The 57,423-nt window shown below is 65.7% G+C and carries 51 protein-coding genes, 1 tRNA gene and 1 riboswitch (2 of these 53 running past the window's edge); of the genes, 16 read left to right on the forward strand and 36 right to left on the reverse strand.

What is annotated here, in order from left to right; all coding sequences use genetic code 11:
- The 24 genes from QFZ57_RS18685 to QFZ57_RS18800 form a co-directional block, all read right to left on the reverse strand.
- Positions 1–1,227 carry the 5' portion of a branched-chain amino acid ABC transporter substrate-binding protein gene (locus QFZ57_RS18685; RefSeq protein ID WP_306631970.1) on the reverse strand. It extends 6 nt beyond the left edge of the window, so the window shows 1,227 of its 1,233 coding nt (coding positions 1–1,227); it begins with the start codon at positions 1,225–1,227; its stop codon lies off the left edge, out of view.
- 243 nt (positions 1,228–1,470) lie between these two features.
- Positions 1,471–1,544 (reverse strand) — tRNA-Leu (locus QFZ57_RS18690).
- 20 nt (positions 1,545–1,564) lie between these two features.
- Positions 1,565–2,128 carry a GNAT family N-acetyltransferase gene (locus QFZ57_RS18695; protein ID WP_306901275.1) on the reverse strand — a complete coding sequence of 188 codons (564 nt, stop codon included), beginning with the start codon at positions 2,126–2,128 and terminating at the stop codon, positions 1,565–1,567.
- Positions 2,129–2,251: 123 nt separating this feature from the next.
- A complete protein-coding gene (locus QFZ57_RS18700) occupies positions 2,252–3,718 on the reverse strand; it encodes an NAD(P)/FAD-dependent oxidoreductase (RefSeq protein ID WP_306901276.1) in 1,467 nt (488 codons plus the stop codon).
- A gap of 34 nt (positions 3,719–3,752) precedes the next feature.
- Positions 3,753–5,165: a S8 family serine peptidase gene (locus tag QFZ57_RS18705; RefSeq protein WP_306901278.1), complete on the reverse strand. Its 1,413-nt coding sequence runs from the start codon at positions 5,163–5,165 to the stop codon at positions 3,753–3,755.
- A gap of 4 nt (positions 5,166–5,169) precedes the next feature.
- Positions 5,170–6,117, reverse strand: coding sequence for a Ppx/GppA phosphatase family protein (locus QFZ57_RS18710; RefSeq protein ID WP_306901279.1), 948 nt, complete (start codon positions 6,115–6,117; stop codon positions 5,170–5,172).
- Positions 6,114–6,785 (reverse strand): DUF501 domain-containing protein, encoded by a 672-nt coding sequence (locus tag QFZ57_RS18715; RefSeq protein WP_306631975.1) that lies wholly within the window; start codon positions 6,783–6,785, stop codon positions 6,114–6,116. The genes QFZ57_RS18710 and QFZ57_RS18715 overlap by 4 nt, the downstream gene beginning before the upstream one ends.
- Positions 6,786–6,812: 27 nt before the next feature.
- Positions 6,813–7,493, reverse strand: a complete 681-nt coding sequence (locus tag QFZ57_RS18720; protein ID WP_306901280.1) for an FtsB family cell division protein — start codon at positions 7,491–7,493, stop codon at positions 6,813–6,815.
- A 137-nt stretch (positions 7,494–7,630) separates the two neighbouring features.
- The gene (eno, locus tag QFZ57_RS18725; RefSeq protein ID WP_306901281.1) at positions 7,631–8,911 is read right to left on the reverse strand and encodes a phosphopyruvate hydratase; all 1,281 of its coding nucleotides are present in this window, start codon (positions 8,909–8,911) and stop codon (positions 7,631–7,633) included.
- 117 nt (positions 8,912–9,028) lie between these two features.
- Complete coding sequence (locus QFZ57_RS18730) at positions 9,029–9,601, reverse strand: MazG nucleotide pyrophosphohydrolase domain-containing protein (protein ID WP_306632575.1); 573 nt, start codon at positions 9,599–9,601, stop codon at positions 9,029–9,031.
- A 79-nt stretch (positions 9,602–9,680) separates the two neighbouring features.
- A complete protein-coding gene (locus QFZ57_RS18735) occupies positions 9,681–10,817 on the reverse strand; it encodes an adenosine deaminase (protein WP_306631978.1) in 1,137 nt (378 codons plus the stop codon).
- A 39-nt stretch (positions 10,818–10,856) separates the two neighbouring features.
- On the reverse strand, positions 10,857–11,582 hold the full coding sequence (locus tag QFZ57_RS18740) for a DedA family protein (protein ID WP_306901282.1): 726 nt from the start codon (positions 11,580–11,582) through the stop codon (positions 10,857–10,859).
- 133 nt (positions 11,583–11,715) lie between these two features.
- On the reverse strand, positions 11,716–12,345 hold the full coding sequence (locus QFZ57_RS18745) for a DedA family protein (protein ID WP_306631980.1): 630 nt from the start codon (positions 12,343–12,345) through the stop codon (positions 11,716–11,718).
- A 6-nt stretch (positions 12,346–12,351) separates the two neighbouring features.
- Positions 12,352–13,683 carry a thymidine phosphorylase gene (locus QFZ57_RS18750; RefSeq protein WP_306631981.1) on the reverse strand — a complete coding sequence of 444 codons (1,332 nt, stop codon included), beginning with the start codon at positions 13,681–13,683 and terminating at the stop codon, positions 12,352–12,354.
- A complete protein-coding gene (locus tag QFZ57_RS18755) occupies positions 13,680–14,087 on the reverse strand; it encodes a cytidine deaminase (RefSeq protein ID WP_306631982.1) in 408 nt (135 codons plus the stop codon). Before QFZ57_RS18755 ends, QFZ57_RS18750 begins: the two co-directional genes overlap by 4 nt.
- Positions 14,088–14,092: 5 nt before the next feature.
- Positions 14,093–15,418, reverse strand: a complete 1,326-nt coding sequence (locus QFZ57_RS18760) for an ABC transporter permease (RefSeq protein ID WP_306631983.1) — start codon at positions 15,416–15,418, stop codon at positions 14,093–14,095.
- Positions 15,415–16,797, reverse strand: coding sequence for an ABC transporter permease (locus QFZ57_RS18765; protein ID WP_306631984.1), 1,383 nt, complete (start codon positions 16,795–16,797; stop codon positions 15,415–15,417). The genes QFZ57_RS18760 and QFZ57_RS18765 overlap by 4 nt, the downstream gene beginning before the upstream one ends.
- Complete coding sequence (locus QFZ57_RS18770) at positions 16,790–18,361, reverse strand: ABC transporter ATP-binding protein (RefSeq protein ID WP_306901285.1); 1,572 nt, start codon at positions 18,359–18,361, stop codon at positions 16,790–16,792. The genes QFZ57_RS18765 and QFZ57_RS18770 overlap by 8 nt, the downstream gene beginning before the upstream one ends.
- A gap of 178 nt (positions 18,362–18,539) precedes the next feature.
- The gene (locus tag QFZ57_RS18775) at positions 18,540–19,649 is read right to left on the reverse strand and encodes a BMP family lipoprotein (RefSeq protein WP_441296747.1); all 1,110 of its coding nucleotides are present in this window, start codon (positions 19,647–19,649) and stop codon (positions 18,540–18,542) included.
- Positions 19,650–19,904: 255 nt separating this feature from the next.
- Positions 19,905–20,921: an NADP-dependent oxidoreductase gene (locus tag QFZ57_RS18780; protein ID WP_306901286.1), complete on the reverse strand. Its 1,017-nt coding sequence runs from the start codon at positions 20,919–20,921 to the stop codon at positions 19,905–19,907.
- On the reverse strand, positions 20,918–21,349 hold the full coding sequence (locus tag QFZ57_RS18785) for an organic hydroperoxide resistance protein (RefSeq protein WP_306631987.1): 432 nt from the start codon (positions 21,347–21,349) through the stop codon (positions 20,918–20,920). Before QFZ57_RS18785 ends, QFZ57_RS18780 begins: the two co-directional genes overlap by 4 nt.
- 42 nt (positions 21,350–21,391) lie before the next feature.
- Positions 21,392–21,826, reverse strand: coding sequence for a MarR family winged helix-turn-helix transcriptional regulator (locus QFZ57_RS18790; protein WP_306631988.1), 435 nt, complete (start codon positions 21,824–21,826; stop codon positions 21,392–21,394).
- 158 nt (positions 21,827–21,984) lie between these two features.
- Positions 21,985–23,202, reverse strand: coding sequence for an amidohydrolase (locus tag QFZ57_RS18795; RefSeq protein WP_306901287.1), 1,218 nt, complete (start codon positions 23,200–23,202; stop codon positions 21,985–21,987).
- A gap of 99 nt (positions 23,203–23,301) precedes the next feature.
- On the reverse strand, positions 23,302–24,435 hold the full coding sequence (locus tag QFZ57_RS18800) for a mannose-1-phosphate guanylyltransferase (protein ID WP_306631989.1): 1,134 nt from the start codon (positions 24,433–24,435) through the stop codon (positions 23,302–23,304).
- Positions 24,436–24,713: 278 nt separating this feature from the next.
- On the opposite strand from QFZ57_RS18800, the gene sdhC reads away from it, so the two are divergent.
- The 5 genes from sdhC (at position 24,714) to QFZ57_RS18825 (ending at position 29,212) form a co-directional block, all read left to right on the forward strand.
- A complete protein-coding gene (sdhC, locus tag QFZ57_RS18805; RefSeq protein WP_081620212.1) occupies positions 24,714–25,094 on the forward strand; it encodes a succinate dehydrogenase, cytochrome b556 subunit in 381 nt (126 codons plus the stop codon).
- 3 nt (positions 25,095–25,097) lie between these two features.
- Positions 25,098–25,559, forward strand: coding sequence for a succinate dehydrogenase hydrophobic membrane anchor subunit (locus tag QFZ57_RS18810; protein WP_306631990.1), 462 nt, complete (start codon positions 25,098–25,100; stop codon positions 25,557–25,559).
- Between the two features lie 108 nt (positions 25,560–25,667).
- Positions 25,668–27,467: a succinate dehydrogenase flavoprotein subunit gene (gene sdhA, locus QFZ57_RS18815; RefSeq protein WP_306631991.1), complete on the forward strand. Its 1,800-nt coding sequence runs from the start codon at positions 25,668–25,670 to the stop codon at positions 27,465–27,467.
- A 1-nt stretch (position 27,468) separates the two neighbouring features.
- The gene (locus tag QFZ57_RS18820; protein ID WP_306631992.1) at positions 27,469–28,251 is read left to right on the forward strand and encodes a succinate dehydrogenase iron-sulfur subunit; all 783 of its coding nucleotides are present in this window, start codon (positions 27,469–27,471) and stop codon (positions 28,249–28,251) included.
- Positions 28,252–28,435: 184 nt separating this feature from the next.
- Complete coding sequence (locus tag QFZ57_RS18825; protein ID WP_306631993.1) at positions 28,436–29,212, forward strand: alpha/beta hydrolase family protein; 777 nt, start codon at positions 28,436–28,438, stop codon at positions 29,210–29,212.
- 57 nt (positions 29,213–29,269) lie between these two features.
- Here QFZ57_RS18825 and QFZ57_RS18830 read toward each other — a convergent pair whose 3' ends face one another.
- Positions 29,270–30,571 (reverse strand): ABC transporter substrate-binding protein, encoded by a 1,302-nt coding sequence (locus QFZ57_RS18830; protein WP_306901290.1) that lies wholly within the window; start codon positions 30,569–30,571, stop codon positions 29,270–29,272.
- Positions 30,572–30,709: 138 nt separating this feature from the next.
- Here QFZ57_RS18830 and QFZ57_RS18835 point away from each other — a divergent pair, with 138 nt between their 5' ends.
- Positions 30,710–32,944: a hypothetical protein gene (locus tag QFZ57_RS18835; RefSeq protein ID WP_306901291.1), complete on the forward strand. Its 2,235-nt coding sequence runs from the start codon at positions 30,710–30,712 to the stop codon at positions 32,942–32,944.
- 67 nt (positions 32,945–33,011) lie between these two features.
- On the opposite strand, the gene QFZ57_RS18840 is transcribed toward QFZ57_RS18835, so the two are convergent.
- The 7 genes from QFZ57_RS18840 to glyA form a co-directional block, all read right to left on the reverse strand.
- On the reverse strand, positions 33,012–33,986 hold the full coding sequence (locus tag QFZ57_RS18840) for a YihY/virulence factor BrkB family protein (protein ID WP_306901292.1): 975 nt from the start codon (positions 33,984–33,986) through the stop codon (positions 33,012–33,014).
- Between the two features lie 58 nt (positions 33,987–34,044).
- A complete protein-coding gene (locus QFZ57_RS18845; protein WP_306901293.1) occupies positions 34,045–34,749 on the reverse strand; it encodes a 2'-5' RNA ligase family protein in 705 nt (234 codons plus the stop codon).
- 4 nt (positions 34,750–34,753) lie between these two features.
- Positions 34,754–35,797: a tryptophan--tRNA ligase gene (trpS, locus tag QFZ57_RS18850; RefSeq protein ID WP_306901294.1), complete on the reverse strand. Its 1,044-nt coding sequence runs from the start codon at positions 35,795–35,797 to the stop codon at positions 34,754–34,756.
- Positions 35,798–35,813: 16 nt separating this feature from the next.
- Positions 35,814–36,647 carry an exodeoxyribonuclease III gene (locus QFZ57_RS18855; RefSeq protein ID WP_306901295.1) on the reverse strand — a complete coding sequence of 278 codons (834 nt, stop codon included), beginning with the start codon at positions 36,645–36,647 and terminating at the stop codon, positions 35,814–35,816.
- 10 nt (positions 36,648–36,657) lie between these two features.
- Entirely contained in the window at positions 36,658–37,221 is a 564-nt protein-coding gene (locus tag QFZ57_RS18860) for a hypothetical protein (RefSeq protein ID WP_306901296.1), read from the reverse strand.
- Positions 37,222–37,368: 147 nt separating this feature from the next.
- Positions 37,369–38,271 (reverse strand): bifunctional methylenetetrahydrofolate dehydrogenase/methenyltetrahydrofolate cyclohydrolase, encoded by a 903-nt coding sequence (locus tag QFZ57_RS18865; protein ID WP_306901297.1) that lies wholly within the window; start codon positions 38,269–38,271, stop codon positions 37,369–37,371.
- Between the two features lie 3 nt (positions 38,272–38,274).
- On the reverse strand, positions 38,275–39,573 hold the full coding sequence (gene glyA, locus QFZ57_RS18870) for a serine hydroxymethyltransferase (RefSeq protein WP_306632002.1): 1,299 nt from the start codon (positions 39,571–39,573) through the stop codon (positions 38,275–38,277).
- Positions 39,574–39,719: 146 nt separating this feature from the next.
- Positions 39,720–39,805, reverse strand: a riboswitch (ZMP/ZTP riboswitch).
- Positions 39,806–39,848: 43 nt separating this feature from the next.
- Here glyA and purU point away from each other — a divergent pair.
- Both purU and QFZ57_RS18880 read left to right on the forward strand, forming a co-directional pair.
- Entirely contained in the window at positions 39,849–40,709 is an 861-nt protein-coding gene (gene purU, locus QFZ57_RS18875) for a formyltetrahydrofolate deformylase (RefSeq protein WP_306632003.1), read from the forward strand.
- Positions 40,710–40,772: 63 nt separating this feature from the next.
- The gene (locus tag QFZ57_RS18880; protein ID WP_306901299.1) at positions 40,773–41,291 is read left to right on the forward strand and encodes a gamma carbonic anhydrase family protein; all 519 of its coding nucleotides are present in this window, start codon (positions 40,773–40,775) and stop codon (positions 41,289–41,291) included.
- Here the strand turns inward: QFZ57_RS18880 and QFZ57_RS18885 are convergent.
- Both QFZ57_RS18885 and QFZ57_RS18890 read right to left on the reverse strand, forming a co-directional pair.
- Positions 41,288–43,024 carry a flavin monoamine oxidase family protein gene (locus tag QFZ57_RS18885; protein ID WP_306901300.1) on the reverse strand — a complete coding sequence of 579 codons (1,737 nt, stop codon included), beginning with the start codon at positions 43,022–43,024 and terminating at the stop codon, positions 41,288–41,290. The two genes, QFZ57_RS18880 and QFZ57_RS18885, sit on opposite strands and share 4 nt — an antisense overlap.
- Positions 43,021–44,451 carry an amino acid permease gene (locus tag QFZ57_RS18890; RefSeq protein ID WP_306901631.1) on the reverse strand — a complete coding sequence of 477 codons (1,431 nt, stop codon included), beginning with the start codon at positions 44,449–44,451 and terminating at the stop codon, positions 43,021–43,023. Before QFZ57_RS18890 ends, QFZ57_RS18885 begins: the two co-directional genes overlap by 4 nt.
- A gap of 195 nt (positions 44,452–44,646) precedes the next feature.
- Between QFZ57_RS18890 and alr the strand changes: the two genes are divergently transcribed.
- On the forward strand, positions 44,647–45,885 hold the full coding sequence (alr, locus tag QFZ57_RS18895; RefSeq protein ID WP_306901301.1) for an alanine racemase: 1,239 nt from the start codon (positions 44,647–44,649) through the stop codon (positions 45,883–45,885).
- Positions 45,875–47,512, forward strand: a complete 1,638-nt coding sequence (locus QFZ57_RS18900) for a PucR family transcriptional regulator (RefSeq protein WP_306901632.1) — start codon at positions 45,875–45,877, stop codon at positions 47,510–47,512. The genes alr and QFZ57_RS18900 overlap by 11 nt, the downstream gene beginning before the upstream one ends.
- On the opposite strand, the gene QFZ57_RS18905 is transcribed toward QFZ57_RS18900, so the two are convergent.
- Positions 47,509–48,372 (reverse strand): carbon-nitrogen hydrolase family protein, encoded by an 864-nt coding sequence (locus tag QFZ57_RS18905; protein ID WP_306901302.1) that lies wholly within the window; start codon positions 48,370–48,372, stop codon positions 47,509–47,511. The genes QFZ57_RS18900 and QFZ57_RS18905 overlap by 4 nt on opposite strands.
- A 239-nt stretch (positions 48,373–48,611) precedes the next feature.
- On the opposite strand from QFZ57_RS18905, the gene QFZ57_RS18910 reads away from it, so the two are divergent.
- The 4 genes from QFZ57_RS18910 (at position 48,612) to QFZ57_RS18925 (ending at position 53,975) form a co-directional block, all read left to right on the forward strand.
- The gene (locus QFZ57_RS18910; RefSeq protein ID WP_306901303.1) at positions 48,612–49,802 is read left to right on the forward strand and encodes an ROK family transcriptional regulator; all 1,191 of its coding nucleotides are present in this window, start codon (positions 48,612–48,614) and stop codon (positions 49,800–49,802) included.
- A gap of 131 nt (positions 49,803–49,933) precedes the next feature.
- Positions 49,934–51,496, forward strand: coding sequence for a multiple monosaccharide ABC transporter ATP-binding protein (mmsA, locus tag QFZ57_RS18915; RefSeq protein ID WP_306901305.1), 1,563 nt, complete (start codon positions 49,934–49,936; stop codon positions 51,494–51,496).
- Positions 51,497–51,540: 44 nt separating this feature from the next.
- Positions 51,541–52,827, forward strand: a complete 1,287-nt coding sequence (gene mmsB / locus QFZ57_RS18920; RefSeq protein WP_306901306.1) for a multiple monosaccharide ABC transporter permease — start codon at positions 51,541–51,543, stop codon at positions 52,825–52,827.
- A 50-nt stretch (positions 52,828–52,877) separates the two neighbouring features.
- Positions 52,878–53,975 (forward strand): substrate-binding domain-containing protein, encoded by a 1,098-nt coding sequence (locus QFZ57_RS18925; protein ID WP_306901307.1) that lies wholly within the window; start codon positions 52,878–52,880, stop codon positions 53,973–53,975.
- Positions 53,976–54,113: 138 nt separating this feature from the next.
- Here the strand turns inward: QFZ57_RS18925 and QFZ57_RS18930 are convergent, their stop codons facing one another.
- Positions 54,114–55,148, reverse strand: coding sequence for an AAA family ATPase (locus QFZ57_RS18930; RefSeq protein WP_306901308.1), 1,035 nt, complete (start codon positions 55,146–55,148; stop codon positions 54,114–54,116).
- 261 nt (positions 55,149–55,409) lie between these two features.
- Here QFZ57_RS18930 and QFZ57_RS18935 point away from each other — a divergent pair, with 261 nt between their 5' ends.
- A complete protein-coding gene (locus QFZ57_RS18935) occupies positions 55,410–56,843 on the forward strand; it encodes an ABC transporter permease (RefSeq protein ID WP_306901309.1) in 1,434 nt (477 codons plus the stop codon).
- Positions 56,844–56,845: 2 nt separating this feature from the next.
- Positions 56,846–57,423, forward strand: the 5' portion of a protein-coding gene (locus QFZ57_RS18940; RefSeq protein WP_306901310.1) for an ABC transporter ATP-binding protein. 127 nt of this gene lie beyond the right edge of the window; 578 of the gene's 705 nt are visible here — the first part of the coding sequence; the start codon lies at positions 56,846–56,848; its stop codon lies off the right edge, out of view.

The raw sequence follows: 57,423 nt of genomic DNA on the forward strand, positions 1-57,423 counted from the left end.
CCCGATGGGGCCGATGGGAACGATCTTCCCGTTTTCCACCTTGTAGCCGTACACGGCCGGAGCCTGGAGCTCGCCCTTGGCATCCCACTTGTAGTGCTTGCTCAGGCCGGCCTTGTCGTAGGACTTGACCCAGGCCAGCAGGTCCGGACGGCTCTGCTTGCCTGCGTCGATGCCAGACAGGAGGACGGTTGCGGCGTCGTAGCCCTCAATGGAGTACGTACCGGGTTCTGCGCCCTTGGCGCTGTCCTTGTATGCCGACGCAAAGTCGGGAATCAGTTCACCCGGGATGCAGGGGCAAGTGAAGTAGGCGTTGTTGGAGGCGTCGCCTGCCTGCTTGATGAACTGGTCGTCTTTGACGCCGTCGGGCGCCACGAACGTTCCGGTGAAGCCCTTGCCTACCAGCTGCTGGTCGAAGGGCGCGCCCTCGGCATAGTAGCCGGCGTAGAAAACGGCGTCGGCCTTGGCATTCATGATCTTGGAGATGACTGCCGAGAAGTCCTTCTGGCCGGTGGTTACCTTTTCTGTTCCGGCCAGGGCGCTGCCCAGCCCGGCCGAGGTGGAGGTTCCCAGGCCGATGCCGTAGTCGGAGTCATCCTGGACGAGGTATATCTTCTTGGCGCCGAGCTTGCCGGTGAGGAACTTGGCGGCCGCCGGGCCCTGGACGGCGTCGTTGCCGAGGCCCCGGAAGAAGGTGGTCCACCCATTCCCCGTCAGGCCCGGGTTGGTAGCCGACGGCGTGATGTGTACCAGGCCCTTTTGCTCGAAGATGTTGCCTGTGGCTTTGGATTCACCCGAGAACGGGAGGCCGATCACACCCAGAATGTTCGGCTCGCTCACCAGCTGGGTGACGGGGCCGGTGGCCTTGTTCGGGTCGCCTTCGGTGTCGAACTTCTTGAACTGGACCTGGCAGCCCGGGTTGGCCTTGTTGTGCTGGTCGATGGCCAGCTGGATGCCGTTGAAGATATTGACGCCGAGCTGGGCGTTGGGCCCGGTCTGTGCACCGGCGTAGGCCAGCGTGGTGGTGGCCGGGCAGGTTGCCTTGCCGTCGCCGGCTGGCATGACAGCGCCGGAGGGGACGTCCACTTTCGAAATGGCGGGGATGTTCACTTTGTTGGACGAGCCTGAGCTCTCGGAGTTGCTGGGGCCCGCTTGGTTGGCGCAGGCGGACAGCAGCATGCTGAACGTGGCTGCCGCTGCCAACGAAGTGAGGACTTTCTTTCGGTACATTAATCTGCCTTCCGAAACAGGACCGTGCGATGCGGGTGCGGAACGGGCGCGGTGGCGCCCGGAGCGGGACCAGGTATTCCTGATTTAGGTTCAAGCTAGTGCATAGAGGCCAGCGAAACTAAGTGACTGAGGTCACAGCCTTATAACAGTAGTTTCCTGTGGGGCATTAAACGCGGAAAGCCGCCTGCTGGGCTGGCGGCTTTCGGCGGTCCGGTATGGCTAGCGTCATGGAGGGACAGTCTGTACCCCAGGTGGGACTCGAACCCACAACACGCGGATTTTAAGTCCGCTGCCTCTGCCAATTGGGCTACTGGGGCGCCGGGACAATGGTATCCCGTCATGGGCGGGTGAAAGCGCCCGCGAATCGGAAGGTGCCTTGGATGTCGCGGGACAATGCGTTCAGCGGCAGCAGCTGGAAATGCGCTCCCCATGCATCCTCCGGCGGGAGGACCCCCACGGTCCGGGCTGGAACAAAACCGAAGCGGGGGTAATACAGCGTGCTGCCCAGCAGGGCGATGCCGCTCTCCCCCGCCGCGTTGGCCCGCGCAATCGACTCCTGCATCAGCGCTGAACCGATCCCGCGGCGTTGCAGCCGCGGAAGGACGCCGAGAGGCCCCAGGCCCAGAACACGGTGGCTGCCCACCCATCCCCTTGTGCTGATGACGTGGCCAACAATTTCATGGCCCAGAAGGCCCACCACGCTCAGGGCGGGAATGTAGTCCTTGCTGTCGAAGAGCCGCCGGAGGACCTCAACCTCAAAAGGCTCCCCCTCGACGCGCAGTCCAGTGGCCGGGGAAACAGCGAAAGCCTGTGCTGTCAGGGCGAGGATTGCGGTCCGGTCGGCGGGAAGCTCCTCCCGGAGGACAAGGCCGGCGGGGGCGGTTGGCTCTTCACGGCTCACCCGGCCAGTGTAAGGGACCCGCACAGCGGGGTGGACCGGTATTGCCCGGAAACGCCGACGGCGGCCGGCCCCGCAAAGGGGACGGCCGCCGTCGGGCGCTGTAAAAGCGGTGGAACGAACCCGCTACTTGGCGTTGGCCGCCACCGTTTCCTTGGGAGCGGTGGGGGCCGTTGAACCGGAGCCGCCGGCCGGAACGGCTGCGGGTGCAGCCGCGGGCTTCGGGGCGGGGGTGGCTGCTGACACGAACGCGCCGCGCGGGTTGTCCAGGTCCACCAGCTGGGTTGTGTCGCGGCCGGCGAAGAAGCCGATGATCCAGTTCAGGATGACGCGGAACTTGCGCTCAAACGTCGGCATGGCCATGCCGTGGTAGCCGCGGTGGGCCAGCCAGGCCAGTCCGCCCTTGAGCCCGATCCGGCCAAGGAGGTTGATGTTGGCAACACCCTTCCATTCGCCAAAGCCGGCCACGGCACCGAGGTTCTTGTGCTTGTAGTCCGCCAGCGGCTTGTCCCAGCGCGAGGCCCACAGGTTCTTGGCGAGGCGCTTGGCCTGGCGCAGGGCGTGCTGGGCGTTGGGGACGCAGGTACCGTCCGGCAGGCCCTTGCCGGTGAGGTCCGGAACAGCGGCGATGTCGCCGGCTGCCCAGGCGTTCTCCACGATGCCTTCATCGCCGGCAATGCGCAGGTCCGGCAGGACGCGGACCCGGCCGCGCGGCTCGAGCGGGAAGTCGGTGGAGCGGACCATCGGGTTGGCCTGCACGCCGGCCGTCCACACCAGGGTGTCCGCCTCGAATTCCTGGGCGGGGGTCTTGTCCGGAAGGTTGATGAGCTTCAGGGTGCCTTCCGCGCTGTCCAGCGAGGTGTTCAGGAGGACCTCGATGCCGCGGCTGCGCAGGTGCTCAACCACCCAGTCGGCCTGCTTGGCGGTGACCTCGGGCATGATGCGGCCCATGGCTTCGACCAGGACGAAGCGGACTTCCTCCTGCTTGATGCGCGGGTTGTTGCGCACGGCAGCGCGGGCGAGGTCTTCCATCTCGGTGATGCACTCGATGCCGGCAAAGCCGCCGCCGACCACCACGAAGGTGAGGGCCCTGGCGCGGGCTGCAGGGTCCGTCATGGTGGAGGCAACCTCGATGCGCTCCAGCAGCTTGTTGCGCAGGGCAACGGCTTCCTCGATGGTCTTCAGGCCGATGCCCTTGTCCGCCAGGCCCTTGATGGGGAACGTACGGGTGATGGCGCCTGCTGCGAGCACGACATCGAAGTAGGGAACCTCAAAGTTCTCGCCGCCATCGGCGGGGGCCACCACAGCCGTCCGGTTGACGTGGTCGATCGAGGTAACGCGGCCCTGGATCAGTTCGGTCTGCTTGAGGTGCTGGCGGTGGGAAACCACCGCGTGGCGGGCTTCAATGTTGCCGCCGGCCACCTCGGGGAGGAAGGGCTGGTAGGTCATGTAGGGCAGTGGATCAACGACGGTGACGATGCCACCGGCCTTCGCGATCTTCTTCTGCAGTTTCAGTGCTACGTACAGGCCGACGTAGCCGCCGCCGACGACGAGTACCCTGGGACGGTCCTGGAGCTGTGGGGTGGTTGCCATAGTTTAAGGATAGCGCAGTTTGTGAAAATCTTCACTAACTTGGCCGGCGGTCCGTAACGTGCGTATGACTGCGCAAGTTCACCCGTTCCATCACGCCGGTATCTGGCTCCTCCCCCGCAAGGGCAGGGTTGCGGGCAGCCCGCCGGAGCTGGACGGCAGCTGCCGCGATGATCGCCACGAACAGGACAGCAAACCCGATCACGACGGCGGCGCCAATGGCGCTGTCCCGCTGCGAGGGCGCCTTGGCTGCGGGAACGGTGGCCTCGGGCAGCGTGGGTGCCGCGCTGGGCACCGGGGCGGCGGCGGTGGGCGCCGGTGTTGCGGGAGCAGGGTTGCCGCGCCGGTGCACGCGGATCCACTCGGCGATGGTGCCCAACGGGTTGACTGAGGCCTCGGGGACGTCGGCCTTGAGCGCAGCCTCGGCATTAAGGATGCCGTAGCCGTACAGCGGGTCCTTGCCCGGAGCGCCGGCGTCCTTTGCCGTGGAAACAATCCTGTTGATCACCTGCTCGGCGCTCATGCCCGGCCACTTGGACCGGATCAGGGCGGCGACGCCGGCGACGATGGGGGTGGAGCCGGATGTTCCGGCCCACTCCGCGTAGCTCCCGCCCGGCAGCCCGCCCAGGAGGTCCTCGGCCGGGGCAGCCACACCGATGCTGATGCCCTGCGAAGAAGCGTCCACGCTCGCAAGATTCTTGCGGTCCAGGCCGGCGACGGTGAGGACGCCTGGAATGGTGGCGGGGGCACCGACCTGGGTGTTGCCGCCCACCCTGTTGCCGGCCGCGGCAACGATGACCACGTCCTTTTGTTCTGCGTACAGGAAGGCGGCGTCCCAGCTCTGCGGCCACTGGGGTGTTGTGCTGCCGAGCGAAATGTTGATCACCTTGGCGCCGTTGTCCACGGCCCAGCGGACCGCCTCCGGAATCTGGTCCTGGTCGCTCTTACCCGAGGGGTTGGCCGAGCCCAGCCAGGTGGAGACGGACAGCAGCTGGGCTTCCGGCGCGACGCCCATGATGCCGTCCGGCGGAGTGCCCGCCGGCCCGGGACTGGGGCTGGGGCTCGCACTGGCGGGCTGGTGTCCGCGGCCTGCCAGCATGGTGGCCACCAGGGTGCCGTGTTCGGGCTTGGAACCAACGCTCTTCTGCCCGTCCGGCTGGCCTGAGCCCGAGGCGTCGTAACCGCCCACGACGGCGCCCTTGAGGTCCGGGTGCTGGGCATCGATGCCGCTGTCGATGACGGCCACCTTGACGCCGGCACCCTTTGACACTTCCCAGGCCTTGGTAACACCGGAGTCTGCCAGCCAGTATTCTTTGTCGCGCCATTCGTCAGCGCTTGCGGCGGGTGCCGTAAAGAGGCCGGCGCACAGGCAGCACGCTGCCAGGAGAAGGGCCACTGCGGCGGCTGCCGCCCGGGGCCCAAGCGGAGTGGTAGCTGGGATGGAGTGCATGGGTTTAACCAATGCTCAGCGCGATGCCGTCGAGGATGTCGTGCTCGCTTGCGGTGGCCGCGGTAATCCTCCCGCCGGTCAGCTCCCCCATCCGTTCCAGGATGCGGCGCCACACCAGCCCCCCTGCACCGATGACGTCCACGCGTCCGGGGTGCATGTACGGCAGCGCAGCACGGCGCGCCCGGGTCATGCCCAGCAGGTCGGTGGCGGCGGCACGCACTTCCCCGATGGGCAGTTCAGCGCCGTGGATGGCGTCCGGCGAGTATTCCGGCAGGCGGAGCGCATGCGCGGTGATGGTGGTGACGGATCCGGCAACGCCGACGACGGCGGTAGCGCGTTCCAGGGGCACGTCGCGTCCGGCGCGGGCAATGGCAGCGTCCACGTCAGCTTCCGCGGCGGCGATCTGTCCGGCGGTGGGCGGATCGTCGCGCAAGTGCCGTTCGGTCAGGCGGACACAGCCGATGTCCACGGACTTTGCTGCGGTCACCCCGTCGGCGGTACCGAGGACGAACTCGGTGCTTCCCCCGCCGAGGTCCACCACCAGCACCTGGTGGCCGTCGAGGATGGGCAGGACGCTGCTGGCACCGGCAAAGGACAGTGCCGCTTCCTCGTCCCCGGAGATGACCTCCGGTTCCACTCCCAGCAGGTCCCGGATGCCTTCCACGAAGACGTCGCGGTTGCGGGCATCGCGGCTTGCGGAGGTGGCCACGAAGCGGATCCGCTCCGCGCCGTGCTCCTTGATCAGCCGGGCGTAGTCGGCAGTTGCGGCAAAGGTCCGTTCCAGCGCCTCCGGAGCCAGTTCACCCGTAGCATCCACGCCCTGGCCCAGCCGGACCACGCGCATCTCCCGGACGACGTCGGTAAGGGCCGTGCTGCCGTTGGTGCGGTGGATGTCCGCGATCAGGAGCCGGATGGAGTTGGTGCCGCAGTCGATGGCGGCCACCCGGGTCATTTGGCGGCCTCTGTGGCGCCGTCGGACTTCCGCACGGGGGCAGGGCGTCCGACAAGATCGGGCAGGCCCTGCGGTCCGTGGCGGCTGAGGTCCCTGGAGGGTGCCTCGCCGGTGGTGTCCCAGGCGCCGTCGCAGTAGCACCTGTCCGCAGTCCACCATTCGCTGATCATTCCGAGCGCCCGGTCACCCAGGGGATTGACGCCACTGCCTGCCGCCAGGGAATGGCCCACGAGGACGTGCAGGCATTTCACGCGGGTGGGCATCCCGCCGGCCGAGACGCCGTCGATTTCAGGCACCGGGCCGATACCGGAACGCTGACCGATGGCAGCACGGGCGGCCAGGTACTCCTCGTGGGCTGCCCGGTATGCAGCGGCGAGCCCGGCGTCACCCGCCAGTTCGTCGTTCATGCTGTTCATGACGCCTGCCGCTTCGAGCCTGGAAACCGCGGAAGTGATTACCGGGTGCGTCAGGTAGAAGGTGGTGGGAAACGGGGTGCCGTTGCTGAGGCGGGGGGCGGTGGCGGCTACCAGCGGGTTTCCACAGACGCAGCGCGCCGGAATCTCCACGACGTCGCGGACGGGACGTCCCAGCTGCCTGCTCAGTACTTCAAGGTCGTGTGCGTTCGGTTGGCGGGATTCGTCCCGGGCGGCTGCCGTGTTGTGTTCCACTGTCGCGGGCCGTCCTTCCTGTGCGGTTCAGTCTGTGGCCGCGCGCCTGATGGACTCCCACAGGGAATCCACCCACGGCAGATCGGCGGGGTCTTGTGCTGCTGCGCCGGCGGGGCTACTGCTTTCTCCGGCCGGCTCATCGCTGCCAAAAACCCAGTAGCCGGTTTCGCCCGGCATAACCATGTTAATGCGGTCGCGGGCCTGCTGTTTGACGTAGTTGGGATCCTGCCAGCGTGAAACCTGCTGGCGGAGGACATCACCTTCGGCCTGACGTGCGGCGATGTCGGCGTTCAGCGCGTCGATTTCAGCCTTCTTGTCGAAGAAGATCTTCACCGTGGGCGCCAGCATGATGGTGATGGCGACCATCACCACGGCCAGCGCCAGCATGCGGCCGGAGAACGCCTTGGCGGGGACCGGGTGCTGTTCCCCATCACCGGCCGGGACGTCCTTTCCGTCAGCGGAACTGATCCCTTTGCCTGCGGCGGCTGGCTTGGGCTTCTGTGCCTGCCCCTTCTTTCCGGCGGAATGGCCGGCAGTTCCACGCCCGTGGCCGCCGCTCAAAGGTGCAGACTCCGTCGTGGCCGCGCCCTTGGCCGGCCGGAAGTCCGCCCGGATGACCTCGGCACCGCCTGAGGATCCGTCGTCGGCCGTTTCCCTGGCCGGACGGGCGGGGGCAACCTTGGGGACTTTGGGGCGGCGGGTAGCCATGACACTCCTGAAACGCAGCCCGCCTGGGCCGCCACTATCTGTGCTGGACGAACACTGCTGGACCAAATGCTGCTGGAAACAACAGCGGTGGCCATGGTCTTTCAACCATAGCCACCGCGGCTGCGTTTAGGCGGTTACTAGCCCTTGAAACGCGGGAACGCGCTGCGTCCGGCGTAGCGGGCGGCGTCGTCCAGTTCCTCTTCGATGCGCAGGAGCTGGTTGTACTTGGCAACACGCTCGGAGCGGGCCGGTGCGCCAGTCTTGATCTGGCCGGCGTTGGTGGCTACCGCGATGTCGGCGATGGTGGTGTCCTCGGTTTCGCCGGAGCGGTGCGAGGTGATGGTGGTGTAGCCGGCGCGCTGGGCCAGGCTGACGGCGTCGAGGGTCTCGGTCAGGGAACCGATCTGGTTGACCTTGACCAGCAGGGAGTTGGCGGTCCTGGTGTCGATGCCGCGCTGCAGGATGGAGGGGTTGGTGACGAAGAGGTCGTCACCGACCAGCTGGACCTTGTCGCCGATCGCGTCGGTGAGGGTCTTCCAGCCTTCCCAGTCGTTCTCATCCAACGGGTCCTCGATGGAGACCAGCGGGTAGTCGGCGACGAGTTCGGCGTAGTAGGCGCTCATCTCGCTGGCGGAGAGGGACTTGCCCTCGAACTGGTAGGCGCCGTCCTTGAAGAACTCGGAGGATGCGACGTCCAGGGCCAGGGCGATGTCCTTGCCCGGGGTGTAGCCGGCGTTCTTGATGGCTTCCTGGATCAGGTCCAGTGCAGCACGGTTGGACGGCAGGTTCGGGGCGAAGCCGCCCTCATCGCCCAGGCCGGTGGACAGCCCCTTGGCCTGCAGGACGGACTTGAGGTTGTGGTAGACCTCAACACCCCAGCGCAGGCCCTCGGAGAAGGTCTCGGCGCCGATCGGGGCGATCATGAATTCCTGGATGTCGACGTCGGAGTCGGCGTGGGAGCCGCCGTTGAGAATGTTCATCAGCGGCACGGGCAGGACGTGCGCGTTCGGGCCGCCCAGGTACTTGTAGAGCGGCAGGTCAGCGGAGGCTGCGGCTGCGTTGGCGACTGCCAGGGAGACGCCCAGGATGGCGTTGGCGCCGAGCTTGCCCTTGTTGGGGGTGCCGTCCAGGTCCAGCATGGCCTGGTCGATGCTGCGCTGGTCAGTGGCGTCGAAGCCGGTCAGGGCGGGGGCGATCTGGTCGATCACGGCGTCGACGGCCTTCTGCACGCCCTTGCCGAGGTAGCGGCCCTTGTCGCCGTCGCGCAGTTCGACGGCCTCGTGCTCACCGGTGGAAGCGCCGGAGGGAACCGCCGCGCGGCCGATCTGGCCGTCCGAAAGCAGGACTTCAACTTCGACGGTGGGGTTGCCGCGGGAATCGAGGATCTCGCGGGCGTGGATGGCATCGATAAGCGCCATGAATTTGCTCCTTATGGGCGATTAACGGGGGAATCAGGCAGAAAACTCGACGTACTCGTCAGGGACCAGCGTAGTCGAGAGTGCTCCGGGTTACTCAAACCGGTCAGGGCCGGGACGTCATGATGCTGCCGGGTCGCCTTGGTAGCGGCGGACCGCGGCACGCAGGGCGCGCTCGGCGTCCATGCCGCCGTCCCGGGCGGAACGCACGACGGCGAGCAGCAGGGTTCCGAGCTCCTCCTCGCTTTCGGGGACGGGAACCCCCTCGGGGAGCCCCAGGCCCGCGCGGGCTGCCCGGTCCAGCGATTTGTGGGCCTTGGCCAGGGCCGGGAGTGCCTCCGGGATTCCTTCAAAGGCGCTGCGCCGCTCCGGGCGTTCTGACCGCTTGACCGCATCCCACTTCTGTTCGATCTGCTCCACTGTTGCGGGAAAGCTGTCCCGCAGGGAACCGTCAGGCCTGAAGACGTGGGGGTTGCGGCGGATCATCTTGGCATCCAGGCCGCGCGCCACGTCGTCGAACTTGAAGGCTCCACGCTCCTCGGCGAGCCGGGCATGGAGCACCACCTGGAGCAGGACGTCACCCAGCTCGCCCCGGAGCTCGGCGTCGGGGTGGCCCTCCTCGATCGTTTCGGCCACCTCGTACGCTTCTTCGAGGAGGTATTCCACCAGCGAAGCGTGCGTCAGGGCAGCCATCCAGGGGCAGTGCTCACGCAGCTGGGCTATCCGGCCCAGCAGCTCGCCTGTAGCGGAACTGCCGGGGGCGGAATTATGGTCAGCCAAGGTTGGCGTAGGCGTCGTTGATGTATTCCACCAGCGCTTCCTTTTCCTCCAGGGGCAGGAAGGATGCCTCGGCGGCGTTGAGGGTCAGCTCCAGCAGGTCGTCGAGGTCGTAGTCGAACGTTTCCACCAGCAGGTTGAACTCATCGGTCAGGGTGACGCCGCTCATCAGCCGGTTGTCCGTGTTGATGGTGACGTTGAAACCCAGCTGGTAGAGCATGTCCAGCGGGTGGTTTTCGATGCCCTCGCCGAATGCCGCGATTGCTCCGGTCTGGAGGTTTGAGGAGGGGCAGATTTCCAGGGCGATGCCGCGGTCGCGGATCCAGCTGGAGAGGTCGCCCAGGGTGACCAGGCCCACAGTGTCTCCGGCCGCCTCATCGTCGTCGAATTCCACCATGATGTCCTCGGCGATCCGGACGCCGTGTCCCAGCCGCAGGGCACGGCCATCCACCAGCGCGGACTGGATGCTGTCCAGTCCGGCCGCTTCGCCGGCGTGCACCGTGGCGGGGAAATTGTGTTGGGCAAGGTAGGTGAAGGCCTCCTTGAAGCGGCTGGGCAGGAAGCCGTCCTCGGCCCCCGCGATGTCAAAGCCAACTGCACCCCGATTGCGGTGGCGGACTGCCAGTTCGGCGATTTCCTGGCCGCGGTCGGCGTGCCGCATGGCGGTGATCAGCTGGCCCACCTGGATCTCGCGGCCGCTGTCGGACACAGCTTCGACGCCCGCTTCCAGCCCGTCCTGTACTGCTTCCACGGCTTCATCGAGGCTGAGGCCGTTCTGGAGGTGCTGCTCGGGCGCCCAACGGACTTCGCCATACACCACGCCGTCGTCGGCGAGGTCCTCCACGAACTCCTTCGCCACCCGGAACAGGCCTTCGTAGGTCTGCATGACGGCCACGGTGTGGTCGAACGTCTCCAGGTAGCGGACCAGCGATCCGGAGTCGGCCGATTCGCGGAACCACTCCCCCAGGGCCACCGGATCCGTCGAGGGAAGCGTGTGGCCTACGGCCTCCGCCAGTTCGATGATGGTGGCCGGACGGAGTCCTCCGTCGAGGTGGTCGTGAAGGGAAACCTTGGGCAGGTTTTTCAGGTCAAAATCGATGGCAGGGGCAGCGTCAACAATGGGCTCAGTCACGTTCCCACCTTAGGGTGGGGCGGGGTTCAAAGCCAGCCGCTACTTGGCCGCGGGACCGGCCTCCGCCGAAGGCACCACGAGGGCCTGGGTGCCGGGCCGCCCCTCATGGCCGGCGCCGGGGGATTCCTCGCTCCACCCCTCCGCGTCAGGTGTGTCGTTCCGGCCCAGCCGTTTGTGCCACCAGCGCAGCAGGTGGTCGATGACGATGCCCAGGACTATGGCGAACACGACCGCGATGCCCGCACTCAGGAGCGGATTGTGGTGCAGCCAGGGGAACGAGCTGGCCAGCAGGCCGATGCCAAGGGAATACCCCACCCAGGTGACACAGGCGAAGGCGTCGAAGACGAAGAACCTGCGGTGGGAGAAACCGGTGCTGCCGGCGACGTAGTTGACCGCCACCCTGCCCCAGGGGATGTACCGGGCCGTGAAGATCAGTACCGCGCCGCGCTTTTCAAGCTCGTAGCGGGCCCAGGCGAAGACTTTCCGTACCTTGGGCCGGCGCATCCATCCCCAGCGGTCCAGGCCGATCCTGCGGCCCAGCATGTAGGCCATGTTGTCACCGCAGATGGCGCCGATCAGGGCAGTGAGGCCGAGGATCCAGAGGTTGGGTTGGCCGCTGTGCAGGGAGAACGCCGCCAACGCCACGATGAGGGTCTCGCTGGGGACCACCATGGCGAAGCCGTCCACGAAGAAGAACACCAGCAGGACGGGGTAAATCCACCACTGGCCCGCTGCATGGAGCACGGCCTCATTAATAAACTCCACGCGGTGTTGCTCCTGTATAAAAATGACACAGCCAAAGTGCCGCAGCCAAAGCGGAAATCGTTCCTAAGTGTCCCACGCGGGGGGCGCAGTCCGCTACGCCCCGCTGCCCGGAATTACCCCTTAAACGCGCTGGTCAGGCGCCTGGTTCCCGGATTCGTTCCACAACATTCGGTTTGCCGCGGAACTTGTTGATCACCAGGTCCACCACGACGCCCAGCGCCACCGCACAGACTATGGCGATTGCCGCCCCCAGGGCGTGGTTGTCCTCGAACCACTGGCCGAAGAAGAGCCCGATCGCCACCGAGTACCCGGCCCACAGGCAGGCCGAGAGGATCGTCAGGCCCACGAACCGCAAATGCGGATAGTGGGTGGCTCCTGCGGTCAGGTTGACCGCCACCCGGCCGATCGGGACAAAGCGGGCCACCAGGATCAGCGACGCCGGCCGCTTCCGCAGTTCGCTGCCCGCCCAGCGGAACGCGCTTTGCATGCGCGGGCCGCGCATCCAGGCCCAGCGCGTGGTACCCACGCGACGCCCCAGCAGGTAGGCGATATTGTCGCCGGAGAAGGCACCCGCTGCCGCCACGAGGGCCAGGAGCAGGGGGTTGGGAACATCGGCGGTGGCGGCTACGGCCGCGAGGCCCACCACCACGGATTCGCTGGGGACAGGGGGGAAGAAGCCGTCAATGACGCAGCAGGCCAGTACCAGGACCAGCACCCAGGGCTGTCCGGCCGCGGCGAGGATGAAGTCATTGATGGCCTGCATTGGTCCCTATGCTATGCGGTCGATGATGAGCTGCTGGGCGGGCCGCGAACCTTCCGGGGCGATGACGACGGCGTGTTCCAGGGCTTCCCTGGCACGGGCAAACCGCTCCGGAGTGTCCGTGAGCAGGGTCATCAGGGGCTCCCCTGCCCGCACGGTGGCACCCGGCTTGGCATGCATGCGTACTCCGGCCCCCGCCTGGACGGCGTCCTCCTTGCGGGCCCGGCCGGCGCCCAACCGCCAGGCAGCCACCCCGACGGCGAGCGCGTCGAGTTCAACCAGCACACCGTCCGCCGGGGCGTACACCACGTCGGATTCCCTGGCCACCGGCAGCGCGGCCCGGGGGTCACCGCCCTGGGCCTCGATCATCCGGTTCCACACGTCCATGGCCCGGCCGTCCTTGAGTGCCGCGGCGGGGTCGGCGTCGTGCACTCCTGCGCAGGCGAGCATCTCCTCGGCGAGCCGGACGGTCAACTCCACGACGTCGTCAGGGCCGCCGCCCGCCAGCACCTCGACGGATTCCTCCACCTCGATGGCGTTGCCGGCCGTGAGGCCAAGCGGGGTGTTCATGTTGGTCAACAGCGCAACGGTGTTGACCCCCGCGTCCCTTCCGAGGGCCACCATGGTCTCGGCGAGCTCCCTGGCCCTGGCTTCATCCTTCATGAACGCGCCGGTGCCCACCTTGACGTCCAGGACCAGCGAACCGGTGCCCTCGGCGATCTTCTTGCTCATGATGGACGACGCGATCAGCGGTATCGCTTCCACCGTGCCGGTGACGTCGCGCAGGGCGTAGAGCTTCTTATCTGCGGGGGCCAGCCCGGCGCCCGCAGCGCAAATAACGGCGCCCACGTCCTGGAGCTGGGCCAGGATCTCATCGTTGCTGAGGTTTGCCCGCCATCCCGGAATGGATTCGAGCTTGTCCAGGGTGCCACCGGTGTGCCCCAACCCGCGGCCTGACAGCTGGGGAACGGCGACGCCGAACACCGCGACAAGCGGCGCCAGGGGCAGGGTGATCTTGTCCCCCACCCCGCCCGTTGAATGCTTGTCCGTGGTGTACTTCAGGCCGCCGTCGGGACGCCGGAGGCTGGAGAAATCCATCCGTTCGCCGGATGCGATCATGGCTGCCGTCCAGCGGGCAATTTCGGCGCGGTCCATGCCGTTGAGCAGGATGGCCATGTTCAGGGCCGCCATCTGCTCATCGGCGATGGCTCCACGGGTGTAGGCGTCGATCGTCCAGTCGATCTGTTCGGGGCTCAGCGTTCCCTTGTCCCGCTTGGTGCGGATGATGTCAACGGCGTCGAACGCCTCGGCCGTGTTGTTCGCAACGCGGTTATCTGTCACCGGGTCTCCTCCAGGTGTTCGGGACCAAAGGCGTCAGGCAGCACCTGGTCCATGGTCTTGATGCCTTGGGTGGTCATGACCTGCATGTTCGGGGCCCGGAATTCGTACAGCAGCTGGCGGCACCGGCCGCAGGGCATGAGGACATTCCCTGCCCCGTCAACGCAGTAGAAGGCGCGCAGCAGCCCGCCTCCGGTCATGTGCAGGTTCCCCACCAGGGCGCATTCCGCGCAGAGGGTCAGCCCGTAGCTGGCGTTCTCCACGTTGCAGCCGCTGACAATCCGGCCGTCCCCGGTCAGGGCGGCAGCCCCCACCGGGAACTTTGAGTACGGGGCATAGGCATTCTTCATGGCGGCGACGGCGGCTGCCTCCAGGGCTGCCCAGTCCACGGCCTGTGCGTTGTCCATGGCCGTCATCCCTTGACGTACGGGATGCCGCTGGCGGCGGGCCCCCTTGACCTGCCCACCAGGCCGGCGACGGCGAGGACGGTCACCAGGTAGGGCAGCATGGCCATGAACTGGCTGGGCACGGGGGTGCCGATGATGGTCACGATGCTCTGCAGGTTGTCCGCGAACCCGAACAGGAGTGCCGCGAAGAAGGCGCCCACCGGGTTCCAGCGGCCGAAGATGAGGGCGGCCAGGGCGATGAACCCGCGGCCACCGGAAATCTCCTTCGTGAAGCTGTCGATGGCCACCAGGGTGAAGAAGGAGCCGCCAATGCCGGCAATGGCACCACCCAGGGTCACGTTCCAGAACCGGGTGGCGTTGACGTTGATGCCCAGGGTGTCCGCCGCCTGCGGGTGCTCCCCCACCGCGCGGACGCGCAGGCCCCACCTGGTCTTGAAGAGGCCCACCCAGACCACCGCAACGGCCACATACATGAGGTATCCCACCAGCGACTGCCGGAACAGGATGGGCCCGATGATCGGGATGCTGGAGAGGACTGGAATGTCGATGACGTCCAGGCCGGGCGGCGAGTTGAACTGGGCTTTGTTGGCCTGCATCACGGTGCTGAACAGGAAGCCCGTCACGCCGGAGACCAGCACGTTCAGGACGACGCCGACAATGATCTGGTTCACCAGGTACTTGATGCTGAACAGTGCCAGGACCATGGAAACGACTGCGCCGGCAACGGCCGCCGCCAGCAGCCCGATGAAGGCGTTGTGGGTCATGCTGGCGACGATGGCTGCGGTGAACGCCCCGCCCAGGAGCTGACCCTCAATGGCGATGTTGACCACTCCCACGCGCTCGCACAGGACGCCGGACAGTGAACCGAACACGAGCGGGACGGCCAGGGTGACGGAGCCGGCGATGAGGCCAGCCAGGGAGATGGTGGGGGTACGGGCTCCCCCCACCACCCAGATCAGGAACGCTGCCACGAACAGGACGATGAAGGTGACGGGCAGCCAACCGGGAGCCGGCTGGCTCTTTGTCTTCAGGTAGACGGCGTACCCTGCCAATGCCACGAGGAGCACCGACAATACGATGCCGCCTGCAAAGGCATTGATTTCCAGTGCGGGCAGCTGGAAGAAGTCGCCCCCGGTGGAGATGCCGAAGCTGGCCGTCTGGCCGGGCGCCAGGAATCCGAAGAACACCAGGGAGACCAGGGCGAAAACGGTGAGCAGGATGGGAGTCTTCCAGCTGACCGGCTTGGCGGAAAGGGCTGAGGAGGGAGCGTCTGCCTTGGGCCCCCCGGGCTGGGGATTGCCGGGCCTGGACGATGAAACTGTTGTGCTCATGCGGCACCTCCGGTAGTGGCTGCCTGCCCGGACTTGGTTGCTCGCGCGGGCTTCCTGCGCCGCGGGTTCAGTCCGAAGACGGCCCGGACCAGCGGCGGCGCCGCGATGAAAAGGACAATCAGGGACTGGACCACCAGGACGATGTCGATGGGGGTGCCGGTCTGGATCTGCATCTGGACCGCTCCGGCGCGGAAGGCGCCAAACAGCAGGCCGGCAGCAAAGGTGCCCCACGGCGTCGAACGTCCCAGCAAGGCGACCGTGATGGCGTCAAAGCCGTAGGTGGCGGCGACACCGTCCGTGAGTACCTTCTCCGTGCCGGCCACCTGGGCCACGCCGGACATGCCGGCGAGCCCGCCGGCGATCGCCATGACCAGGATGGTGGAGCGGGAGACGTTGATGCCGGCGGTTTGCGCCGCTTTGGGGTTGGCGCCCACCGCCCGGAATTCGAAGCCCACTGTGGACCGGTTGAGGAGCCACCACACCAGGACGGTGGCGCCGATCGCCAGGATGAAGCCCAGGTGCAGCCGGTACTGGGTGCCCAGGATCCGCGGGTATACGGCGCTGGGATCCAGGATGGGCGAAATGGGGTTTGACTCCCCCGGCCGCTGGAACGCCGGAGTGTTCAGCAGGTAGCGCAGGAAGTACAGCGCGATGTAGTTGAACATGATGGTCAGGATGACTTCGTGGGCTCCGGTGCGGGCCTTGAGCAGGCCGGCGAGACCGCCCCAGAGGGCACCGCCAACGACGCCGGCCACCAGGACCAGCAGCAGGTGCAGGCCGAACGGCAGGTGCAGGGCGAACCCCGCCCAGGCCGCCAGGATGCCGGCCACGATGATCTGGCCCTGCGCGCCGATGTTGAAGAGCCCAGCCCGGAATGCCAAGGCCACGCCCAGGCCGGCCGTGATGAGCGGTGTGGCGATAGTCAGGGTTTCCATGAAGGGGGCAAACTGTGCGGCCAGCCCGTTGCCGCGGGGGTTGAACACCGAGCCCTGGAACAGCGCGATGTAGGAGCGGGTGGCGGCATTCCACACGGCCACCAGCATGTCGGTGGGCCGGGCGAAGAAGTAGCCGGCGGTGGTGGCCACCTGCTTGTCGGTGCTTGCGATGAGCAGGCCGCCGATGATCAGCGCCAGCAGCACCGCAAGCACGGAGACCATGCCGCTCCCGGTGAAGATCCGGCGCAGCACGGTGTCGGAGCCGCCGGGCAGCCGGCCGCTTTGCGCCGTGGCCGGAACAGCCGAGGGCTGCATGGCGCCGCCGGCGGTATCGACGGCCACCACTGCGGCGGTGTCCTGTGCACCCGGGCCGTCCTGGCCGCCGGGAGCCGCAGCGGCGTGCTTATCGTCTTCGGCGTGTTTGGGGGAAGGCTGGTCAGGCATGGTCGGCTCCCTCTGCGTTGGAGGTGGCGGCCGGGATGCCGGCCTGCGGAGTTTCTGCATGTTCTTCCGCCGGGATGCCTGCCATCATGAGGCCCAGGACGTCCCGGCTGGTTCCGGCGGGGACAGTCCCCACCAGCTTGCCCTTGTAGAGCACTGCGATGCGGTCGGCCAGCTCCATTACTTCGTCGAGCTCTGTGGAAATGATCATCACGGGTGTCCCCTGGTCACGCTCGGCCACAATTCGCCGGTGCAGGAACTCGATGGATCCGACATCCACACCGCGGGTGGGCTGGGAGGCGATGAAGAGGCGGAGGGGGCGGGAAAGTTCGCGGGCCATCACGAGCTTTTGCTGGTTGCCGCCGGACAGGGTTCCGGCGGCGGCAGCCGCAGACGGCGTGCGGACGTCGAATTCGCCGATGCGTGCCTCGGCGTTCTCCATGATTTTGGCCGGGCTCATGCTGATCCCCTTGGCGAAGGGCGGCTTGTCGTAAAGGTCCAGGATCAGGTTCTCCGCCACCGAGAAGGTGCCGACCAGCCCGTCCACCTTGCGGTCCTCGGGTACGAACCCGACGCCGGCCTCCAGGACTTCCTTGACCGACCTGCCCACAAGTTCCTTGCCGTCCAGGACGATGGAGCCGGCGACCCGCTCCTGCAGGCCCAGGATGGCCTCGGTAAGTTCGGTCTGCCCGTTGCCTTGGACGCCGGCGATGGCCAGGATCTCTCCGCGCCTGATGTGGAAGCTGAGGTGGTCCACCACGTGCTGGCCGTTGGGCGCGATGACGGTGAGGTCGCGGACTTCGAAGGTGCTTTCCTTGGGCTGGGCCGGGGCCTTGTCGAGGTTCAGGCTCACGGCGCGCCCCACCATCATCGAGGCAAGCTCGGTGGTGGATGCGGCCGGATCGGCAGTGCCCACCACCTTCCCCCGCCGGATCACGGTGATGGTGTCCGAGACTTCCTTGACCTCACGCAGCTTGTGCGAAATGAAGACGATGGATGTACCACGCGACTTGAGCTGGCGCATGATGTCCAGCAGCTCATCGGTTTCCTGGGGCGTCAGCACGGCCGTGGGCTCGTCCAGGATCAGGACCTTGGCATTGCGGACCAGCGCCTTGATGATTTCCACCCGCTGCTGCACGCCCACCGGGAGGTCCTCCACGAGGGCGTCGGGGTCCACGTCGAAGCCGTACTGGTCGGAGATCTCCTTGATGCGCTGCCTCGTCTGGTCCAGGTTGAGGAACCCGGCCGCCTTGGTGGGTTCGGCGCCCAGCGCCACGTTCTCGGCCACAGTGAAGACCGGTACCAGCATGAAGTGCTGGTGCACCATTCCGATCCCTGCCGCCATGGCGTCGCCCGGACCGCGGAAAGTGACCGGCTTGTCATCGACGAGGATTTCGCCTTCGGAGGGCTCGTACAGCCCGTAGAGCACATTCATCAGGGTGGATTTGCCCGCCCCGTTCTCACCGAGGAGGCAATGGATCTGTCCCGGCTCAACCACCACGTCAATGTGGTCGTTGGCCAGCAGCGTGCCAAAACGTTTGGTGATCCCTCTGAGCTCAAGTTTCAAAACTCTGACCAATCTCGAAGCGTCCAGTGGTCGACCGGACGGGATATATGGCTGCAGCACCAGCCTAGTGTGTGCAGCACCGGGAGGAACCGGCCGCGCGCGGTAAACGTTCGGCCAGCAAAAAGCGCCACCGGCCGGCCAGTGGTGACGGACCGGCGGTGGCGCTTCCTGTGGTGGATCAGGCCTTGGGGCTCGCTGGGGACTCGACCTTCAGCTTGCCGTCGATGATGTCCTTCTTGATCTTCTCGAGGTCGGACTTCAGCTCCGCGGGAACCTGGGAATCGAGGTCGTGGAAGGGCGCCAGCTGCACGCCGTCGTTGGCAAGCGTGCCCACGTACGGGGTGTTGCTGAACTTGCCGTTCTTGTCCTCGGAGACAATCGTCTCCACGGCCTCGCCCATCTGCTTCATGACGGAGGAGAGCATGATGTCCTTGTAATCAGGCGCGGTGAGGTAGCCATCGGAGTCAACCCAGATCAGCTTGACGTCCTTGCCGGCAGCCTTGGCCTCGTCGAGCGCGGCTCCGGCGCCCTTGCCCACCGGACCCGCAACAGGCATGACGATGTCCGCGCCCTGGTCCAGGAAGTTCTTGGTCAGCTGCTTGCCCACGTCCTGCTTTTCGAAGTCGCCTGTGAAGCTGCCGTCCTGGGCATCCTTGTTCCAGCCGAGCAGCTTGACGTTCTTGCCCTTCTGCTGGTTGTAGTACTTCACGCCGTCGGCGTAGCCGTCCATGAAGATGGTCACGGTGGGGATCTTGATGCCGCCGAAGGTGGCCACGGTTCCGGTCTTGGTGGTTCCTGCGGCCAGGTAGCCGGCGAGGAACGCGGCCTGTGCGGTGTCGTAGATGATGGGCTTGACGTTGCTGATGGGCTGGTCGTAGCCGAAGTCGATGATGGCGAAGTGCTTGTCCGGGTTGGCGGTGGCCTGCGCCTTGGTGGCGTCGCCGAGCAGGAAGCCGACGGTTATGGTCAGGTTGCAGCTGGCCGTGACCATGGCCCGCAGGTTGGGTTCGAAGTCGTTGTTGGTCTTCGACTCGATCTGGTTGACCTTGATGCCAAGGTCCTTCTCGGTCTTCTTCAGGCCCTCGTAGGAGGACTGGTTGAAGGACTGGTCATCGAATCCTCCGGAGTCCGAGACGATGCAGCCCGTGTAGTCGCTGGCACCTGCGGATGCGGTGCTGCCGGCTTCGGGGGCTGCACCGCAGGCGGTGAGCACAAGCGCGGACGCACCGAGGGTGGCCACACCGGCCATTGAACCGCGCTTGAAGCTGGCACGCAGTGATTTCTTCAATTTTCCTCCAGGGATGATGCGAGTGGCGCTACGGGCTGGAATTCAATGAGTGTCCGTTTCGGCGCTGAAATTCTGTTTTCACTGAAGGCACGCAGCACTGCGCCGGAGCGCACTGATGGCACTTACTTTAGTGTCCTGCGCCACGTCCCCATAGCACGGCAGGAGCGCATCCGGGAGATTGTTTACAAGTTGTTACCAAGCAGTAGGGGCACCGCGGAATGCGGTGCCCCTACTGCTTGCGTGTGTTTGTGGCGGCTACAGCCGGACCAGCATTTTGCCGGTGTTTGCACCGTCCAGAAGATCCATGAACGCCTGCGGCGCGTTCTCCAGTCCGTCCACGATCGTCTCGTCGTAGCGAACGGTCCCGTCGGAAAGCCAGCCGCCCATCTTCTCCGCGAACTCTGCCGCGTGCTGCCGCTGGCCGCCCACCAGGAACCCGCGGAGGGTGAGCTGCTTGCCGATGGCCAGCATGAGGTTGTGGGGTGCGGGAGTGGGTTCGGTGGAGTTGTATTGCGCGATGGCACCGCACATGGCCACCCGGCCGCCCACATTGAGGACCGCCAGGGCTGCTTCGAGGTGTTCGCCGCCCACGTTGTCGAAGTAGACGTCAATGCCGGCCGGGCCGGCTGCCTTCTCCAATTGCTCGAGAACGGGACCATCGTGGTAGTCGAAGGCGGCGTCAAAGCCGAGTTCCAGGAGCCGGGCCACCTTGGCGGGCGAGCCGGCCGAGCCGATCACCCGCGAGGCGCCCATGGCCTTGGCGATCTGTCCCACCAGGGAGCCCACCGCACCGGCCGCACCCGAAACGAACACGGCGTCCCCCGGCTTGAATTCGGCAACCTTCAACAGGCCTGTATACGCCGTCAGCCCGGTCATGCCCAGGGCGCCGAGGAAAGCGGACGCCGGTGCCAGGTCCGTGCGTGCCGGGGTGGCAGCAGCGCCGTCCACCACCGCATACTCCCGCCAGCCGAGGGAATGCACGACGACGTCGCCCTCCTTGTGTGCGGCCGAACGGGACGCTACCACCTCACCCACGGCGCCGCCGTCGAGCGCCTTGCCCACGGCGAAGGGGGCGGAGTAGGACTTGACGTCGTTCATCCTCCCCCGCATGTAGGGGTCCACAGACATGAAGAGGTTCCGTACCAGGATCTGGCCGTCTTCGAGCGCGGGCAGCGGGGACTCGGCAAGTTCGAAGTTGTCGCTGGAAGGGCGGCCCACGGGGCGGGAGGCCAGCCGGATTTCACGGGTGGTGGTTGCAAGGGCTGTGCTCATGCTGCGTACTCCAGGATCTTGATGTCGACGTTGATGTTGCCGCGCGTGGCGTTCGAGTAGGGGCACACCTGGTGTGCCTTGGCCACCAGGTCTTCTGCCGTGGCGAGGTCCAGCGCCGGCAGGGCAATTTCCAGTTCGGCGGCCAGCCCGAACCCGGCTCCGCCGTCCAGCTGTCCCAGGTGGATTTTCGCTGCCACGGCAGAATCCGCCAGGTCGGCGCCTGCCTTGCGGCCAACCAGGCGCAGCGCGGAGTGGAAGCAGGCGGCATACCCGGCGGCGAACAGCTGTTCGGGGTTGGTGCCCTGGCCGCTGCCGCCCAGTTCGACCGGGCTGGCGAGGTCCACTGCCAGCCTGCCGTCGTTGCTGCGTGCAGCGCCGTCACGGCCTTCACCCGAGGCCAGCGCCTCGGCGGTGTAGAGAGTCTTCACGATAGATATCCGTCCTGTAGGTGGATGGTGCAGTATGCGGGTTCAGATGGATTCATGCAGCGCGGCCGTGAGCTTGCCCAGGGTGGTCCGCAGTTGTTCAAGTTCGTCCAGGGAGAGCCCTGCGGCATCGGCCAGCCGCTGCGGGATGGCGCGGGCCGGGCCGCTGAGGTCCCGGCCCGCGGTCGTCAGATGGATAGCGACGCGGCGTTCATCCTCGCCGGACCGCCGCCGTTCCACGAGACCCAGGGCTTCCAGACGCTTGAGCAGCGGCGACAGGGTGCCTGAATCGAGGCCGAGTTCCCCGCCGAGTTCCTTCACGCCGCGGGGCTCGCTTTCCCACAGGACCAGCATCACCAGGTACTGCGGGTAGGTAAGCCCCAGTTCGTCCAGGACGGGCCGGTAGACGGCGGTGGCGGCACGGGACGCCGAGTACAGCGCAAAACATACTTGCCGGTCCAGGCGGGGTGCTTCGGTCATGAATCAAACCTAACGCACAACTAAATTGTGCACAACTTACTCAACATGGAGGACTCCCCGTTGTGCCGCCGTCGTAAACCACGACGGCGGCCGGCGCCATCCCGGGCCGGACCCCGCGGACGCCACAGACGCCACAGACGCCACAGACGCCACGAAGGCTACGGAACGGGCGCCTGCTCGAGGTCCCTGATGGTCCGCAGCGCCGCGGCGGTAAGGACCCGGATGCCCAGGCCGAGGGAGCGTTCGTCCAGGATGTAATCGCCGCGGTGAAGGTCGTAATCCTCGCCGCCGGGTGTCTTGGTGCCCAGGCGCATCATCGCGCCGGGAAGTTCCGCGAGGAACCATGCGAAGTCCTCGCCGCCCATGGACTGCGGGGTCAGCACCACGGCGCTTTCGCCGATTTCGGCCCGGGCGGCCGCCTCGATGATGGCTGTCTCGTGTTCGGAGTTCACCACCGGCGGCACTCCCCTGGTGTGCTCCAGGTGGACGTCCACCCCGTACGGCGCGGCCACCTGGTGGACCACTTCGTCAAGGAGTTCGCCGGCAGCATGCCAGGCGTCCCGGTCCAGGCAGCGCATGGTTCCTGCCATGTAGCCGCTGCCGGGAATGGCGTTGGGCGCCGAGCCCGCGGTGATCTGGCCCCACACCACGGACACGCCGCTGCGGACGTCCACGCGGCGGGACAGCACGGCCGGGACGTTGACGGCGATCTGGGCCAGTGCGAACACCAGGTCCTCGGTGAGGTGCGGGCGGGACGTGTGGCCGCCGCGGCCGGACAGTTCAATCCGGATGGTGTCCGACGCCGAGGTGATGGCACCGATCCGGGTGCCCACCCTGCCCACTTCAATCCGCGGGTCGCAGTGCAGCGCCAGAATCCGGGGGACGCCGTCCAGGACGCCCTGCTCAATGCAGGAATGCGCCCCGCCCGGCATGGTCTCCTCGGCGGGCTGGAAGATGATTCGGACGGTGGCGCCGAGGGGGGATTCCTGGTGCATCCGGTTCAGGACCAGGGCAATGCCCAGCATGGTGGTGGTGTGCACGTCATGGCCGCAGGCGTGGGTGACGCCGTGGTTCTTCGACGCGAACGGCAGGCCCGTCTCTTCGATGATGGGCAGGGCATCGATGTCACCTCGAAGGGCCGTGGCGATGGGGCCTTCGCCCACGTCCACCGTCAACCCGGTGCCTTCCAGGCGGCGCGGGCTCAGGCCGGCAGCTTCGAGCCGCTCGGCGAGCTTGTCGGTGGTGCGGAACTCCTTGAAGGACAGTTCCGGGTGCGCATGCAGGTCCCGCCGGAATTCGATCAGTTCCGGCAAAAGCGGTTCGAGCCAGGGAGCCACCAGGGCGGTGGGCTGGGTTTCAGTAGTGTAATTGCGCACTGCTTCACTCTAGCGAGGGTGGTGGCTTTAGCGCCCATTCACTGACGCCGCATTACATCCCGGCCCTGCCGGCACAGGCCTGTGCCGGCAGGTTCAGGGTCACAGGACGTCCGTGTCTCCGCTTGCCTTGAGGGCGTCCACGGCAGCCTTGACGCGCTGGGAATTGGCCATGGTGGTCACCAGCAAAGCGTCCGGCGTGTCAACGATGACAACGTCCTGGATGCCAAGCAGGGCAATCACACGCTTGGTGTCGCTGACCACCACGCCGCTTGAGTTCTCGGTGAACACACGGGCGCCTTCGCCAAGGACAGTGACGTCATCCACTTCCTTGGCGCTGTTGAGGCGGCCAACCGACGCGAAGTCCCCAACGTCGTCCCACCCGAAGGTGCCGGGCACGACGGCGACGTCCCCGGCTTCGGCGGCGGGCTCGGCCACCGCATAGTCGATGGCGATCTTCGGCAGGGTGGGCCAGATGCGGGCCGTGACCTCGTCACGTTCCGGGGTGTCCCAAGCCCGGGCGATTTCCTGCAGGCCCTGGAAGAGCTCGGGCTGGTTTGCCTCAAGGTGCTTGAGCATCAGCGCCACGGGCGCCACGAACATGCCGGCGTTCCACACGTAGTCACCGCTGTCCACATACTGCTGGGCCACCTCTTCGTCCGGCTTTTCGACGAACTCCACAACGTCGTGGGCGCTGGGGGCGCCGTCGATGTGCAGGGCCTTGCCGGAGCGGATGTATCCGAAACCGGTGGACGGGTGGGTGGGCTTGATGCCGATGGTCACGATCTTGCCGGCGGCAGCAGTGTTGATTGCTTCGCGGACGGCCTGCTGGAACAGATGGTCCGGGCTGATCACCTGGTCGGCGGCGAAGGAACCCATGATGGTGTCCGGATCCCGTTCGTGCAGGATCGCCGCTGCGAGGCCGATCGCGGCCCCGGAGTCCTTGGGCTCTGACTCGAGGACGAGGTCGGCGTCGCGCACCTCGGGAAGCTGGCTGCACACGGCATCGCGGTGGGCCCGGCCGGTCACCACCAGCATCCGGTTGCCCGCGAGCGGGTGCAGCCGGTCGTAGGTGGCGCGCAGCAACGTGCTGCCCGATCCCGTGAGGTCGTGAAGGAACTTGGGAGCTGCTGCTCGTGACAGGGGCCAGAGGCGGGTCCCCACTCCGCCTGCCGGAATCACCGCAATAAAGCGGTCAAGGGGTGAAGCCGGGCTTGTCACTTTGTCTGTACTCATCACGGCCTACTTTAGCGGAAGGGCCGCAGGTGGCTCCCTGGGCGGCCCGGGCATTCTGCAGTTTTGCGGCACTCTCCCGCTTAAAAGCCCGCACCGATGTGGCGTTCGTCTCACTTCCCCTGAAAATCCGCTCCAGTACTGGGCACCAAGAAACACCTAAATTGAATAAGCTGTTAGTGGAGCCTAGATTTAGGCCTGAGCTACGAGTGCTCTCGCAGCAGGCGTTCCCCCCGCATGGATCTCATGCCAGCGCCGCTGTGTTGCAGGGAGGTTTATCAGTGCCGACAAAACCAGCTGGCACCTTGTACCGCGGCCGTGAAGGCATGTGGTCCTGGGTAGGACACCGCATTACCGGTGTAGTGATCTTTTTCTTCTTGTTGGTCCACGTCCTGGACACCTCCTTGGTGCGTGTGTCACCGGAGGCCTACACCGCTGTGATCGGCGCCTACAAGAACCCCCTGATGGCCCTGGGCGAGACCGGCCTTGTTGCCGCCATCGTGTTCCACGCCTTCAACGGCCTGCGGATCATTGCGGTCGACTTCTGGAAGAAGGGCGCCAAGTACCAGCGGCAGATGCTGTGGGCCGTCCTGGCCCTGTGGGTCGTGACCATGGTCGCCTTCTCCATCCGCCACCTGTCCCTCGCCCTCGGAGGTCACTAAGCCATGACTGCAACGATCGAGAGCCCCCGCAGCGGGCGGATCGCTCCCCAGTACCGCCGCAGCGGCGGCTCCCGGGGCAACTTCGAGATGATCGCCTGGCTGTTCATGCGGCTCTCCGGCGTGGTGCTGGTGGTCCTCATTTTCGGCCACCTGTTCGTGAACCTCATGGTGGGCGAAGGCATCCACGCCATTGACTTCGGCTTCGTGGCCGGCAAGTGGGCAGATCCCTTCTGGCAGTTCTGGGACCTGGCCATGCTCTGGCTGGCAATGCTGCACGGCACCAACGGCGTGCGGACCATCATCAACGACTACGCCGAAAAGACGTCCACCCGCCGCTGGCTGAAGACCGTCCTCTACGCGGCCGCAGTGGTCATCATCCTCCTGGGCACCCTGGTCATCTTCACCTTCGACCCATGCCCTGTGGTGAACGGCGTCGCCCTTCCGGGTGGATTCTGCCCTGCCTAGCGCTGGCACAACCCCGGGCCCGCGGGCTTTTCCGCGGGCCCTGTTTTGCGGAGCAGGCAAAGCCGCCCCGTTGTTTCATAGCGAATTTTGAGAGAAAGAGCATCTGGTATGCAGGTCCATAAGTACGACGTCGTCATCGTCGGTGCCGGTGGCGCTGGCATGCGCGCCGCGATCGAGTCCGGTCAGCGCGCGCGCACAGCAGTACTGACCAAGCTCTACCCCACCCGCTCGCACACGGGTGCGGCACAGGGTGGCATGTGCGCAGCCCTTGCCAACGTCGAGGAAGACAACTGGGAATGGCACACGTTCGACACCGTCAAGGGCGGCGACTACCTGGTTGACCAGGATGCCGCCGAGGTCATGGCCAAGGAAGCCATCGACGCCGTGCTGGACCTGGAAAAGATGGGCCTGCCGTTCAACCGCACGCCCGAAGGCCGCATCGACCAGCGCCGGTTCGGTGGCCACACCCGCGACCACGGCAAGGCTCCGGTCCGCCGTGCATGCTACGCCGCCGACCGCACCGGCCACATGATCCTGCAGACCCTGTACCAGAACTGCGTCAAGCACAACGTCGAGTTCTACAACGAGTACTACGTCCTGGACCTCCTGACGGTCGAAGAGGATGCTGTCCGCGCAGACGGCACGCCCTACAAGCAGAAGCGCGTTGCCGGCGTCGTCTCCTACGACCTCGCCTCCGGTGAACTGCACGTGTTCCAGGCCAAGTCCGTTGTGTTCGCCTCCGGCGGCGCCGGCAAGGTCTTCAAGACCACCTCCAACGCCCACACCCTGACCGGTGACGGCATGGGCATCGCCTTCCGCCGCGGCATCCCCCTGGAGGACATGGAGTTCTTCCAGTTCCACCCGACCGGCCTCGCCGGGCTGGGCATCCTCCTCTCGGAAGCCGCCCGCGGTGAAGGTGCCATCCTCCGCAACTCGGAGGGCGAGCGCTTCATGGAGCGCTACGCCCCCACCATCAAGGACCTGGCACCGCGTGACATCGTTGCCCGCTCCATGGCCAACGAGGTGCGTGAAGGACGCGGCTGCGGCCCGAACAAGGACTACGTCCTCCTGGACCTGACCCACCTGGAGCCGGCACACATCGACGCCAAGCTTCCGGACATTACCGAATTCGCGCGCACCTACCTGGGCGTGGAACCCTACACCGAGCCGGTGCCCGTGTTCCCCACCGCCCACTACGCCATGGGCGGCATCCCCACGAACATCACCACCGAGGTACTCCAGGACAACGACACCGTGGTCCCGGGGCTTTACGCCGCCGGTGAGGTGGCCTGCGTGTCCGTCCACGGCTCCAACCGCCTTGGCACCAACTCGCTGCTGGACATCAACGTGTTCGGCAAGCGCGCCGGTATCGCCGCCGCCGAATACGCTAAGACCGCCCAGTTCGTGGAGCTGCCGGAGAACCCGCTGGCCTACACCACCGAACTGCTGGACATCGCCCGCAACGGCACCGGCGACGAAAAGGTGGCGCAGATCCGCAAGGAACTGCAGGACACCATGGACGCCAACATGCAGGTGTTCCGCACGGCGGACACCCTCAACCAGGTGCTGCGCGACATCGCATCCTTCGAGGAGCGGTACAAGCGCATCAACGTCCAGGACAAGGGCAAGCGCTTCAACCTGGACCTGCTCGAGGCCGTTGAACTCGGCTTCCTGCTGGAACTGGCCAAGGTCATGACCGTGGCCGCCCTGCACCGCGAGGAATCCCGCGGCGGTCACTTCCGCGAGGACTTCCCCGAGCGTGACGACGAAAGATTCATGAAGCACTCCATGGCGTACAAGGATGACCATGCGCCGGCTGACGGATCGGCAGAAGCAATTGCCGGCATCCGCCTCGCCACCAAGCCGGTTGTCTTTACCCGCTACGAGCCGATGGTGAGGAAGTACTAAGATGACCGCTGAAATCGCTGAGCCAGCCTCAAAGGTTGAACTTCCTGCCGGCGTTGGCGGGGGCGGGGAAATCCCCACGTTCGACGTCCACTTGCGGGTCCGCCGGTACAACCCGGAGGTTTCCGAGGAAGCCACCTGGGATGATTTCCACCTGACCATGTACGGCACGGACCGTGTCCTGGACGCCCTCCACAAGGTGAAGTGGGAGACGGACGGCACGCTGTCCTTCCGCCGCTCCTGCGCCCACGGCGTGTGCGGCTCGGACGCCATGCGCATCAACGGCCGCAACCGTCTTGCCTGCAAGACCCTGCTGAAGGACCTGGACACGTCCAAGCCCATCACGGTGGAGCCCATCAAGGGCCTGCCGGTGGAGAAGGACCTCATCGTGGACATGGAGCCTTTCTTCCAGTCCTACCGCGAGGTCATGCCCTTCCTGATCAACAAGGGCCACGAGCCCACCCGGGAGCGCCTGCAGTCCGCCGAGGACCGTGAGCGTTTTGACGACACCACCAAGTGCATCCTTTGCGCCGCGTGCACGTCCTCCTGCCCCGTGTTCTGGACCGACGGACAGTACTTTGGCCCCGCCGCGATCGTCAACGCACACCGCTTCATCTTCGATTCCCGCGATGATGCCGGCGATATGCGCCTGGAGATCCTGAACGACAAGGAAGGCGTGTGGCGCTGCCGCACCACCTTCAACTGCTCCGAGGCGTGCCCCCGCGGCATCCAGGTCACGCAGGCCATCGCGGAGGTCAAGCAGGCCATCCTGGCCCGCAGGATCTAGGCACTTTCAACAGCAGACAGAACGGCCGACGGCGTCACTCACCAGGTACGGGAAACGTACAGTGAGCGGCGCCGTCGGCTTTTCAGCACCAAATCCTCCAGATGCTCCACCACTTTTGGTCCCTAAAACCTCGTTTTAGGGACCAAAAGTGATGGAGCAAGCTGTACCTAGAAAGAGGTCCCCTTTGTCCCGCTCTGAAAAAGTGTCCTTCGCCGGTTCCACGGGCGAGATGCTGTCCGGCATCATCGACGTCCCGGAGGGCCCCATCAAGGGCTGGGGCGTTTTTTCGCACGGTTTCACTCTGGGCAAGGACAGCCCCTCCGCATCCCGGATGTGCAAGGCACTGGCGGATAGCGGTATCGGCATGCTCCGCTTCGACAACCTGGGCCTGGGCGGCTCGGCCGGGGAATGGTCTGCGGGTTCGTTCAGCCACAAGGTGGCGGACACTGTGAGGGCCGCCGAGTTCATGCGCAGCGAAGGGAAAGAGATCTCCCTGCTGGTGGGCCACTCGTTCGGCGGCGCCGCGGTCCTTGCCGCAGCACGGGACATTCCGGAACTCGACGCCGTTGCCACCGTGGGAGCGCCCTTCTCCCCCAAGCACGTGGCCCACGTTTTCGATGCCGCGCTGGACCGGATCCTGAGCGAAGGCAGCGCCGAGGTGGACCTGGGCGGCAAGCGGGTGGAGATCCGCAGGCACTTCGTGGAGGACCTGGAGAACGCGGACCTGACGGATTGCATCCGGCAGCTGCACAAACCGCTGATGGTGCTGCACTCCCCCACCGACAACACCGTGGGGATCGAGAATGCCAGCACCATCTTCCAGACGGCCCGGCACCCACGGAATTTTGTGTCCCTTGAGGGAAGCGACCACCTCCTCACCGGGAAGGGCCAGGCCGCCCGGGCGGCACGGATTATTGCCGCCTGGGCAGACCAGTACCTCGACGCGGCCGGCCCTGCCTGATCCTCACGGCCAGCACTTTCCGTATCCCGCGCCCTTTCCCAGGCTCCAGCCTGGAGCCTACTTCCCGATGGCAGCCTTGCTCTCGCTGATCCACTGCTCAGCCGCCTTTTCCGGTGTAAGCCGCTTGAACAGGACGTCGGTGTTGATGCGGGCGGTTATCTCGGAAACCGCGGTTGAGCCGGTGGGGCCGATGTACGTGGGGGCGAACTCCATCCTGCCGATCTGGTCGATGTACTCCGCTTCCACCTTGCCCTGCGGGGTGAGCAGGTCCTGAATGGCTGCCCGCATTTCAGCATTGCCGGGAATGCCCCTGTCGCTCTGGATGATCTTGGCCGCCGCCTGGTTGTTGACGAGGAAGTTCACCAGCTTTGCGGCGGCGTCGGTGTGCTTGCTGCGTGCGGAGATGGTGTAAAACTGCGAGGACTGGAGCCAGATTCCCGGTGTGGGCTTTTCGCCGGGGAGCTTGAGCAGCCTCAGGTCCGCTCCAGAGGCCTTGCTGAGGGCCGTCAGTGAATTGCTCCACGTGAGCATCATCCCCGCTTTCCCCATGCCCATGAGGGTCTGCTCCGTGCTGACGTTCAGCTTCTCCACCGTTTCCGACGCACTGGGAGCGGCGCCCGATCCGCTCAGCTTCAACGAATAATCAAAGTAGTCCTGCACCGTTTCCTTGCCCAGCCCCAGTTGGCCGTCCTGGGTGTAGAGGGATTCGCCCCGCTGGCGTGCAAAGGCGTCCAGGGAGTCGTGGGTGAGGACAGTTGCCGTTCCGTAGGTCCCCTGCGGGCTCTTGGCCGTGATGTCTGCGGCGATCCTGGCGAAGTCATCCCAACTCCACGCGCTGTCATCCGGAAGTGGGATGCCTGCGGCGGAGAAAATGGCGGGATTGACGACAATTGCCAGCGCGTTGGCACCGGTGGAGACGCCGTACTGCTTGCCTTTGACCTGCCCGTTCTCCCGCGCGCCCTGGTCGATCCTGGACAGGTCAAGCGAGCCTTCCACCTTCGACAGGTCCAGCAGGGCCCCACGGTTGGCATACTCGGCAGGATAGGCGCCGCCCATGGTGATGACGTCCGGTGCGTCGTTGGCGGCCATCTGTGTGGCGAGCTTGTCGAAGTATCCGCCGATATCGCCGTATTCCGGCTTGACCTTGATATTCGGGTTGGCAGCCTCGAATTCCGCGATCGCCTTGGTGGTCAGGTCCGCCCGGCCGGTATTGCCCCACCAGGAAAAGCGGATCTCAACCGGGCCGTCCCCGGCCTTGTTGTCCGACGGGCTGGAACAGGCGGCAGTGGTGGCCAGCAGCGCCGCGGCCGACAGGATGGCAATGGATTTTCGAACGCTTGGGATACCGTGACGCGTCATTGGGCAGGTCTCTTCCTCAATCACAGAAGGCTGGAAAACGGTTACTGAAACGTATCAAAGGTGTATGTTTGGGTCAATAGTTTCGACCTTGAACTATTCTTCAAGCGTCGAATCAGGCAGCAACAGGAGGCGTGGAGAGTGCACAGCCAAAGCACCGGCCAACGTTCGGCATCCCCGGCCGGCATCGATCGCAAGACACTCGTCCGGCGCCATAACGTGCATCAACCGACATTGGATCCCCGCAGCCCGGTCTCGGTGGGGAACGGGGAGTTCGCTTTCACCATGGACCTCACGGGCCTCCAAACACTGCCGGCGGACTACCCGGTAGGCGGACGAGGGGAGCTGCCGCCGGGAACCCTGCTGGGTACCCAGTCCAACTGGGGCTGGCACTCCACCCCGGGCGGGGAGAGCTACGATTTATCGGGCTCCACGGTCCTCTACGATTCACCACGCGGACCGGTGCCCTACGTGGACATGGCAGGAGACATCGTGAATGACCGCGAAACCGGCACCTCCACCGCAGAAACATGGTTGCGCGCCAACCCGCACCGCCTGGACCTGGGCCGGGTCGGCTTCCGCTGGCTGGAGGACGGCGCAGAACGGGCAATCACAGAAGCTGACTTGGCGGATACAGAACAAATCCTGGATCTGTGGACTGGAGTGGTGACCAGCCGTTTCACACTGGCAGGCTACCCCGTCAAAGTGATCACGGCGTGCCACCCCGACCGTGACGAACTCGGCTTCCGTGTGGAGTCACCCGCGCTTGGTTCCGGTTTGGTGGTCGGCATCGGCTTTCCTTACGGCTCCGAGGCCTGGCATGACGCCGCCGACTGGGACAGCCCGGACTCCCACACAACGTCTCTGGGCGAACCGGTGACCGCGAAGGACCGGGCTCACGCCAAGGTCTGGACCGCCAGGCGGGAGTTGGATATGTCCCGCTACGAGGTGATGGTCACTGGGCAGAATTTGACGGTGACCCAGACGGAACAACACCGCCTGCGGGTCGTGCCCGGCACGCAGGGTGGGCCGGCCGGCGTCTTGGATTTCTCCATTGCCTTCAGCCCCAGCGGGGACGGTGACTGCATTCCACGGGGGAACAATCGGCTGACTGCAGTGGGGCCCAAGGGAAGCCGTGCATCGCCGGAGGGTAACGGCGTCGTGCTTTCACCGGCGGATACTGTGGCTTCAGCGTCCGCGGGGTATTGGCCGGAGTTCTGGTCTTCTGGCGGGGCGATCGAACTTGCTGCCACGGAGGACCCCCGGGCCTGGGAGCTGGAGCGCCGCATCGTGCTTTCCCAGTACCTCACGGCGATCAACTGCTCTGGCTCCCTGCCGCCGCAGGAAACAGGACTGGTGTGCAATTCCTGGCGGGGCCGCTTCCACCTGGAGATGCACTGGTGGCATGCTGCCCACTTTGCGCACTGGAACCGGGTGGAGCTCCTCCTGCCATCCCTCCGCTGGTATGCAACAGTGCTGAAGAGTTCACGGCGGACGGCCAGGACGCAGGGGTTCGACGGCGCCCGCTGGCCAAAGCAGGTAGGTCCGGACGGCAGGGAGAGCCCCAGCCCGATCGGGACGTTCCTGATCTGGCAGCAACCGCATCCCATCCACTTGGCGGAACTGGCGTACCGGGCCAATCCCGGCGGCGGGATGCTGGAGGAGTTCGCCGAGATCGTCTTCGAATCCGCGGCGTTCATGGCCAGTTTCGCCCACCCCACACCCCGGGGCTTTGAGCTGGGCCCACCGCTCGTTCCCGCGCAGGAAAGCTACGGGCCGCTGCGCGCCACGGTCGCCAACCCAACATTCGAACTGGCCTACTGGCAGTGGGCCCTCCGGACCGCCGCAGCCTGGCGGGAGCGGCTGGGCCTGGAACCCGTCGAATCCTGGTTGGTGGTGGCCGACGGCCTGGTGCGCCCGCGGGTGATTGATGGTGTGTACGCGGCCATGGACGTGGAACCGTTCACGATCAGGACAGACCACCCGTCCATGCTCTGCGCACTCGGCGTCCTCCCGCTGACCGACCTAATCGATGAAGGCATCATGCGGGCCACCCTCGCCGATGTCCTCGCCGACTGGGACTGGGACAGCACCTGGGGCTGGGACTATCCGGTCATGGCCATGACCGCCGCCCGGCTGGGTGACCCTGAAGCCGCCGTCGACGCACTCCTGCAGAATGCCGGCAAGAACACGGTCCTGGTCAATGGGCATAACCGGCAGACGGACTCCCTGCCGCTGTACCTTCCCGGCAACGGCGGCCTGCTTGCCGCTGCCGCGCTCATGGCAGCGGGGTGGGACAACGGCCCCGACCGGCACGCGCCCGGCTTTCCGCCCGGTTGGACCGTGGCGTGGGAGGGCCTGGTACCGGCGCCTTAGCGGCAAGGCGGCCTCGCGCCAGAGGCAGCGGCGGCCCGGGGTTGGGGCTGGACGCCACACCTAAACGTCAGGTTTGTGGCGTCGCCCGCCGGGCACCGAGGATCGTCTTGCGCGGGGCCCCTCCGGACTCCAGATCCGCCTCACGTACGGCCGCCCACCCTGCGGAGACCAGGTAGACCTGGCTGACCAGGTTGAACCAGATGAGCAGGCCGATGATGATGGCAAACGGTGCCAGGATGGGGTTGCGGCTGGCACCTCCGAGCAGTTCGGTGCTGAAGACCTGCAATATTGTGGTACCCACGGCGGCCAGGATCGTGCCTTCCAATAGCGCCCGACGGGAGAGTTTCAGCCCGGCTGCCAGGCGGTACATGATCAGGGCCGTGACCCAGTTCAGGACCAGCGGCACGACGATCTTTACCGACGTCGTCAGGGGGCCGGCCACGGCGTCGGTTAGGTGCAGGAAATTGGACACCCAACCGGCCGCAGTGCCGAACACCAGCGAAGCGCCCCCGCTGATCACCAGGGCCACGCCCAGCAGCAGGAGGGTTCCGGCGTCGCGCAGCTTCATCAGAATGGGATTGACCACAAGCGGAGGCAGCTGCAGGACGCCGCGCAGGCCGTCCCTTATACCGTTGATCCAGCCCAGCGACGTGATGACGGTAACCACGGCGGCAATCACCGCGGTCCAGCCGAGACCGTCCGGGTTCAGGAGGTCTTTCGGGTCCACCAAGCCTTCCCCGTTACCCACCTTGAGGAGCCCCGGGGCACTTTGCGCCACCGTGGAAATAATGGTGTCAAGCAGGGCCGGCTGGCCCCTGAGAACAAGCCCGGCAACCGAGAAACCGGTAGTCAGGAGGCCGGTAATGGAGAAGAACATCCGGAACCCGATGCCGGCGCTCAGCAAGGGGCCGTGCTGGAGGTTGTAGTGCTGGAACGCGCGCATGGGGCGCAGGGTGTTGAGCTTGGCCTGCAGCCACTGGATCGTGGCCAACAGACTGGGCAACAGCCCGCCGTCGGATCTCCTGGCTTTGCCCCATTCCATCCTTTTCTGGATGACGGCCAGCTTCAGCTGGGCGCGCTCGGTAGGCAGCGGCTGCTGGTTACCCTGCGTCGGTGGGGGTGTCCGCGGCGGCGTCCGTGAAGCGGGTGCCGGCGTTGTTGTCAGTTTCGGTCCCAAAGTCCAGCTCTTCCCGTAGCTGCCAGATGCCGTCGGCATCATGCTCATAGAGTCCCATGCTAACCACGGGGAAGGTGGCACTGTAGTTCTTCAGCACCGTTTCGGCCTCATCCAGGCTTTCCGGGGCGACGTCGTGGGCGATGGTGACGTGGGGATGGTAGGCAAAGGGCAGTTCGCGGTGGAGTGGGCCCTGCTGAAGCTTGCGGTGCAGGTCCACGCAGTCATCGAACCCGTCCTCCACATTGATGAAGACCACCGGAGACACCGGCCGGAAAGTTCCAGTCCCGGCGATGGTCACCATGAACGGGCGCTGGTACCGGGCAACCTCGCGGACATGCCGGCGGGTTGCCTCCCAGTCCTGGGTGGGCGTGGTGGTGACCAGCGTGATGTGCGCCGGCACCACGTCCGCCAGCGGGTCGCCAAAGGACGCCCGCCAGCGCTGAAGTTCTTCGGCGATTTCGGCTGGAAAGCCCAGGATGACGCCCACACTGATTTCTTCGCTGCCGGCAACGGCATGGTCCGCCGCCGCATTCTGGCCTGACTGGTCTCCGAAGCGGTCAGCCAGGGTCCGCTCCACCGGGTCGGCAGAGCAGGCACCTCCCCTGGCGGTGACGTTTCTCGAAGACATGGTGCTAGCGGACTCCTGCGAGGCTGAGGGACGGCAGGAAGCCCATGCGCTCGTATACCTGTCCCAGGGTTACGGATGCGATCTCGCGGGCCCGTTCCGCGCCTAGGGCCAGCAGTCGGTCAAGCTCGGCGGGATCGGCCATCAGCTCATTGGTCCGGTTGCGGAGCGGGGTGATGAAGTCCACCACCACCTCGGCGAGGTCCACCTTGAGGTGGCCATACATCTTGCCCTGGTACTCAACCTCAAGCTCCGCCACCGACTTGCCCGTGAGGGACGAGTAGATGGTCAGCAGGTTGGACACGCCGGGCTTTTCCTCGGCGTCGAAGCGGATCTCCGTCCCGGCGTCGGTCACTGCGGACTTGATGCGCTTGGCCGCAATCTTGGGATCCTCCAGCAGCTGGATGGCCCCGTTGGGGGACTCCCCCGTTTTGGACATCTTGGCGCTGGGATTCTGGAGGTCGTAGATCTTGGCGCTTTCCTTGACGATCGTGGCCTCGGGAACCGTGAACGTGTGGCCGAACCGTGTATTGAAACGCTGCGCCAGGTTGCGGGTGAGTTCCAGGTGCTGCCGCTGGTCCTCGCCCACGGGCACGAGGTCGCTCTGGTAGAGGAGGATGTCCGCGGCCATCAGCGTGGGGTAGGCGAAAAGGCCCAGCGTGGCGGAGTCCGCGCCGGACTTCTGGGTTTTGTCCTTGAACTGGGTCATCCGGGAGGCCTCGCCAAACCCGGTGATGCAGTTCAGCGCCCAGGCAAGCTGCGCATGCTCGGGAACGTGGGACTGGACAAAGAAGATGCTCTTGTCCGGGTCGATGCCGGCCGCGATGTACTGGGCCGCCACAATGCGGGTCCGCTTGGCCAGGTCCGCGGGGTCGAAGTCCACCGTGATGGCGTGCAGGTCCGGGATGAAAAAGACGGCGTCGTACTCCGCCTGCATGTCCACCCAGTTGCGCACGGCACCGATGTAGTTGCCCAAATGCAGGGAGTCAGCGGTGGGCTTGGCGCCGGAAAGAATACGCTTTTTGGCGGTGGGGGAAGTCTGGCTGGTCATCGAAAAACTTTCGGGCTTAGAGCTGGTAATCCACTACCAGCGGGGCGTGATCGGAGAAGCGGGTGTCCCAGGAGGCTGCACGGTCCACGACGGCCGAAATGGCCGACGCCGCCAATTCGGGGGTGGCCAAGTGGTAGTCGATGCGCCAGCCGGTGTCGTTGTCGAATGCCTTGCCGCGCCAGGACCACCATGTGTACGGCCCGTCGGTATCGCCGGCAAGGTTCCGGTGGACGTCATGCCAGCCGATCTCCTCACCGAAGAACCGGTCGAAGTAGGCACGTTCCTCCGGCAGGTGGCCTGCCTTCTTGAGGTTGCCCTTGGAGTTCCTGATGTCCCGGGGTGTGTGGGCGACGTTGAGGTCCCCCACCACCAGGGCGTGGTCGCTGTGCTTGGTCAGCTCGGGCAGCCGGGTGCTCATGACGTCCAGGAAGCGGAATTTGTCGTCCTGCTTGGGAGTCCCTACTTCGCCGGAGTGCACGTAGGCACTGGCAACGGTGAGCTGGACGGGGTTACCGGCGGCGTCGGGGACACGGAAGTCTGCTTCCACCCAGCGGCCGGCCGTGGCGAAGTAGTCATCCCCGATGCCGTTCCTGGTTTCGAGCGGTTCCTGGCGGGAGGCAATGGCGACGCCGGCACGGCCTTTTGCTTCTGCCTCGGCGTGCAGGATATGCCAGTCATCCCCCAGCAGCTGCCGGACGATCGCGTCAGGGGCGCGGACTTCCTGCAGGCAGAGGATGTCCACTTCGCGCGGCTCCAGCCAGGCCGCCATACCGTTTTTGTAGGCAGCCCGGAGGCCGTTTACGTTGACGGATGCGATGCGAAGGTGGTCCTTCTTCAATGCCGAGCTCACCCGCTCCACTCTAGTCGATGACCGTTCCGGTCACCGGCTCACCGCTGCCGCCGGAGGACTTGATCATGTCGCGGGCGTTGGTGGCTGTGATCTCGATGGTCTCCAGGGCGCGGTTGATGGTGTCCTGGTTGGCGCCGGCGCCCTTGGCGCGCTCCTCCTCCACCACGCGGATCTGCACCTGGACGATCTTGAAGGAGTGGTCCAGTTTCAGGTCACGCACCTCATCGGTCTGTGGGCGCTCGTAGATCACGCGGGTGCCGCCCTGGTCGGCGGAGGCAGGCGACGGCGCGCGGCCGGTTGCCGTATTAAACGCGTCGTGGGCCTCGGACAGCTTGGCGCCGGCCTTTTTGGCGGCCTTTTGGATGCTGAAGACCACGAACAGCGCCAGGGCAAGCCAGAAGGCGGCGATGACGGCAACAACCCAGCCCACGACGTCGTTCTGGTTGGCGGCGAAGATCACGGCCACCACAAAGGCGGTCACCAGGACCATCAGGCCCGGCCCGCTGATCCGGAACATCGAAAAACCGCCCCTGGCGGGCTTGGAGGATGACGAGGAGCTGCCCAAAGTTCGCATGCAGCTATTGTCTCAAACGGCCGGCTGTGCTTCCGCCGCCTTCCACCCCCGGCGAACAGAGCCTGCTGTTTCGTTTTAAACGGCCGACGGCGGCACCGCGCCTTCCATGCGAAAGGTACCGTGCCGCCGTCGCGCACTCAGCGCAACTTACTTTACGACGCCTGCTGCCCGTTCCGCGGCTTCCACCACGTTGGTCATCAGCAGCGCCACCGTCATGGGGCCGACGCCACCGGGGTTTGGCGAAATCCAGCCGGCAACGTCGGCCGCGGCGGGATCGATGTCGCCGTAGACGCGGCTCTTGCCCGTCTCCGGATCGGTCTCGCGGGTGACGCCGACGTCCAGCAGTGCCGCGCCCGGCTTCACGTCCGCAGCCTTGACGATGTGCTTCACACCGGCCGCGCCCACAATGACGTCCGCCTGCTTCAGCAGTTCCGGCAGGTTCTTCGTGCCGGTATGGGTCAGTGTCACTGTGGCGTTGACGTCCCGCCGCGTGAGCAGCAGGCCGATCGAGCGGCCGATCGTGACGCCGCGTCCCACCACCACGACGTGCTTGCCTGCCAGGCTGTACCCGTTGCGCTCCAGGAGCTCGATGACGCCGCGGGGCGTGCAGGGCAGCGGCGTGGTGATCTTGTTGTTGACGTTCAGCACCAGCCGGCCGAGGTTGGTCGGGTGCAGGCCGTCCGCGTCCTTGGCGGGATCGATGCGCTCCAGGATGGCGTCCGTGTCCAGGTGCTTGGGCAGCGGCAACTGAACGATGTAGCCGTGGCAGGACGGGTCCGCATTGAGTTCATCAATGAGGTCCTCCACCTGCTCCTGGGTGGCATCGGCAGGAAGCTCGCGCTGGATGGAGTTCATCCCGATCTGCACAGACTGCTTGTGCTTCATGGAGACGTACAGCTGTGAGGCGGGGTCTGCGCCCACCAGCACAGTGGCGATGCCGGGAGTGATCCCCCTGGCCTTGAGTGCGGCCACGCGTTCGGTCAGCTCGGCCTTGATGGCGGCGGCGGTAGCCTTGCCGTCAAGGATCTGCGCGGTTGTGGTTTCAGTCATGGGTCACCACTGCTCGTGCTGCGGGTAAAGCGGGAAGTCGGCCGCCAGCTTGTCCACACGGGCCTGCAGGGCTTCGACGTCGGCGCTGTTGCCTGCCTTGAGGGCGGTGGCGATGATCTCGGCGACCTCGGTGAACTCGGCGGCACCGAAGCCACGGGTGGCCAGGGCCGGGGTGCCGATGCGCAGGCCGGAGGTGACCATCGGCGGGCGGGGGTCGAACGGCACGGCGTTGCGGTTGACGGTGATGCCGACGGAGTGCAGGAGGTCCTCGGCCTGCTGGCCGTCCAGTTGGGAGTTTCGCAGGTCCACGAGCACCAGGTGGACGTCCGTGCCGCCGGTGAGGACGGAGACGCCGGCATCGGAAACGTCGGACTGGTTCAGGCGGTCGGCGATGATCCGGGCGCCCTCGAGGACGCGCTCCTGGCGCTCCTTGAATTCCTGGGTGCCGGCGATCTTGAAGGCCACGGCCTTCGCGGCGATGACGTGCATCAGCGGGCCGCCCTGCTGGCCGGGGAAGACACTGGAGTTCAGCTTCTTGGCCCACTGCTCCTTGGCCAGGATCACGCCCGAGCGGGGACCGGCCAGGGTCTTGTGCACGGTGGAGGTGACGACGTCGGAGTGCGGCACCGGGCTGGGGTGCAGTCCTGCTGCCACGAGGCCGGCGAAGTGCGCCATGTCGGTCCAGAGCAGGGCACCTACTTCATCGGCGATGGAGCGGAAGGCGGCGAAATCCAGGTGGCGGGGGTAGGCGGACCAGCCGGCGATGATGACCTGCGGCTTTTCGGCGATGGCCTGCTCGCGGAGCTTGTCCATGTCGATGCGGAAGTTGCCTTCCTCGACCTGGTACGCGGCGACCTGGTAGAGCTTGCCGGAAAAGTTCAGCTTCATGCCGTGGGTCAGGTGGCCGCCGTGGGCCAGGGAGAGGCCCAGGATCTTGTCGCCGGGGGTGATCATGGCGGCGAGTGCTGCAGCGTTGGCCTGAGCGCCGGAGTGCGGCTGGACGTTGGCGTATTCAGCGCCAAACAGTGCCTTGACCCGGTCGATGGCCAGCTGCTCTGCAACGTCCACGTATTCGCAGCCGCCGTAGTAGCGGCGGCCAGGGTAGCCCTCGGCGTACTTGTTGGTGAGGACGGAGCCCTGGGCTTCCATCACGGCGCGGGGCGCGAAGTTTTCGGAGGCAATCATTTCCAGGGTGCCGCGCTGGCGGCCGAGCTCCTGGTCCAGGACTGCGGCAATTTCAGGATCGAGCTCAGCCAAGGGCTGGTTGCTCACGGCTGTGGTTGAGGTGGCTGTAGTAGTCACGAAGAACTCCTGGCTAGGGATACGGGCACTGCTTAGGTCAGGCTACCGGCTGGCGCGCTTTCGCACCGCGTTGATGACAGGGCGTAAAAGCACGGCACGGCGCTGCTGTGCTGACGCGGGCGCAGCCCCAATTCCGGCAAGACATGACCCTCGGCCCAGGCGTACGATCCGTGGTCTTCGTGATTGCCGCTCCCTGGTGGTTAGCCACCCAACGCCAGTTGCGACCATTCCAGCGTACCAAAACCGCCGCCCGCCGCGCGGGTAGGCTATTACGCGTGAATGAAGAGCAGCTGAACCAAGCGTACGTCGTAACCCTGTCCTGCCCGGACCGTCCCGGAATCGTCCACGCCGTGGCCGGAGCGCTGATGGTGGCGGGCTGCAACATTACGGATTCGCAGCAGTACGGCAGCCCTTCAACCGGGAACTTCTTCATGCGCGTGGAGGTGACCACGGCGGCGGCCAAGTCCGAGCTGCGGGCCGCGCTGGAGCCGGTAGCGGAGGCTTTCGCCATGCAGTGGAACCTTAATACTGTCGGCGACAAGGTGCGCACCCTGGTGATGGCCAGCACCTCGGCCCACTGCCTCAACGACCTGCTTTTCCAGCAGCGTTCCGGCACGCTTCCCATTGAGATCCCCGCCATCGTGTCGAACCACCAGGACCTCGCCGGGCTTGCCGAGTTCTACGGCATTCCCTTCCACTACATCCCGGTCACCAGGGACACCAAGGTGCAGGCCGAGGACAAGCTGCGCGCCATCATCGCAGAGCACGGCATCGAGCTGACCGTCCTGGCCCGCTACATGCAGATCCTCTCCGACGAACTCTGCACCGAGCTGACCGGTAAGGCCATCAACATCCACCACTCGTTCCTGCCCTCCTTCAAAGGCGCCAGGCCGTACCACCAGGCCCATGCCCGCGGCGTGAAGCTGATCGGTGCCACGGCGCACTACGTGACCGCCGCCCTGGATGAGGGGCCCATCATCGAGCAGGAAGTCATCCGGGTGGACCATGCACGCACCCCTGAGCAGTTTGTGCAGATGGGCCGCGACGTGGAGGGCCGCACCCTGGTCCAGGCCGTGCAGTGGCACGCCGAGCACCGGGTGCTCCTGGACGGCAACCGGACGGTCGTCTTCAACTAGGACGGGCTTTTAACCCGGGCGTGCCACCAAGCGGCGCTCCGTCTGGTGGCCTAGGGTGAACCCATGGCTCCTCTGTACCCTTTCGCCGGAAACACCCCGGCTGTCCATGACTCAGCATTCGTCGCCCCGTCGGCGTCGATCATCGGCAATGCCACCCTTGGCCCGGACTCGAGCGCCTTCTACGGCGTCTCCGTCCGCGCCGACACCGCAGCCATCACCGTGGGCACCGGCAGCAACCTGCAGGACAACGTGGTGCTGCACGCAGACCCCGGCTTCCCCTGCACGGTGGGCGAACGGGTCAGCGTGGGGCACGCCGCCGTCGTGCACGGCTGCACCGTGGAGGACGACTGCCTGATCGGCATGGGCGCCACGGTCCTCAACGGCGCAGTGATCGGCGCCGGCTCCCTGGTGGCAGCCGGCGCCGTCGTGCTTGAAGGAACGGTGGTTCCGCCCCGGTCGCTGGTGGCGGGCGTGCCCGCCAAAGTGCGCCGCGAACTCACGGAAGACGAGTTCGACGGCGTACGCGCCAACGCGACGCGCTACGTGGAGCTCGCGGCGAAACACCGCGAGCTTCACAACTAGTCCAGGCTGATCGGGCCGAACTCGTCCAGGAGATCGCCCGGACCGGGGTTGCCCGCTGCGGATGACCCTCCCAAGTGCTTCACCACGCCCCAGACTGCGTTCAAACCGGTGGTGACGGCGCCTTCGGCCCAGCCGGCGGTGAAGGAGACGTCATCGCCGGCCAGGAAGATCCCGCGCTGGGATTCCGGCAGTTTGTCCTGCTTGAAGTGCGTGAAAAGCCGCTGCTGGTAGCGGTAGTGCCCGGGCAGGTTGGCCTTGAAGGCGCCCATGAAGTTGGGGTCCGCCTCCCAGGACACGGTGATGGGCTGCCCCACGATGTGCCCGGCGATGTCCACCCCGGGGTAGATCTGCTCAAGCGAGTGCAGCATCAGTTCCACGCGTTCGTCCGCGTCCAGGGCCAGCCACTTCAGTGCGTCATCGTTCCAGGTGTAGGACAGCAGGATCACAGCGGGCTGGTCCGGGCCGTTGTCCAGCAGGTAGGTGGCCCGGTTGAGCCGGTCCGTCAGCGTCATGGACAGGACCTCGTTGCCGGTTGCGGGGTCGATGTCCTTCCAGAATGGCCGGTCCACCATCACGAACGTCTTGGACGACTGCATGTAGTGCGAGCGCTCCATCGCGGTCCACAGCTCGGCCGGAAACAATGCCTCCTCTGTGTGGATGCGGGTGGACAGCAGCCATGACTGGCAGGTGGTCACCACGGCCGGGTAGCTGGCCTCGCGGCCCCAGCGTTCACGGATCCGCAGGTTTCCGTCCGGGTCGCGGCTGATCCTGCCCACGGCGCCGCGGGGCGAGCCGGAGTGCAGAGAGGCCAGCGAGGTGCCGGCGGGCCAGTGCACCAGGTCCGACGGCGCGTGCTGCCACAGTGCCTCAGGCAGCCGCTGCGCTCCCCCACGGATGAGCCGGTGCTGGTCATCGGCGTCGGTATAGACAACGCGCAGTATTTCCAGGATGGAGTTGGGGAAGTCGGTGTCCCAGCCGCCCGTGCCGAAGCCCACCTGGCCAAAGGCCTCCCTGTGGGTGAACCCTGCCTTCTTAAAGGACTCGCTGGCGGCAATGAAGCCGTAAAAGGTCTGCTCGTCCATGAGCGGGAGCAGTTCGTTCCAGAGGCCCTTGATACGGGGCATGTCCCGCGCCCGGATGGCCTCCTGCATTTCCACGAACTTGGCGCCGTTGTTGACCGCAGCCTTCCAGGCGTCGGCCACCTCGCGGAAGAACGGCGGAAGATCGCTCGACTTTTCCGCGTAGTGCTTCCTGCCGGCCAGCTCGATCACGGTGCTGGAGGTGGCTTCGGCCAGGGGGTTGGGGAAGTCCTGTGTCTCCAGGCCCAGCAGATCCACATAGTGGTAGAACGCCTTGCCTGACACCGGGAACCGCATCCCGCCCAGGTCCGCCACCACTCCGGGCGCCGCAGGGAAGGCGGCGGTGCGCAGCCGCCCGCCGATCTGGTCCGCTTCATAGACCACGGGCCGCAGCCCGAGTTTCATCAGCTCATAGGCGGTCACCAGGCCGGAGAGCCCGGCGCCGATGACGGCCACCTCCGTGCCGTAAAGCTCCGGCGGCACGGAGCCCAGGCCGTCCGGGTGTGCCAGGTAATGGTCGTAGCTGAACGGGAAATCGGGGTTCAGCATGGTGATGGGGGCTGCGTGCCCGTCGGCGCCCCGTCGGGCGCCATCCGCCGGAGTGGCGGAGGTGCTGGAGGGATCAAAGGCCGGCAGTTCGGTGGCGGTGGTCATGAGTGTTCTGCTTTCACAGGTTCCTGGCTCGGGGCCTTGGCGGTCAATTCACGGTAGTCGAGCTCGCTGAGAGCCGCTACCTTCGAGTTCCGGCGTCCATAGCCGAAGTAGATGGCGATGCCCACGAGCATCCAGGCGCCAAAGACAGCCCACGTATCGGCACCGAGGTTCGCCATCAGGTAGGCGCACATCAGGGTGCCCAGCACGGGCGTCAGGGGGTACAGCGGCACCCGGAAGCTCCGCTTCAGGTCCGGACGGTTGCGGCGCAGGTAGATGACGGCGACATTGACCAGCGCGAACGCAAACAGGGTTCCGATGCTGGTGGCGTCGGCGAGGGCGCCGAGCGGAACCAGCCCCGCAGTGAGGGCGACGGCGGTGCCAACAATGAGCGTGCCGGCGGCAGGGGTGCCGGTCCGGGGCGAGACGCGTCCGAAGACCCTGGGCACCAGCCCGTCCCGGGACATCGAAAGAAGAATGCGGGTCTGGCCGTACAGGACGGTGAGCACGATGCTGGCGATGGCAAGGACAGCGCCGACGGAAAAGACCAGGGCGATCCAGGGCTGGTGGGTGGTTTCCTCCAGGATCTGGACCAGGGCGGCCTCGGTCCCGTCGAACCAGCCCCAGGGCCGGGCGCCGATCGCGGCGACGGCCACGAGGACGTAAATGCTGGTGACGATCACCATGGACAGCAGGATGGCGCGGGGAAGATCGCGCTCGGGGTTTTTGGCCTCTTCACCCGCGGTGGATGCCGCGTCAAAACCGATGTAGGAAAAGAACACCCGGGAGGCTGCGGCGGAAACCCCTGCGGCGCCCATGGGCAGGAGAGGTTCAAAGTTTCCGGCGTTGAAGGCGGTAAAGGCAACAGCGCAGAAGAACAGCAGGATGCCTACTTTGATGATGACGATGACCGTGTTGATCCAGGCGCTTTCACGGGCGCCCCGGACCAGCAGGATCATGGCCAGCACCACGATGGCGACTGCCGGAATGTTCACCAGTCCGCCGTCTCCGGGAGGCTGCGACATGGCATCGGGCAGCACCTGCCCAAACGCCGCCAGCGCCTCGTTGACGTACTGGCCGGCGCCTACAGCCACGGCCGCGACCGAGACCGCGTACTCAAGGACCAGGCACCATCCGCAGATCCATGCCATGCCCTCGCCCATGGTGGCGTAGGAGTAGGAGTAGCTTGAGCCGGCCACTGGCACCAGGCCGGCCATTTCGGCATACGACACCGCGGAGAGCAGCGCAGCCAGGCCGGCGATGACGAACGAGATCCAGATGGCCGGGCCCGCCAGCGGAACCGACTCACCCAGGATCACCAGGATGCCTGTCCCCAGGGTGGCGCCAACGCTGATCATGGTCAGGTGGAGGACGCCGAAGCTGCGCACCAGTCCGGTGCCGCCCCCGCTGCTTCCGGCTTCGCTGACCATCTGGCCGATCGGTTTACGGCGCAGCAGCTGCGCCCGCAGGCCGGGCCGGTCGCCGCTTGGCGCAATGGTTGTTTCGGTGGTCACAGGCACAGTCACCGTTGACGTCCCTTCTGAGTAGTTTTCGGTTTCCCCTCACCAAGGTTGGCATGTGAGCCAACTCTCAACCCGGTGCAAAATGACTTATAGTGATCCACCATGAGACTTAATGCACAAAGCCAGCCGCCCGCCCCGGCGGTTCTGTCGGGTCAGGTCACCGTTGATCTGTCCGCGATCTCGGACAACGTCCAGGCCCTGAAAACCCGCACCAAAGCGCCCTTCTTCATGGCAGTGATAAAGGGGAACGCATACGGGCACGGCCTGCTGGAGGTCGCCAGGACCGCCGTCGCAGCCGGTGCCGACTGGCTGGGGACGGCCCAGCTCGCCGAAGCCATCACGCTCCGCAAGGCGGGCATCACCGCCCCCATCCTTTCCTGGCTCTACCTGGCATCCCAGACCAGCGACGCCATCACCGAGGCCTTGGAAAACGACGTCGATGTGTCCCTTGGCAGCGTCTCCCAGCTGGAGGTGCTGGCAGCTGCCGCGCGGCGGCTGGGCCGTCCCGCCGTCGTGCATCTTGAGCTGGACAGCGGCCTTAGCCGGGGCGGTGCACGCATGGAAGACTGGGCAGGGCTTGTTTCCCGCGCCCGCCAGGGCGAACTCGACGGCGACCTTTGGGTCCGTGGAATCTGGACCCACCTGGCATGGGCAGACGTCCCCGCCCATCCCGGAAACGCCGCCGCCGTGGCGCAGTTCGAGGATGCCGTCCAGGCGGCGGAAGCGGCAGGCCTCACCCCCCAGCTCAGGCATGTGTCCAGTTCCGCCAACATCCTTGACCGGCCTGAATTCCATTTCGACATGGTGCGCGCCGGGCTGGCGGTCTACGGCCTGGCCCCCGCCGACCACTTGGCTCCCGCTGACTTCGGCCTGCGTCCGGCGCTGAGCGTCACTGCTCCCCTGGTGATGGTTAAAAAGGTCCCCGCCGGCACCGGGATCAGTTATGAACACCAGGCCATCACCCATGAACCGCGATATCTGGGCCTTATCCCCCTGGGCTACGCGGACGGCATTCCAAAGGGCATCAGCGGCCGTCCCGTGGTGAGCATCGCGGGCCGGCGCGTCCCAGTGATCGGCAAGGTCTGCATGGACCAGTTCATGGTGGACCTGGGGCCCGATGCCATGGGGATCAATGTTGGCGATACTGCCGTGCTGTTCGGGGATCCTGCAACCGGTGCCGCCAGTGCCGATGACTGGGGCGCTGCCATCGGCAGCCACGGGGACGAAATCATCAACAGGATCGCACCGCGCCTGCCGCGCGCCTATGCCGGCGGGAGCCCGGCCCATGAGTGCCCCGACTACCAGGAGCCGGTTCCCGCCGGGCACAACCATGCCGGTTGAGCCTGCCACGTCCGGACGGCTGAGCTTCGTCACCCTCCAGCAGTTCCTCGACCAGCTGCCGCCGGTGCTGAACATGCTTCACGACGGCGGCAGCGGCGGCCAGCTGCTGCGATGGGTTGAGCCCAGTGAACTGGAGGACCCGACGCCATACCTTCCGGAGGGCGAATTCCTGCTCACCGCGGGCCTTCCCTTCCTGGGCGACGGCGGATCACCGGCCAGCGTGGACGCGTATGTCATGCGGCTGGTTGATGCCAAGGTGGCCGCGCTGGGTTTCGGGATCAGGCCATACTTCGACGCAGTCCCGGACGTGGTCATCGAGGCCTGCCGGCGGCACAACCTCACCTTGTTCGAGGTGCCGGAGTCGTTGCCCTTCGCGGCGATCGGCCTCGAGTTTTCACAACTGCTGGAGACCGACAATGCGAGGGTCTTCCGCCAGCTGGCAGAGGCCAACCGGCAGCTCATGCGTGCCGTCCTCTCCCCCAAGCCGGAGCACGAGCTGCTGGCGGCACTGGTCCAGCGCGTACCCGTGTGGGCTGTGATGGTGGGAGCGGACGGCCGGGTCCGGGCCCGCGGCACCAGTGCCGGCGGCAGCACCGCCGTCGAGCTTTCCCTGCTCGAACCCATGCTGGAACGGCTGCTGTCCGGCCGCGGCCCCAGGGTGGAAATGGACGGCTTTGACCAGCCCGGCTCGGCACTGGTGGTGGGCCACCCGCTGCGCAGCACCAGGGACGCCAACCTGGGCGCTTTGATCCTGGGCTCCGACGTTCCGTTGACGCCCGCGCAGAACAACGTGGTCCAGTCAGCCGTCGGACTGCTTGAGCTGTTGGTCCGGCAGCGCACCAGCGGCTCACTGGCTCCCAGCCAGCTGGCCACCGCCGTCCTGCTGCATCCCGAAAGCCTCACCACCGGGGGCACCCGGCGGCTGAACGGACTCAAGGACCTGCTGGCACAAAGCCTTTCCTCCACCCGCTCCGCACCCGTGCGCGTACTGCAGGGCATCAAGGTGGAAGCGCCGGAGTGGCCGGCGGGAGAGAGCCCCGTCAGGGAGCTGCTGCAGTGGCGGCGCATGTTCGATACCAAGCTGGTGGAGATCACGGACTACGGATTCGCCGCGGTGACCCGGCTCAAGGTGGACGATGCGCTGCTTGCCGAGGTGGAGAAGCTCGGGTGGCGCCTGGTGATCGGTGAACCCACCGAGCTGACCAGCCTTCCCGCCGCGTACCAGCACGCCACATCCCTTCGCAGCCGGGTCCGGAGAAGTGGCCACAGCATCCGGGCCGACGAGGTGTCCTGGTCGGTCACCGGGCTGCTGGGCCGTGAGGCCGGCATACTGCTGGCGGAACGGCTCCTCCATCCGGTCCTGGCGCTCGAACCGGACCGGCGTGACCCGCTGCTGGCCGTCCTCCGCGGCTGGCTTAGCGAAAACGGCAGCTGGGACGGCTCGGCGAAGCTGCTGGGACTGCACCGGAACAGCGTACGGCGGCAGATCGGGGTCCTTGCCGAACTGCTCGGAATGGACCTGAACCAGGCACAGGTGCGGGCCGAGGTTTGGATTGCCCTGCAGTACACCGACGGGCTGACCGGCGGGCCGGCAGGCAGCGGCGGGAAGGTGGACACCGCCGGCTAGGCGGGGTTGTCCCCCGGCTGGCCCGCTTCCCGCGGCAGGCCTGCCTCCCACTCCCGGTACAGCTCCGGCCGGCGCTCCCGCAGGTACGGCACCTCGTCCCTGGCCGCGCGGACGGCCTCCGGGCCCACATCGGCGAAAAGCAGGGCCGGGGCGCTCCCGGCTTCGGCGAGGAGCCCGCCGTCCGGTCCCGCCACCACGCTTCCGCCCCCGAATGTGTAGGCGTCCTCCGCGCCACAGTGGTTGGCATACGCCACGTGCACCTGGCTTTCGAGCGCCCGGGCACGGATGAGCACCTCGGGTACAGCCTCGAAACCGGCCGACAGTGCCGTGGGCACCAGGAGCAGTTCAGCGCCGCGGCCGGCGGCTGCGCGGGCGGCCTCAGGGAATTCGATGTCGTAGCAGATCAGCAGCGAGGTGCGGATCCCGTTGAAATCCACGACGGCGGGAGGTTGCGCGCCGGCCCTGAACGCCTTTCGCTCCTCGCCGCCGAAGAGGTGCACCTTGGCGTAGCTGAGGAGTTCGGCGCCGGTGGCATCGACCAGGGTTGCTGAGATATACCAATCGGGGCTCCCGGCGGGCACCGCCCCGCTGTACCCAGGCGCTTCGACGGGCAGGCTGTAGACAAGCGCGATCCCGTTCCGGCGGGCGATTTCGGCCAGCCCTTCACGAATGGCGGGAAGGCTTGAAGGGTCCAGCTCCCCGCGCAACCTCAGCGGGGCATAGCCCACGGGGAACAGCTCCGGTGTCAGGAGCAGGTGGGCGCCGGCATGTGATGCCCGGCGAGCCGCATCGTCAATGGTCCGGAGATTGGCCTCAACGTCCAGGACCACGGCATTCGCCTGCAGGACGGACAGCAGCATCGTTACCACCTTCTTTTAGCCTGTCCATTGGAATGGATGGGCCGGACTGTTCTTGCCTTCCAGCCTAGTCAGCGCCAGCGGCAGAACGGCGGGTCGTTTGGACCCGGCTGCCCGTGCGGCAGGACAGAATGCACGGCAAAAGCTGACTACGTCCCTGATCCGCAGTCCCGAAGGCCCGCGACCGGTCCTTTGCGTTAACTTCTTGACTACAACAGCGGCGATAGGGCAATCTTCATAGCATGTCCGCAACCCCGCGCTCAACGAGGAGCAAGCCCAAGAATCCCGGTTCACAGTCCGCCCTGCGGCAACTGAACCAGCAGCGGATTATCGAGACCCTGATGGGCGGTCCGTCCACCCAGGCGGAACTGGCCCGGCAGACGGGGCTGTCCACCGCCACCGTCTCGAACATCGTCAAAATCATGCTCGATTCCGGGCTGGCATCCGCCGAGCCCATCACCAGTTCCGGCCGGCGGGCACTGAACGTACGGCTGAACAGCAACGGTGCAGTGGCGGTGGGCATCGACTTTGGCCGGCGCCACCTGCGGGTGGTCCTGGCGTCACTGAGCTACCACGTGATCGCGGAGGAATCCATCATGCTCCCCCTCGGCCACCAGGCGGACGAGGGCATCCAGGCGGCGGTGGCGCTTTTGGAAAAGTTGCTGCGCGAAAGCGGAATCGAACGCAGCTCCCTGGTGGGCGCCGGCGTCGGAATTCCGGGTCCTATCGACAGGCGGACGGGGACCGTAGCCCAGGGCGCCATCCTGCCCGAGTGGGTGGGCATCAACATCCTGCCTCATCTTGAGGAAACCTTGAGAATCCCCGTGTTTATTGACAATGATGCCAACCTGGGGGCCTGGTCCGAGGTCACCTGGGGCCAGCATACGGGAGTGGCCAACCTCCTGTTTTTGAAGATCGGCTCGGGCATCGGCGCCGGCCTGATCCTCAACGGCGCGCCCTATTACGGCAACGTTGGAATCACCGGCGAGATAGGCCACGCCACCATCCACGAGCAGGGCCTGATCTGCCGCTGCGGCAACCGCGGGTGCCTGGAAACCATTGCTTCCACCACCACCATGATCGAGCTTTTGAGTCGCGGCGAGGACCGGCCTCTGACCCCCGCGGACATCGTCAGGAAGGCCCTGAACCGCGACCCGGCCACCCTTCGTGTCGTGGACGACGCGGGCCTGGCGGTGGGCCGGGCCCTGGGCAATGTAGCCAACCTGATCAACCCCGAGGTCATCGTGGTGGGGGGTCCGCTGGCGGGGCTCGGCGACATCCTGCTGGACCCCATCAGGAGGGGCCTGATCCGGCACGCCGTGCCGGTGATCGGGGAAACCACAACGCTCACCATGTCCTCGCTTGGAGACCGCGCGGAGGCCCTCGGCGCTGCCGCTTTGGTGTTCCAGCACGCCGGAATCCGCAGGTCGTAATCCATTTCGTTATCCGGCAATTGAGTTAAAGACTTGACGGCAACAGCTGTGATCAAGTTTACTTTTTCATCAGACGGCCCAGTGCTTTGCTGGGCGGACAAAGAAGTCATGCATTGGAGGCGTAAGGGCTCATGACGTCCCAACCCACGCAAACGGATCCGGTCATCCTGGAGATGCGTTCCATCACCAAGGAGTTCCCAGGGGTCAAGGCCCTCTCGGAGGTCAGCCTCCGGGTGAAGGCCGCCGAAATCCACGCCATCTGCGGCGAGAACGGTGCCGGCAAGTCAACCCTGATGAAGGTTCTTTCCGGCGTATACCCGTACGGAAGCTACGACGGCGACATCGTCTACCAGGGGCAGGTCCAGCAGTTCCGGGATATCCGGGCCAGCGAGCACGCCGGCATTGTGATCATCCACCAGGAACTCGCGCTGATCCCCGAACTGTCCATCATGGAGAACATCTTCCTGGGCAACGAACCTACTAAACGCGGTGTCATCGACTGGGCCGAGGCCCGGCTGCGGTCGCTGGACCTGCTGGCCCGCGTGGGCCTGCGGGATGATCCGGACACTCCCATCAAGGAGATCGGCGTCGGCAAGCAGCAGCTGGTGGAGATCGCCAAAGCGCTGAACAAGTCCGTGAAGATCCTGATCCTGGACGAGCCCACCGCGGCTCTTAACGAATCCGACTCCCAGCATCTGCTGGACCTGATGCTGGGCCTGAAGGCAAAAGGCATCACCTGCATCATCATTTCGCACAAGCTCAACGAAATTGAGCAGGTCGCCGACTCGATCACCATCATCCGCGACGGCAAATCCATCGAGACGCTGGACGTCAAGAAGGACGGCGTGGACGAGGACCGGATCATCAAGGGCATGGTGGGCCGCACCCTGGAATCCCGGTTCCCGGACCACACGCCCAAGATCGGCGAGGTGTTCTTCGAGGTCAAGGACTGGACTGTGGGCCACCCCGCCGTCCAGGACCGCCTGGTGTGCAAGGGCTCCAATTTCTTTGTCCGCCGCGGTGAAATCGTTGGCTTCGCAGGGTTGATGGGCGCCGGACGCACGGAACTGGCCCGCTCCGTCTTCGGCCGGTCCTACGGCCGCTTCATCGACGGCCACATTTACAAGGACGGCAAGGAGGTGGTCCTCAAGAACGTCCGGCAGGCTATCGACGCAGGGCTGGGCTACGTCACCGAGGACCGGAAGTCCCTGGGCCTGAACCTGCTGGATGACATCAAGACCACCACCGTGGCGGCCAACCTCCGCAAAATCAGCCATAACTTCGTGGTGGACACCAACCAGGAGTTCACGGTTGCCGAACAGTACCGCAAGTCGCTGCGGACCAAGACGCCGTCCGTGGAGGAAGGCGTGGCCAAGCTCTCCGGCGGCAACCAGCAGAAGGTGGTCCTCGCCAAGTGGATGTTTACCGACCCCGACCTGCTGATCCTGGACGAGCCCACCCGCGGCATCGACGTCGGCGCCAAGTATGAGATCTACGGCATCATCCAGCAGCTCGCCAACCAGGGCAAGGGAGTGATCGTCATCTCCTCGGAGCTCCCCGAACTCCTGGGCCTGTCCGACCGCATCTACACCATTTTCGAAGGCGCCATCACTGGTGTCCTGAACAAAGACGAGGCCAGCCAGGAAAGCCTGATGAAACTGATGACCTCCGCCCGCAAAGCCGAAGCCGCCTGACCCCCTGGCCCACCCAGAACCTTCCGGACACAAGGACTGACACCATGAACGCCCTCAAAAAGCTGTTTGGCGGCAACACCCGCCAATTCGGCATGATCTTCGCCCTGGTGGCCCTGATCATCTTCTTCCAGCTGGCCACCGAAGGCCGGACACTCACCCCCGGCAACGTCATCAACCTCTTCAACGGCAACTCCTACATCCTGATCCTGGCGATCGGCATGGTCCTTGTGATCATCGCGGGCCACATCGACCTCTCCGTCGGTTCCGTGGCCGCGTTTGTCGGCGTCACCGTGGCACTGGCTATCCGCGACTGGGGCATCCCCTGGTATGCCGGCGTACTCCTGGGGCTGGTCCTGGGCGCGGTGATTGGGGCCTGGCAAGGCTGGTGGACGGCCTACGTGGGCATTCCTGCCTTTATCGTGACCCTGGCCGGCATGCTCCTGTTCCGCGGTTTCAACCAATTCGTCGGCAAGTCCAACACCATCCCGGTGCCCTCCGACTTCCAGTACCTCGGCTCCGGCTACCTGCCCGAAGTCGGCCCCAACACCGGCTTCAACAACCTCACTCTGCTGCTGGGCATCGCCGCCGCCGCGTTCGTGGTGTGGGGCGAGCTCCGCTCCCGCGCCCGCGCCAAGGCCCTCGGCGCCGAAGTACCCGAAATGTGGGTCACCGCCCTGAAACTGGTCCTGATCTGCGGTGCCATCCTCTACGCCACCTACCTGTTCGCCACCGGCCGCCCGGGAACCTCCTTCCCCATTCCGGGGCTCATCCTCGCCGTCCTGGTGCTGCTGTACGGTTTCATTGCTTCCCGCACCGTCCTTGGCCGCCACGTCTACGCAGTGGGCGGCAACCGGCACGCGGCCGAACTCTCCGGTGTCCAGTCCAAGAAGGTCAACTTCCTGGTCATGATGAACATGTCCATCCTCGCCGGCCTGGCCGGCATGATATTCGTGGGCCGTTCCACCGCTTCTGGCCCGTTCGACGGCGTGGGCTGGGAACTTGACGCCATCGCCGCCGTCTTCATCGGCGGAGCCGCAGTGACCGGCGGCGTGGGCACAGTAGTCGGCTCCATCATCGGTGGCCTGGTCATGGCAGTCCTGAACAACGGCCTGCAGCTCCTGGGCGTCGGCGCCGACCTCACCCAGATCATCAAGGGCCTGGTGCTCCTGATCGCGGTCGCCTTTGACGTCTACAACAAGACCCAGGGCAAAAAGTCGATTATCGGCATGCTGACCAGGAACTTCAACCGTCCCACCAGCGGCGGTCCCAGCAACCCTCTCCAGCCCGACGAAACCACCTCCACCAAGGAAGCTATCGCCAGGGAAGCCTGACTTGAGCAGCCTGAATAGCGTTACACCACTACAGAGAAAGAGAACCAACAATGCGAATGATGGGTAAAGCAGGAAAGGCAGCAGCGGTCGCTGCCATCGCAGCACTGGCGCTGACAGGCTGCGGCCGCTCAGAGGCCCCCTCGGGTGGCGCAAGCGGAGGCGCAGGAGGATTCGAAAAGAACTCATCCATCGGCGTCGCACTTCCCCAGAAGACGAGTGAAAACTGGGTCCTCGCCGAAAAGCTGTTCAATGACGGCCTCAGTGGCGCGGGCTTCAAGGCTGACGTCCAGTTCGCCAACGCCGGCGTTTCCGAGCAGCAGAACCAGATCAGTGCCATGGTCACCAAGGGCGCCAAGGTCATCATCGTGGGCGCCATCGACGGCTCTCAGCTGGGTACCCAGCTCAAGCAGGCCAAGGATGCCGGTGCCACCATCATCGCCTATGACCGCCTGCTGCTGAACACCGAAAACGTGGACTACTACGTGGCCTACGACAACTTCAAGGTGGGCGTGCTCCAGGGCCAGGCATTGTTGGAAGGCCTTAAGGCCAAAAAGCCGTCCGGCCCGTACAACATCGAACTGTTCGCAGGGTCCCCCGACGATGCCAACGCGAAGGTCTTCTTCGACGGCGCCATGAGCGTCCTGAAGCCGAAGATCGACGACGGCACCCTCAAGGTCCTCTCCGGCCAGACTAGCTTCGAGCAGGCCGTAACCCAGGCCTGGAAGAGCGAAAACGCCCAGCGCCGCGCTGACACCCTGCTCAGTGGCAGCTACACCAGCGCACCCCTGGACGGCGTCCTGTCACCCAACGATCTCCTGGCCCGCGCAATCCTGACCTCCGTCAAGGCCGCCGGCAAGCCAACGCCGGTCATCACCGGACAGGACTCCGAAGTTGAATCGGTCAAGTCGATCATGGCCGGCGAGCAGTACTCCACCATCAACAAGGACACCCGCAAGCTCGTTGAGCACGCCATCACCATGGTGAAGGACCTGCAGGCCGGCAAGAAGCCTGAGATCAACGACGACAAGTCCTACAACAACAAGGTCAAGACCGTTCCGGCATACCTGCTGGAGCCGGTCATCGTGACCGCCGCCAACGTGAAGACGGCCTACAAGGACGATCCCGTTCTCGGCCCCATCACCAAGTAACACCTTTAGAAACCGCCGCGTAAAACCGGCAGACCGGAAAGCCCGGCCGCTTCGTTGAACTGCTCCCCGTAAGTTGGACTGAAAATTCAGTTCCAACTTACGGGGAGCAGTTTCATGTTTAAGGGCAGTTCGAGCCGGTCAGGCCAGCCAACGCCACCAGCGTGGCTGCTCCGGTTCCGGCGTCGGTTCCGGCTCTGGCTCCTCGCCCAAGGCCTGCGCGGCCCCGACGATGTCGTCCGCGGTGAGCGTCATGACGGCCTCACGATCGAGCGCGTCGAGGCTTTGTTCCTCATCAAGCGACAGCCGCAGCGCCTGGCGGTTGAGCGCCTGCTCGAACAGCGTGCGGGCGAACCGTGCGTTGCCGGAGTCCTCGCCCGCGTGGAGCCCGGTGAAGATGCGGCGCAGCATCTGGTCCGCACCCGGCTCCAGCGTGTACTCGTGCTGGGCCAGCATCTGGTGGAAGATCGTCTGGAGTGCGTCCACGGAGTAGTCGGGGAACGTGATCTCGCGGGCGAACCGGGAGCGCAGTCCGGGGTTCGAGAGCAGGAAAGACTCCATCAGCCGCGGGTACCCGGCCACGATCACGACCAGGCGGTGGCGGTGGTCCTCCATCCGCTTGAGCAGGACCTCGATCGCTTCGGGGCCGAAGTCCATCCGGCCATCCTCGGGGGCCAGCGCGTAGGCCTCGTCGATGAACAGGACGCCGTCCAGCGCGCGCCGGATCACCCGGTCCGTCTTGATGGCGGTCGCGCCGACATACTGCCCCACCAGGCCCGAACGGTCCACCTCGACCAGGTGGCCTTTCTGCAGTAGACCGACCGCGCGGTACATCTCGGCCAGGAGCCGCGCCACGGTGGTCTTGCCCGTGCCCGGGTTTCCGAGGAACACCAAATGCTGTGATGTGGCCACCTCCGGCAGGCCGTGAGTCTTACGGCGGGCCTGGACCTGGAGCAGTGCGACGAGGGCCCGCACCTGTTCCTTCACGGTCTCCAGTCCGACCAGCGCGTCGAGCTCGGCCTGCACCTCGGACAGCGGCCGGGCCGGCCCGGGCCTCGCACCGACGAGATCGCCAACCAGGTCGTCGACGCGCTCCGAACCGGGCAGCTTGAGCTGATCGGCCAGATGGCCGATGGTTTCGCGCAGGTCCTCGAACGGATTGCGACTGGCAGCCATGCATCCACTGTAGTACCCGATTCCCGACCGGGGTGGAGTTTGCCTCACCGGCATCAACTCGCTCCCCGAAAGTAAGGACTGATTTCCCACTCCAACTTCCGGAGAGCAGTTCACGTTGGGACCGGGCTTTCCTGCGTCCGGATTCAGCCGCAGCTCCTTCACAGCCCGGACACAGGTGGGGCCGGATTCCTGCACAGGATGCCCGGCGAGGGTTGATGCGAGGCCGGCCGTCCGCGCCGGCGCCTGAGTCATAGGAGTAACGTGAGCGTTCTTGCCCGAAGCGTAGGCAATGCCTTCAGAAACAAGGTCCGCACTGCAGCGGTTGTCGCGGTGCTGGCCGCCGCCATTGGCCTTGCCCTGGCCATGCTGGTGGCCAACCAGGCGGTCGGGGCGAAAGTCCAGGAGCTCAATGCCTCCGTAGGCACTGTCCTGACGGTCAACCCGGCCGGCGGGCAAGGTTTCGAAGGCGGCGGTGAACCGCTCACCGCCGGCCAGGCAACCACGGCCGCCGGTGTGGCCAACGTCAGTGCCGTCGTCGGGACCTCCTCACTGCGGCTGCGCAACGCCACCGAAGCCGCAGCGCAGTCGGCAAACGGCCAGAGTGGCCCCGGCGGTCCGGCCGGACAGGGCGGCAAGGCGGCAGCCACGCTGACCACCAGCCTGACCGCGGCGGTGGATGCAGGCACACTCGGCAACCGCAACCAGCAGGCCAACGAAACCACGGGTTCCACCGGAACCACCCAGCAGCCCGTCCGGTCCCTGCCCATCACTGCCACCGGCATCGGTGCCGAAGTGGACACCACGGGCAAGGCACTGAACATCACCCAGGGCTCGGGGCTTGGCGACTACTCGGCAGCATCCACCAGCGCGCTGCTGGGAACTGCCCTCGCCGAGAAGAACAACCTCACGGTTGGCTCCAGCTTCACCATCAATGACCAGACCTACACGGTCGCGGGACTCTTCGACGCCGGCACAGCCTTTGGCAACAACGCCGTGTACGTGACGCTCCCCACCGCCCAGAGTTTGGCAGGGACGCCGGGTGAGTTGTCCAGCATGATCGTCACGGTCGATTCGATGGACAACGTCGCCGCCACCAAAACGGCACTGCAAACAGCCCTGGGGACCGACAAGGCTGACGTCACGCAGGGCCAGAACCTCCAGACCGCCGTCAGCTCCCTGGACAGCGTCAAGAACATTTCCTTCATCGCCTTCATTGCCGCCCTCGGCACCGCCGGACTCATCATCCTGCTCATCATGGTGATGCTGGTCCGCGAGCGCCGCCGCGAAATCGGCGTGCTGAAGGCCATCGGCGCACCCAACCGCACCATCGGCCTGCAGTTCGTCCTCGAAGCCCTGGTCCTGGCAGCCCTGGGCAGCGCAGTGGGTGCCGCCATCGCATCATTCGCCAGCGGCGGCATCGCCTCAGCTCTCATCAGCAGCAACACCACCACAACCACCGCCACCACGGGCCGCGGCTTCCCGGGCGGGGCAGGCGGTGCAGGCGGGTTCCCGGGCGGCCAGGGCGGACCCTTCGGCGGGGCCTCCCAGTTGCTGAGCTCCGTCACCGCGTCCGCATCACCGGGAGTCATCGCCGGCGGAATCGCCGCCGTGTTCGGCGTCGCCATCGTCGGAGCGCTGGTTCCCGCGCTGCTCACGGCACGCATCCGTCCCATCGAAGTCCTGCGAGGAGAATAGCCATGATTGAAGTCAAGAACCTGGTCCGCACCTTCAACTCCGGTGACCGCACCATCAAACCGGTCAACGACGTCAGCTTCGACCTGGAGCAGGGCATTCTTGCCTCGATCGTGGGGAAAAGCGGCAGCGGCAAAAGCACCCTGTTGTCCCTCCTGGGCGCGCTGGACAAGCCCACCAGCGGAGACGTCGTCGTCAACGGCGTCAGCCTGGCCGGCCTGCAGGACAGCAAGCTGACGGAATACCGCCGACGGGACATCGGCTTCGTGTTCCAGCAGTTCAACCTGATCCCCAACCTGTCGGCCGTAGCCAACGTGATGCTCCCCATGGAGTTTGCCGGGATCCGTAAGGCCGCCCGGCTGCAGCGCGCCCAGGATTTGCTGGAGCAGGTCCAGCTGGATCCGTCCAAACACGACCGGCGGATCAACAGGCTCTCCGGCGGAGAGCAGCAGCGCGTGGCAATTGCCCGGGCCCTGGCCAACGAGCCGAAGCTCATCCTGGCCGATGAGCCCACCGGAAACCTGGACGAGCAGACCGGGGACCACATCATCGAGCTCCTCAGCTCGCTGCGCCGCGACCACAA

It is taken from the genome of Arthrobacter sp. B1I2 (assembly GCF_030816485.1).
Classification (GTDB): domain Bacteria; phylum Actinomycetota; class Actinomycetes; order Actinomycetales; family Micrococcaceae; genus Arthrobacter.

What these genes read in the sequence shown, in the direction of transcription:
- QFZ57_RS18730 (WP_306632575.1), bottom strand. Translation starts at nt 9,601, where the DNA reads ATGGCTGCCCTGACGCACGCTTCGCTGGTGGAATACCTCCTCGAAGAA.
- mmsA (WP_306901305.1), top strand. Translation starts at nt 49,934, where the DNA reads ATGACGTCCCAACCCACGCAAACGGATCCGGTCATCCTGGAGATGCGT.
- eno (WP_306901281.1), bottom strand. Translation starts at nt 8,911, where the DNA reads ATGGCGCTTATCGATGCCATCCACGCCCGCGAGATCCTCGATTCCCGC.
- QFZ57_RS18790 (WP_306631988.1), bottom strand. Translation starts at nt 21,826, where the DNA reads ATGACCGAAGCACCCCGCCTGGACCGGCAAGTATGTTTTGCGCTGTAC.
- QFZ57_RS18745 (WP_306631980.1), bottom strand. Translation starts at nt 12,345, where the DNA reads ATGCAGGCCATCAATGACTTCATCCTCGCCGCGGCCGGACAGCCCTGG.
- QFZ57_RS18810 (WP_306631990.1), top strand. Translation starts at nt 25,098, where the DNA reads ATGACTGCAACGATCGAGAGCCCCCGCAGCGGGCGGATCGCTCCCCAG.
- QFZ57_RS18930 (WP_306901308.1), bottom strand. Translation starts at nt 55,148, where the DNA reads ATGGCTGCCAGTCGCAATCCGTTCGAGGACCTGCGCGAAACCATCGGC.
- QFZ57_RS18755 (WP_306631982.1), bottom strand. Translation starts at nt 14,087, where the DNA reads ATGGACAACGCACAGGCCGTGGACTGGGCAGCCCTGGAGGCAGCCGCC.
- QFZ57_RS18780 (WP_306901286.1), bottom strand. Translation starts at nt 20,921, where the DNA reads ATGAGCACAGCCCTTGCAACCACCACCCGTGAAATCCGGCTGGCCTCC.
- QFZ57_RS18710 (WP_306901279.1), bottom strand. Translation starts at nt 6,117, where the DNA reads ATGACCCGGGTGGCCGCCATCGACTGCGGCACCAACTCCATCCGGCTC.
- sdhA (WP_306631991.1), top strand. Translation starts at nt 25,668, where the DNA reads ATGCAGGTCCATAAGTACGACGTCGTCATCGTCGGTGCCGGTGGCGCT.
- QFZ57_RS18800 (WP_306631989.1), bottom strand. Translation starts at nt 24,435, where the DNA reads ATGAGTACAGACAAAGTGACAAGCCCGGCTTCACCCCTTGACCGCTTT.
- QFZ57_RS18865 (WP_306901297.1), bottom strand. Translation starts at nt 38,271, where the DNA reads ATGACTGAAACCACAACCGCGCAGATCCTTGACGGCAAGGCTACCGCC.
- trpS (WP_306901294.1), bottom strand. Translation starts at nt 35,797, where the DNA reads ATGACCAGCCAGACTTCCCCCACCGCCAAAAAGCGTATTCTTTCCGGC.
- QFZ57_RS18885 (WP_306901300.1), bottom strand. Translation starts at nt 43,024, where the DNA reads ATGACCACCGCCACCGAACTGCCGGCCTTTGATCCCTCCAGCACCTCC.
- QFZ57_RS18720 (WP_306901280.1), bottom strand. Translation starts at nt 7,493, where the DNA reads ATGGCTACCCGCCGCCCCAAAGTCCCCAAGGTTGCCCCCGCCCGTCCG.
- QFZ57_RS18900 (WP_306901632.1), top strand. Translation starts at nt 45,875, where the DNA reads ATGCCGGTTGAGCCTGCCACGTCCGGACGGCTGAGCTTCGTCACCCTC.
- QFZ57_RS18905 (WP_306901302.1), bottom strand. Translation starts at nt 48,372, where the DNA reads ATGCTGCTGTCCGTCCTGCAGGCGAATGCCGTGGTCCTGGACGTTGAG.
- QFZ57_RS18860 (WP_306901296.1), bottom strand. Translation starts at nt 37,221, where the DNA reads ATGCGAACTTTGGGCAGCTCCTCGTCATCCTCCAAGCCCGCCAGGGGC.
- QFZ57_RS18700 (WP_306901276.1), bottom strand. Translation starts at nt 3,718, where the DNA reads ATGGCAACCACCCCACAGCTCCAGGACCGTCCCAGGGTACTCGTCGTC.
- QFZ57_RS18845 (WP_306901293.1), bottom strand. Translation starts at nt 34,749, where the DNA reads ATGTCTTCGAGAAACGTCACCGCCAGGGGAGGTGCCTGCTCTGCCGAC.
- alr (WP_306901301.1), top strand. Translation starts at nt 44,647, where the DNA reads ATGAGACTTAATGCACAAAGCCAGCCGCCCGCCCCGGCGGTTCTGTCG.
- QFZ57_RS18760 (WP_306631983.1), bottom strand. Translation starts at nt 15,418, where the DNA reads ATGAGCACAACAGTTTCATCGTCCAGGCCCGGCAATCCCCAGCCCGGG.
- QFZ57_RS18910 (WP_306901303.1), top strand. Translation starts at nt 48,612, where the DNA reads ATGTCCGCAACCCCGCGCTCAACGAGGAGCAAGCCCAAGAATCCCGGT.
- QFZ57_RS18890 (WP_306901631.1), bottom strand. Translation starts at nt 44,451, where the DNA reads ATGGTCAGCGAAGCCGGAAGCAGCGGGGGCGGCACCGGACTGGTGCGC.
- QFZ57_RS18830 (WP_306901290.1), bottom strand. Translation starts at nt 30,571, where the DNA reads ATGACGCGTCACGGTATCCCAAGCGTTCGAAAATCCATTGCCATCCTG.
- QFZ57_RS18765 (WP_306631984.1), bottom strand. Translation starts at nt 16,797, where the DNA reads ATGCCTGACCAGCCTTCCCCCAAACACGCCGAAGACGATAAGCACGCC.
- QFZ57_RS18820 (WP_306631992.1), top strand. Translation starts at nt 27,469, where the DNA reads ATGACCGCTGAAATCGCTGAGCCAGCCTCAAAGGTTGAACTTCCTGCC.
- mmsB (WP_306901306.1), top strand. Translation starts at nt 51,541, where the DNA reads ATGAACGCCCTCAAAAAGCTGTTTGGCGGCAACACCCGCCAATTCGGC.
- QFZ57_RS18705 (WP_306901278.1), bottom strand. Translation starts at nt 5,165, where the DNA reads ATGCACTCCATCCCAGCTACCACTCCGCTTGGGCCCCGGGCGGCAGCC.
- QFZ57_RS18925 (WP_306901307.1), top strand. Translation starts at nt 52,878, where the DNA reads ATGCGAATGATGGGTAAAGCAGGAAAGGCAGCAGCGGTCGCTGCCATC.
- QFZ57_RS18880 (WP_306901299.1), top strand. Translation starts at nt 40,773, where the DNA reads ATGGCTCCTCTGTACCCTTTCGCCGGAAACACCCCGGCTGTCCATGAC.
- QFZ57_RS18840 (WP_306901292.1), bottom strand. Translation starts at nt 33,986, where the DNA reads ATGGAATGGGGCAAAGCCAGGAGATCCGACGGCGGGCTGTTGCCCAGT.